Below are 56,212 nucleotides of genomic sequence, written 5' to 3'. Positions count from 1 at the left end.
AATTCCGGTGGTTCGGGTAATCGCGCTACGTGGCCGTGACACACCGAACAATGCCCGCATCGCCGTGGCGCGTTTTCGTCGCCGAAGTACTCGGCCAGGCGATAGCCCAGGCAGTGGTCGGTGGCGAACAGATCCAGCATGGCGTGAATCCGCGAAATCTCGGTGCGTTCGTGCTGGGTGAAGTAGGTGTGCAATTCGGCGCTCAAGGCCTGGGAATCGAAGTCGGCTTGCAGCAGGCTATAGACCTCCGTCATCTGCTTGCTTTCAAGCTCCACCCAGCCCTTTTCCTGGAAGTAATCCAGCGCCTTGACCACTCGACTGCGCTCGGCGGAATGCTGCTGATACAGTGCGTCGAAATTCACCGTGGCCCAGGTCCGTGCGCGACTGGAAGTCTGGATGATCGCCGAGACGAAGTCCCTGCGCTCACCCTCGAAACGGGCCAGCAACGCTTCCGGCTCCTGCAAATACTTGAAGCGGTATTCGGCGTAATAGGCATAGCGTGGAGCGATCAGCCCACGCAACTCCAGCTGTACCAGCAAGGTCTTGAGCGGCAACTGGCGGATGTTGCTCTGATCGGCCAAAGGCCCCAGCAGAAACTCCCACTGCCCCTCGGGCGCTGCGGCTTGCAACTCGTCGAGCACACAACGAATGCCGTCCCGCTCCGGTGTGTCGCCGTAGACGAAATTCTCCAGCACATTGAGGCTGTCGCGGTTGGCCAGCACCAGGCAATCGGACGGCTGCCCGTCACGCCCGGCGCGGCCGATTTCCTGGCTGTAGTTTTCGATGGATTTGGGCAGGTCGAAATGCACCACGTTGCGGATATCACTTTTGTCGATGCCCATGCCGAAGGCGATGGTGGCGACGATGCAATTGGACTGCCCGCCCATGAACCGGCGCTGAATCGCTTCCCGTTGCTCGTGGGGCAAACCGGCGTGATAGGCCTCGGCCTGTATACCGTTGCGCCCCAGGTGTTCGGCGATGTGCTCAGCGGTCTTCTGCAGGGTGACATACACGATGCTCGGCTGGCCGGGACGCTGGGTCATCCACTCGACCAGGCGGCGGCGCTTGTCCTGGCCGCGCACCGGTTCCACCAACAGATTGAGATTGGGCCGGTAGAAACCGGTGGTCACCACATCCTCAGGCGCAATGGCGAACCGGGCCTCCATGTCGGCAATCACCTTGGGTGTCGCGGTGGCCGTCAGCAGCAGCGCCTGAGGGATGTTGAACTGGCGCTGATAGTCCGGCAGCTTGAGGTAGTCGGGGCGGAAGTTGTGACCCCACTCGGAGATGCAGTGGGCCTCGTCCACCACCAACAGCGAGATCGGCACCTGCTGTAGAAAATGGCGAAAGCGCTCGTTCTTCAGGCGCTCCACGGAAATCATCAGAATCTTCAATTCACCGGACTTGGCCCGGGCCATCACATCGCTGGCGTCATCGCGACTCTGGGCCGAATCGATGCTGCCCGCCGCGATGCCGTGGCGTTGCAAGAACGCCAACTGATCCTGCATCAACGCCAGCAGAGGCGAGACCACCAGCGTCAGGTGCGGCAGCAGGATGGCCGGTAACTGATAGCACAGGGATTTGCCCGAGCCGGTAGGGAAAATCGCCGCCGCCGAACGTCCGGCCAGTACCGCGCTGACCGCTGCCTCCTGGCCGGGCCGAAACTGTGGATAACCGAAAACCTGTTCCAGGGTGTTGTGCATAAGCTGTCACTCCGTTGACCGCTGCGAAGCCCAAAGCCTAGCCGGCGAACGCAGCGAGTCGAGAAAAGGTCGGGGGCAAAAACGATACGGGATGATACAGCGTCGGCCCATCGATTCCTTCGCCACAGATTGAAACAAACGAGGCACTTTGCCCCCTGACGTCAGCCCCCTGTCAGCCGGTAAGGTTCGCCCCGAGAAAAACCATTATCCGCGAAGTTTTCAACAAGGCAGGACGCCTGCACGCGGATCCTCACAAAGGAACAATCATGCCTGACACTCTGTTTTTTCCAGTCGCCCTTTTCTTTGCATCCCTGCTGCTGAACGGGTGCATGAAGCTCCCTGACGACCCCCTCTACGCTGCGCCCACAACGCTGGACAGTGCCTCACAGACTTAGTCGTCGATCGACTGACCTCGGGTAGCTACGGCACCAATACCGCCACCCGCAACTGCTCATCCAGCGCCTGTTCATGAAATACCCGGCTCTTGCTCGCCCACGTCGCATAAGCCGGGCTTATTTCCCCCGTAAACGCCGCCGCCAGCTGACGCAAATCGGCGACCCTGCGCACACGAGGACAGAAGAGTTGGTCCTCGCAGTTCTGACTGGCACTGCGATAGGTGATCAGCAACCGATCCCACAACCCGTCACGCACTTGCCTGACCGACTTGAGCTTCACAGCCCGCACGCCCAGTCGCTGTTTCAGCCCCTGTTCATCCAACGCTTCGCTGGCCAGCAATGCCTTGCCCACCATTAACACCTCGGCGCGAGATGCGGTGTCGATGTCCGCTTGGGTGGTCAGCGCACCCGGCCAACCGGTTCGCTCCATGTTGGCCAGGACGAGCGAATGACCGACGTCAGCAGCACCCGCTATCCGACAAACACCGGCCCACAACAATAAAATCGAGGCCACACGCAGCCATTGCATACCTAATTCCCTTTAAGAGTCGACTCAGACGCTTCGAAACGTCCTACACATTCTGGCGCGCACCCTCCAGAGGCTGGATGCGTTAAGCCTGACAATCCCGTAGGAATATCGACCACCAAGGGAAAAGCTTAAAAAATAGTCGAGGGATGCGTAGGCAAAGGGCGATAACACCGCTAAATCCCCTACAAAACCTGTCCACTTGCACCACCTTGCGACGCCTCGCTGCGGCCCTCTATAGTTTTCGACGCGGCTGAAAACACTGTGTCGGCCCGCCGGCGAGACTGCCCGACTTCCCACAGGACTGACTTCGATGAACACGCGCCACTCGTTAACAGACCGCTATCGCCCGCTCAAAACCAGCTACAGCAATACCCCCGTGTTGGTCATCGACACCGAGGCCGATCCCCACGAAATCCTCGATGCCGCCCGACAACGCATCCGCGCCGCTGGCGACCTGCTCGAAACACTCTATTGCCTGTGCTTCAAACAGGCCGACGCGAAAGACATACCCAATATCGTCAACGCGTTGTACCTGCTGACCCAGGATGGCAACGAACTACTCGAAATCGCCCGGCAGTGCCTGCCGAAAACCACGGCAGTCTGATGGCTGAATCAAATTCAAACTTAAATGAAGATCCCTGTGGGAGCCGGGCTTGCCCGCGATGATCGATAACGCGGTGTACCTGACGAAAACAAAATGCCCGACACTCAACAACGACTCGACAAAGCGGCCTACGACGCATGGTTCAAAGCACAAGTACAAACCAGCCTCGACGCCCCTCGCCCCAGCATTTCAGATGAAGAAGTCAAACACCTGATGGCAATCAAACGAGACAAACTGCAAAAGAGATAAGTCCGTAGGCAACGCCCTATCAACGCTTCGTCCCGGTCCTACAACCGAAGACACCTTGTCGCCTATCGCTGCCCGGCGGCTCAAACCTATAGTCGTGACTGTCGCTGCCAAATCAGCGACTCGGGCTTGGTCACCCGAATGGCTCATATCTACGCGTCCGTTGTATGCTGCCGGCACTTCAAGTGCCTGCACGCTATATGGTGGCTGTGTTTGGGACGCCCTCGGGCGTGCCGGGATGTGAGCCTCATCGGTTGACCAACCCGAACACAGTCCGCCTCCCATCGCTTGGTCACGGTGACGGCGGTTCTTCCTGATGCATTTGAGGCTAAAACCAATGAAGACATGGAATCCGCTCTCCAGCGATCGTTACCTTTCACTCCAATCCAACCTCACCGACACCCCGCCCCTGATCATCGACACAGAGGCCAACCCGCAAGACATCCTCGAAGCCGCCCTCCAGCGCATCCGAGCCTCCAGTGATCTCCTCAAAACCCTGCACTGCGTTTGCTTCAAACACGCTGATGTCGAAGACATCCCCCACATCACTCACGCGCTCTTCTTGCTGACCCAGGATGGCTGCGACCTACTGAAAGTCGCCCAACAACGCATGATGGGCTGGAAAGCGCCAGCCTGACCACGCGCTAACAGGCAAGCCGCGCCCCTGTGGGAGCTGGCTTGCCTGGGTAGTAACCGGAGACATCCTTTACGTTTTAACCGCTGCCATCGGGCTTGCGCCCTTCCCCACGAATCCGACGCCCAATAAGATCCTCCAAAGCCCAACCGGATGCCCCGTAATGATCCTCGTCCCCAACTTCCCCTACGACCACGCCATGCACCTGCTCATGCAGTTGCTGCACGAAGAACTCGGCCTGCCCGAACGCAAAACCATCAGTCTCACCACCTCGATCAACTTTGACCTGGGTTGCGATGGCGCTGATGCGCGGCAGCTGATGGAAGCGCTGGAGGAACAGTTCGCCATCGATTTCGTCGACTACGACGCATATCGGTATTTTCAACCGGAAGGGTTTGATGTGTTTCTCAAGCGCCGGGCGAAGGGTCGTGGCGACAAAGTGCCGCTGACTATTGGGATGCTCTACAAAGCAGTCAAGAAACAACGGTGGGATACGCAGGAAGTGGAAGGGGTCGAGGGGATCTGATCAACAGAAGTGGAATTATTCTGGCTGTTTAGCGTGTTTACTGCGGGAATATTGCCAGTTTTGCTTCAAGGAAAATGAATCAGCGCCCACAAAAAAGCCGCCCCAAAGGGCGGCTTTCTCATTGCATCAGACCAACTCTTACAACTTCGGCCCAGCAGCCTTGATCGCGTCGCTCACGTCGAACTTCTTGAAGTTCTCAACAAACAACCCGGCCAGTGCTTTAGCAGCTTCATCGTAAGCAGCCTTGTCAGCCCAGGTGTTACGTGGGTTCAACAGGCCAGTCTCAACGCCCGGCACAGCCAATGGCACGTCAAGGTTGATGGTGTCCAGGTGCTCAGTCTCGGCACCGATCAACGCGCCGCTCTGGATCGCTGCGATCACGCCGCGGGTGGTCGGGATGTTGAAGCGTTTGCCGACGCCGTAGCCGCCGCCGGTCCAGCCGGTGTTGACCAGGTAGACCTTGGAGCCGAAGCCGCGGATGCGTTTGATCAGCAGTTCTGCGTATTCGCCAGCCGGACGCGGGAAGAACGGTGCGCCGAAGCAGGTGGAGAAGGTCGACTTGATGCCGCTGCCGGAACCCATTTCGGTCGAGCCCACCAGTGCGGTGTAGCCGGACAGGAAGTGGTAGGCCGCTTGTTCTTCATTGAGGATCGACACTGGCGGCAGCACGCCGGTCAGGTCGCAGGTCAGGAAGATCACCGCGTTTGGCTCGCCACCGAGGTTCTTCTCGGAACGCTTGGCTACGTGCTCCAGCGGGTAGGCGGCGCGGCTGTTCTGGGTCAGGCTGACATCGGTGTAGTCGGCGTGCTTGGCGTCGTCGATAACAACGTTTTCCAGGACTGCGCCGTGTTTGATGGCTTTCCAGATGACCGGCTCGTTCTTCTCGGACAGGTCGATGCACTTGGCATAGCAACCGCCTTCGATGTTGAACACCACGCCTTCGCCCCAGCCGTGTTCGTCGTCACCGATCAGGTAACGGCTTTCGTCGGCGGACAGGGTGGTCTTGCCGGTGCCGGACAGACCGAAGAACAGGGTCACGTCGCCCGCTTCGCCGATGTTGGCGGCGCAGTGCATTGGCAGCACGTCGGCGGCCGGCAGCAGGAAGTTCTGCACCGAGAACATGGCTTTCTTCATTTCACCGGCGTAGCGCATGCCGGCGAGCAGCACTTTTTTCTGCGCGAAGTTGATGATCACGCAACCGTCGGAGTTGGTGCCGTCACGCTCTGGCACGCACTCGAAGTTGGCGACGTTCAGAACTTGCCACTCTTCACGACCGGCCGGGTTGTACTGGGCCGGGTTGATGAACAGGCAACGACCGAACAGGTTCTGCCAGGCAGTCTGGGTAGTCATTTTCACGGCCAGGTAGTGCTCTTCAGCCGAACCTACGTGTACGTGGGAAACGAAATGCTCTTGCGCGTTGTTGAACGCCTCGACGCGAGCCCACAGGGCATCGAACTTGTCGGCCGGGAACTTGCGGTTGATCGGGCCCCAGGCAATAGCGTCCTGGGTGGTCGGCTCTTCAACGATGAAACGATCGACTGGCGAACGGCCGGTACGGTGACCGGTGCGAACAACCAGCGCGCCGGTATCGGCAAGCTCGCCTTCACCGCGACTCAGGGCTTGTTTAACCAGATCATCAACACTCAGATCGGTGTACACGGCGTTATTGGCTTGCGTCATGAGGTTCCCCGTCGGCCAGTGGCCGAGTGCTCCAAACGTTTTGTAGTAGAAAGTCGTGCACTACTACCGCGAAAAAAGTGGGCCGGATTATGCCAGAAAAGCCCAAAAAGTGTAGGGCCCTCCCGTCAGAACGGCGTTATTCCGGCGCTAAGCAGTGAATTTACCTGCGCTGAAGCGTTTTAGTGACGAGTATCTGACGGCGTATCAACCCCTGCACCGGCGAATAATTGGGTGATATCGGCCGCGTCGAACAGGTAGCGCTCGTTGCAAAACTGGCAATCGACCTCGATGCTGCCGCCATGCTCGACGACCAGCTGCTGCGCATCTTCCAGTCCCAGACTGACCAGCGCATTGCCCGAGCGTTCCCGGGAGCAACTGCAATGGAAGCGCAGTTTCTGCACATCGAACAAACGCACTTGTTCTTCGTGGTACAGGCGATGGAGCACGGTTTCGTTGTCCAGGCTCAGCAATTCGTCGGCGGTCAGGGTGCTGGCCAGGGCGGTGATGTGCTGCCAACTGGCGGCGCGATCTTCTTCATCTTTCAGACGGTCGGCAGGCAATTGCTGCAACAGCAGGCCACGGGCACGACGGCCGTCGGCGTACAGCTTGAAGCGGGTGCCAACCTGCTGCGACATGACGAAATAGTTGGTGAAGCAATCGGACAGGGTTTCACCGTCGAGATCGACAATGCCCTGATAACGCTGGCCTTGAGTCGGGTCGACAGTCAGCGCCAACACGCCATTGGGCATCAGGTCGGCGAGCGTCGCATCGGGCGCGATCTGCTCGGCGTCGTAGCGGGCCAGGCCGCGAATTTCGCGCTCGCTGGAGCACTCGATCATCAGCATCGGCACCGGGCCTTCGGAACGGGCCTGAAGAATCAGCAAGCCATCGAACTTCAAGGTGCCTACCAGCAACGCTGCAGCCGCCATCAGCTCGCCCAGCAATTGCGCGACCGGCTCCGGATAGGTGTGTTTGGCGAGGACTTCGGCATAGCTACGCTCCAATGCCACCAGTTCGCCGCGGGTGTCGCTGTCATCGAAGATGAAGCGTTGGGTGTAGTCGGTATCCGGTAGATCGGTCATAGGTCTGGGTATCTGAAGTGGTGACAAAAAAGGTTACAAAAAATGAAACACGCCGTAGCAGCACGTTTGGGGGTGAGCTTAGCCATAGCGGCATTTTATGAACAATTCGGGGTTGTTCCAAGCAAGGTCAAACCTCGGTTTTCGACGAGCGGTGCTTTCACCTGCGAAATGCGCCGTTGGCGAATATCCCCCATATGGCTGCACAGGCAGGCGATTACAAGTCTGCGCCCGACGGCCGTCACTACTCGTCGTTGCTGCTGCCGCGAAACTTGAACAAATCCCGGCGCTGTTTCTTGCTCGGTTTGCCGTCGGTGCTCACGCCCAACGCCCCGGCCTTGCGCATGGCCGCCGCCGCTTCGCGCTTGGCAACGCTGGCTTCGGTTTCGGCATACAGGGCCTGGGCTTCCGGCGCGCCACGACGCACGATCGACAACGCCTGGACCACCACCGTGCGCTCCTCGAAGCCGGTGCGAATCTGAAACTCGTCGCCGATCCTCGGCTCCTTGCCTGGCTTGCAGCGCTCGCCCCGGCAATGCACCTTGCCGCTTTCAATCGCGGCCTTGGCCAAGGCACGTGTTTTATAAAAACGCGCGGCCCACAACCATTTATCGAGACGGACCTTGTCGTCCTCTTCGCTTTTTTGTGCCATTGGATGTCCTCATTCTGAAATATCGATGAACTGTACTACCGTTTCTGTCGTGCCATGAATCACAACGCTGTGGATTAGAATGCAGGCATTCCCCCCTGTTTGAGGGATGAAAATCCGGGCCGTAGATATCTGTCGCCTTTTACCCATTATTCTGCGTGAATACCGCGAATTCGGCCGTACATGGCCTGAGCGGTTTTTGCCGGTTGAGCACTTTTGAAGACATTTGACCATTTGACCGTTGTCGGTCTGCGCGAGTGGGTGGCGCTCCCGGATTTGGGAGTCGCGGGCCTTCGGGCAAAAATCGACACCGGCGCCAGTACCTCCAGCCTGCATGCCACCGACATCGAGCCGTTCGAGCGCGATGGCGAACAGTGGGTGCGCTTCACCGCGCACCTGGGCACGGTGGTGCAATTGCGTCACCGGCGCTGCGAAGCACCGCTGGTGACGATGAAAACCATTAAAAGCTCCAACGGCCACGCGCAGATGCGCTATGTGGTCAGTACCACCCTGGCCCTCGGTGATCGGGTCTGGCGGGTCGAGTTCACCCTCGCCTGCCGCAAGTCCATGCGTTATCGCCTGTTACTCGGTTCCAAAGCCCTGATCGACGGCCAGTTGGTGGTCAATCCGGGCATCAAATATGTACAAGACAAGCCGGTGTTCCCGGTATCTACCCTCTCCACAGGTGTTGCATGAAGATCGCTGTGCTGTCGCGGAATCCGCGTCTGTATTCCACCCGTCGTCTGGTCGAAGCCGGTATAGAGCGTGGCCATGAAATGGTGGTGATCGACACTCTGCGCGCCTACATGAACATTGCCAGTCACAAGCCGCAAATCCACTACCGCGGCAAACCGCTGGAGGGTTTCGATGCGGTGATCCCGCGGATCGGCGCATCGGTCACGTTTTATGGCTGCGCGGTGCTGCGCCAGTTCGAAATGATGGGGGTGTTTCCGCTCAACGAATCGGTGGCCATCGCCCGTTCCCGAGACAAACTGCGTTCCCTGCAATTGCTATCGCGCCGGGGGATCGGTTTGCCGGTCACCGGTTTTGCGCACTCCCCGGATGACATTCCCGACTTGATCGAGATGGTCAACGGCGCACCGCTGGTGATCAAGGTGCTGGAAGGCACCCAGGGCATCGGCGTGGTGCTGTGTGAAACGGCGACGGCGGCGGAGTCGGTGATCGAGGCCTTCATGGGCCTGAAGCAGAACATCATGGTTCAGGAGTACATCAAGGAAGCCGGCGGCGCGGACATCCGTTGTTTCGTGGTGGGCGACAAGGTGATCGCGGCGATGAAACGCCAGGCCAAGCCGGGGGAATTTCGCTCCAACCTACATCGTGGCGGTAGCGCGAGCCTGATCAAGATCACCCCGGAAGAACGCATGACCGCGTTGCGTGCAGCGAAGGTCATGGGTTTGGCGGTGGCGGGTGTGGATATCCTGCGTTCCAATCACGGCCCGTTGGTGATGGAAGTGAACTCGTCGCCGGGTCTGGAAGGGATTGAAACCACCACCGGGAAGAACGTGGCGGGGATCATCATTGAGCACTTGGAGAAAAATGGCGGGCCGAATATGACGCGGACCAAAGGCAAAGGGTAAAGCTTACTCAGTCCCTGCGGCGAGGGAGCTTGCTCCCGCTGAACCGGGCTGGCGCTCCAGGCCGAAGGACTCCCGAAACCGGCAACCGTGTTTTTTCATTGAAATACGGTTGCCTGATTTCACGGTCGCTGCGCAACCGAGCGGGAGCGAGCTCCCTCGCCATAGAGGTTGTGTACGACGCTTAAACCGCATCCCGCGGCAACATCAACCCAAGCGGCAACCGAACCCGTGCTTCCAGCCCACCACCGGAGCGGTTGCGCAGTTCGACATTCCCGCCATGCATCGAGGCGATCCGTTTCACGATCGCCAGCCCCAACCCCGTCCCCTTTCCACCCCGAGCCCGATCGCCACGGGTGAACGGGTTGAAAATCGCTTCCAGCTCCGACGGATCAATCCCCGCGCCACGGTCCATGACACTCAGCACCACATACGGCGCGCTGGTATCCCCGGACACATAAGCCGCCACTTCCACTCCACTGCCAGCGTGATGCAGCGCATTGCCGATCAGGTTGTTCAGCAGCCGCTTCATCGACACCCGACGCAACGGGAACGGCTGGATCGGCTCCAGGCGCAAGTGCACTTTTTCTTCGTTCTGGTTGTACGGCGCGGCAACTTCGCGAACCAGATCGCTCAGGTCAACTTCTTCCACCAACTCGTCACGACCGTCGCGAATGAAGGCCAGGAACTGGTCAAGAATCGCGTCCATGTCTTCGATGTCGCGGATCATGTCGTCCGTCAGGTCGCTGTGATCGCCCATCAGTTCCAGGGACAGCCGCAAACGGGTCAGCGGCGTGCGCAGGTCGTGAGACACCCCGGCCAGCATCAGCTCGCGCTCGCGCCCCGCCTGTTCGACGTCTTCGGCCATCTGATTGAAGGCGCGATAGACCTCGGTCATTTCACTCGGTGTGTCGCTGATCGGCAGACGCACGCTGCGGCCCTGACCGAGTTGCCGCGCGGCATAGACCAGACGTTTCAACGGTTGATTGAGTTGGCTGACGAAAATCCACGCCGAAGCGGTCGACAACAATCCAATGGCGAGGAACCAGCCGAGCACGTTCCAGATTTTCTGGCCGCGCAACGGATGCGGATACAGCGGCACTTTCAGCCAGCCATCGCCCAGGCTGGGCGCCCGGACCCACAGCGCCGGTGGCGAGTGCATGCGTAATCGTACTTCGGTGTCGGCACCCAGTTCGGCCTGCATCTGTCGCTGGTAGATCTCGCTGTACGGCCAGTGCTGCTCGCCTTCCGGCACACCGGCCCCTACCACCCGGATCAGGGTCGCGGCATCGGCAATCTTCGCGCGGTTCTCTTCATCGGCAGCCCAATAGGCGCGCAGCGTCAGGGCGACGCCGTGGCTGTATTGGCGATCCACCAGCACGTCTTCGTTCATCAACAGATAAACCAGGGTCAGCGCCTTGGAGAACAGGACGACGATCAGCACCAGCCACAGGGTGCGGGAGAAGAAGCTCTGGGGGAACCAAACAGGGGTTTTCATGGGTAACCGCTACACACTTGCAGGAGCGAGCGATGCTCGCATATTGCGGATCGCGAGTCTGCGGGAAAGGTCATCCGACCCGTTGCCCGCAGGACCCGCTCCTACAAATCACCGATCACTTCGTGGCGGCGCCATCCGGAACGAACACGTAGCCCACGCCCCAGACGGTCTGGATGTAGCGCGGTTTGGACGGATCGGGCTCGATCATCCGGCGCAGACGGGAGATCTGCACGTCGATGGAACGCTCCAGGGCATCCCACTCGCGGCCACGGGCCAGGTTCATCAGCTTGTCGCGGGTCAGCGGTTGACGGGCGTTCATGACCAGGGCCTTGAGCACCGCGAACTCACCGGTGGTGAGCATGTGCACTTTGTCGCCACGCTTGAGTTCTCGGGTGGCCAGGGACAGCTCGTAGTCACCGAAGGTCACGCTTTCGTCTTCGCTCCCCGGCGCACCCGGCACCGGTGCTGCCTGGCGCCGCAGCACCGCTTTGACCCGGGCCATCAGCTCGTCCGGGTTGAACGGCTTGGCCAGGTAATCGTCGGCGCCCAGTTCCAGGCCCTTGATGCGGCTCAGCTCGTCGCCCTTGGCGGTGAGCATGATGATTGGAATCTGATTGTTCGCCGTACGCAGGCGGCGGCAGGCGGTCAGGCCGTCTTCGCCGGGCAGCATCAGGTCGAGGACGACCAGGTTGAACACTTCACGCGCCAGCAGGCGGTCCATTTGTTCGGTGTTCGGGACGGCGCGGGCACGGTAGCCCTTGCTGACGAAAAAGCGTTCCAGCAGGCTGCTCAGCCCTGGATCGTCGTCAACGATAAGAATTTTTTCGCCTTCAGCAGTTTGTGCAGTGCTGCTCATTGGATGCTCCTTTGATCTCGGCGCGCATTATGGCGTAGCTGCCGTTATACGCACCGAGTGCATTGTTAGCAGATTTTTCCTTCACCGCCAGAAAACCAGTCTTTTCGCCTACAGCCTGCAATGCCCCCGAATGACAGAACGCTGGTTATAATGCGCGGCCTTTTGTGTCAGGCAACGTCTGATCGTTATTGCCGGTAGCCACTTTTTATTTTCATGGCGCTGGCAGTAATTGTTCGATTTCACGGGTCAACGGCAAGCCTGTTGATCCAGGTAGCGGCGCTCGCCAGGCCGCTCAACCAGACTCGCGAAGGCCCTATTTGCGCGCCTGCGAGCCTGCTTTCACAATTTGTCAGGTGGTTTTATGGACAGCATCAACAGCCGCATCGCCGAGGAACTCGGCGTCCGCCCACAACAGGTCGAAGCGGCCGTCGCGCTACTCGATGAAGGCTCCACGGTGCCCTTCATCGCCCGTTACCGGAAAGAAGTGACCGGCAGCCTTGATGACACGCAACTGCGTCATCTGGAAGAGCGTCTGCGCTACCTGCGAGAACTCGACGAACGGCGTATCAGCATCCTCGCCAGCATCGAGGAGCAAGGCAAGCTGACCCCTGCACTTGAGCGCGACATCAAGCTCGCCGACACCAAGACCCGCCTCGAAGACTTGTACCTGCCGTACAAGCAGAAGCGCCGCACCAAGGGCCAGATCGCCCTGGAAGCTGGCCTCGGCGAATTGGCCGACGGCCTGTTCAACGATCCAACCCTGAACCCGGAAACCGAAGCGGCGCGCTTCATCGACGCCGAAAAAGGCGTGGCCGATGTGAAGGCCGCCCTCGAAGGCGCCAAGTACATCCTCATGGAGCGCTTCGCCGAAGACGCCGGTCTGCTGGACAAGCTGCGCAATTACCTCAAGCAGGAAGCCACCCTCAGTGCCCGCGTGATCGCCGGCAAGGAAGAGGAAGGCGCCAAGTTCCGCGACTACTTCGAACACGACGAACCGCTGAAAAGCATGCCGTCCCACCGCGCACTGGCGATTTTCCGTGGCCGCAACGAAGGCATTCTCAGCTCCGCGCTGAAAGTCGGTGACGAACTGCCGGGCACCATGCACCCGTGCGAAGGCATGATCGGCCAGCAATTCGGCATCCAGAACCAGAACCGCGCCGCCGACAAATGGCTGGGCGAAGTGGTGCGCTGGACCTGGAAGGTCAAGCTCTACACCCACCTGGAAACCGACCTGCTGGGCGAGCTGCGCGATGGCGCGGAAACCGAAGCGATCAACGTGTTCGCCCACAACCTGCACGACCTGCTGCTGGCCGCGCCGGCCGGCCCGCGTGCCACCCTGGGCCTCGATCCGGGCCTGCGCACCGGCTGCAAGGTCGCCGTGGTCGACGCCACCGGCAAGCTGCTGGACCACGCCACGGTTTACCCGCACGTGCCGCACAACAAGTGGGACCAGACCCTCGCCGTGCTCGCCGCCCTGTGCGCCAAGCATTCGGTGGACCTGATCGCCATCGGCAACGGTACCGCCAGCCGCGAAACCGACAAGCTGGCCGCTGAACTGATCAAAAAATACCCAGCCATGAAGATGACCAAAGTCATGGTCTCCGAGGCTGGTGCATCGGTTTACTCGGCCTCGGAACTGGCTTCCAAGGAATTCCCGGACCTGGACGTGTCTATCCGTGGCGCGGTGTCCATCGCTCGTCGCTTGCAGGACCCGCTGGCCGAGCTGGTGAAAATCGATCCGAAATCCATCGGCGTTGGCCAATACCAGCACGACGTGTCGCAGCTGAAACTGGCGCGCGGCCTGGACGCAGTGGTCGAAGACTGCGTGAACGCCGTGGGCGTGGACGTGAATACCGCCTCCGTGGCGCTGCTGGCGCGCATCTCCGGCCTCAACGCGACCCTGGCGCAGAACATTGTTGCTCACCGTGACGAACACGGCGCGTTCAAAACCCGTGCGGCATTGAAGAAAGTCGCCCGCCTGGGTGAAAAAACCTTCGAACAGGCCGCCGGCTTCCTGCGCGTAATGAATGGCGACAACCCGCTGGATTCGTCGGCGGTTCACCCGGAAGCCTATCCGCTGGTGCAGCGCATTGCCGCTGAAACCGACCGCGACATTCGCTCGCTGATCGGCGACGCCGCGTTCCTCAAGCGCCTGGATCCGAAGAAGTACACCGACGAAACGTTCGGCCTGCCGACGGTCACCGACATTCTGCAAGAGCTGGAAAAACCTGGCCGCGACCCGCGTCCCGAGTTCAAGACCGCCGAGTTCCAGGACGGCGTCGAAGACCTCAAGGACCTGCAACTGGGCATGATCCTCGAAGGCGTGGTCACCAACGTGACCAACTTCGGTGCCTTCGTCGACATCGGCGTGCATCAGGACGGTCTGGTGCACATTTCCGCGCTGTCGGAGAAGTTCATCAAGGATCCACGCGAAGCGGTGAAGGCCGGTGATGTGGTCAAGGTGAAGGTCATGGAAGTCGATATCCCGCGCAAACGCGTCGGCCTGTCGATGCGCATGAGCGACACCCCGGGCGAGAAGATCGACGGTGCCCGTGGTGCACGTCCGGGGTCGGCTCCGCGCCAGTCCCAGAACACCGCGCCGCGCAAGGAAACCCCGGCAGCGGCCCCGACTAACAACGCCATGGCGTCGCTGTTCGCCAACGCCAAGCAGTTGAAGAAACGTTGATGGAGATCCCGGCCGGCTTGACCGAAAGCGCATTTTTCAAGCTGCTGGGGTGTCGCTTGCACAGCCTGGACACCGGGGTGGCGCAAGTCGCCCTGGCGCTGGAGCCACAGTTGCGCAATCGCGGCGGCAAGCTGCACGGCGGGGCCTTGTTCAGTCTGGTGGACATTGCCATGGGGCTGGCCTGCTCCAGCACCCACGGCTTTGACCAGCAAAGCGCGACCATCGAGTGCAAGATCAACTACATCCGCGCCGTCGCCGACGGTGAAGTGATGTGCACGGCCAGGGTGATCCACCCGGGTCGTCGCACGCTTGTCGTCGAGGCCGATGTGATGCAAGGCGACAAACTGGTCGCAAAAGCACAAGGCACGTTCGCTGTCCTGTAGCCCCCAATCATCAATTTGAGTTAATTTCGGCGCTGTGACTACAGCGTCGGAGTTTCTGTGGGAGTTTCCTTCGCTCGTGTCTGCCAGATTCAAGGATTGAAGTTGGCCTTTCAATACGGGCCTGTATGGCTCAAGAACCAGGCGAAAACGCCAGTTTCAACTTCACCCTTGTAGACCGTCTTGCCCACCCCCATATTGGGGCGACTGACGCGTGAAGGAATCCAACTTGAGCGAACTTCTCAACCGCCGCCTGGCTCTGCTCGGCGAGCGCGCTAACCTCTCTCTGCTCGAACAGTGCCTTCACGGCATCGAACGTGAATGCCTGCGCGTGACAGGCGAAGGGCGCCTGGCGCAAACGCCGCACCCCGAAGCATTGGGTTCCGCGCTGACCAACGAACAAATCACCACTGACTACTCCGAGTCGCTGCTGGAGTTCATCACGCCGGCCCTGCCAGACCCGGCGGATACGCTGGCGAGCCTGGACAAGATTCACCGGTTTGCCTACAGCAAACTCGGCGACGAGTACCTGTGGAGTCCATCGATGCCGTGCCCGTTGCCGGCCGAGGAAGACATCCCGATCGCCTATTACGGCACCTCCAACATCGGTCAGCTCAAGTACGTCTATCGCAAGGGCCTGGCCCTGCGTTACGGCAAGACGATGCAGTGCATCGCCGGGATTCACTACAACTTTTCCCTGCCGGAAAAGCTCTGGCCGCTGCTTAAAGAGGCCGAAGGCTTTGTCGGCACCGACCGCGACTATCAGTCGTCGGCCTACATCGCGCTGATTCGCAACTTCCGTCGCTACAGCTGGCTGTTGATGTACCTGTTCGGCGCGTCCCCTGCGCTGGACGCCGGTTTCCTGCGCGGTCGCTCGCATCAGCTGGAACAGCTGGACCCGGACACTTTGTACCTGCCGTACGCCACCAGCCTGCGCATGAGCGATCTGGGTTACCAGAGCAACGCCCAAGCCGGCCTGACGCCGTGCTACAACGACCTGACCAGCTACACCGACAGCCTGCGCAAAGCGGTGGCTACGCCGTATCCAGCGTACGTCGAGGTGGGTACGCACAAGGACGGTGAATGGGTTCAGCTCAACACCAACATCCTGCAGATCGAAAACGAGTACTACTCCAACATCCGCCCCAAGCGCGTGACCTACACCGGCGAACGGCCGATTCAGGCGCTGGTGGCCCGTGGCATCCAGTACGTCGAAGTCCGCTGCCTGGACATCAACCCGTTCCTGCCGATGGGCATCGACCTCACCGAATCACGGTTCCTCGACGCATTCCTGCTGTACTGCGCGCTGAACGACAGCCCGCTGTTGACCAGTACCAGCTGCGGTAACGCAACGTCGAACTTCCTCAGTGTGGTCAAGGAAGGTCGTCGTCCGGGCCTGCAACTGCAACGCGACGGGCAAGCGGTGGACATGAAGGAATGGGCCGGCGAATTGCTGGAGAAGATTGCTCCATTGGCGGCGCTGCTGGATCAGAGCCATGGCGGCGATGCCCACAGCAAGGCGCTGGACGCCCAAATGGCCAAGGTCCAGGACTCGTCCCTGACGCCATCGGCCCAGGTGCTGGCGGCGATGGCCGAGCACAAGGAAAGCTTCGCCCAATTCTCCTTGCGCCAGAGCCAGGTGCATGCGGAGTTTTTCCGCAGCGAGCCGCTTCCCCACGAAGAACAGGCTAAATTTGAAGCGTTGGCACGTTCATCGCTGGCTCAGCAGGCGGAACTGGAACAGAACGAAGTCGGCGATTTCGATGTGTTTGTCGGGGCGTATCAGGCGAGCATTCTGGCGATCAGCAACTAAACTGCCAGAGCAAGTCCCCCTGTGGCGAGGGGGCTTGCCCCCGTTGGACTGCGCAGCAGTCCCAAAAACGATACGCGCAATATTTCGGATAAATGATCGTTCCCACGCTCTGCGTGGTAATGCCTCAAGGGACGCTCCGCGTCCAGGTGACGCGGAGCGTCACCGGCTGCATTCCCACTCAGAGCGTGGGAACGATCGAAAGCCCCCTCGCCACAACAGTCTCCCTTAGAATTTTCCGCTCATATGCTAATTCTAAAAAGTTATTTATTTTAAGCTTCTTATATCATTTAGTCTCTTTTTCACGCCAACTCCCGGTCGTCTGAAAAGGAGCTTCCCAATGAAACTGACTTCCCCCCTTCGCCTCCTGGTGGCCGCGTCGCTGGCTGCGGCGAGTTTCCTGGCTCAGGCGGCAGATGTGACCGTCGCCTACCAGACCACCGTCGACCCGGCCAAAGTCGCCCAGGCCGACGGCGCCTACGAAAAAGCCACCAAAGCCAATATCGACTGGCGCAAATTCGATAGCGGCGCCGACATCATCGCCGCCATCGCTTCCGGCGATGTGCAGATCGGCTACCTCGGCTCCAGCCCTCTGACGGCGGCAATCACCCGTAAAGTCCCGGTGGAAACCTTCCTCATTGCCACCCAGATCGGCGCCGCCGAAGCCTTGGTCGCGCGCGACGGGGCCGGGATCAAAACCCCTCAAGACCTGATCGGCAAGAAAGTCGCCGTACCGTTCGTCTCCACCGGCCACTACAGCCTGCTTGCAGCGCTGAAACACTGGAACATCGACCCGTCGAAAGTCACCGTGCTCAACCTCGCGCCGCCAGCCATCATCGCGGCATGGAAACGCGGTGACATCGACGCCACCTACGTGTGGGATCCGGCGCTCGGTGTGGCCAAGGAAAACGGCAAAGTGCTGATCACTTCCGGCGAACTGGCCAAGTTCGGCGCACCGACCTTCGATGCCTGGATCGTGCGCAAGGACTTCGCCGAGAAGCATCCGGAGATCGTCACCGCATTCGCCAAAGTGACCCTCGATGCCTACGCCGACTACCGCAAGGATCCGCAAGCCTGGCTGGCCAACCAAAGCAACGTCGACAAACTGGTGAAACTCTCCGGTGCCAAGGCCAGCGATATTCCGCTGCTGCTGCAAGGCAACGTGTATCCGCTGGCGGCTGATCAGGTGATCACCCTCGGCGCGCCGACCACCAAGGCCATTACCGACACTGCAGCGTTCCTCAAGGAACAGGGCAAGGTCGAGGCCGTGCTGCCTGACTACGCGCCGTACGTCAGCGCCAAGTACATCACCAACTGATCGGGAGTTAACCGCGATGGCTTTGCTACAGCTGGAGCGCATCAGCGCACAGTACCCCGGTGCAGCGGAACCTGTGCTGGCGGATATTTCCCTGAGCCTTGGGCCCCGGCAGTTGCTGGTCGCCCTCGGCCCTTCCGGCAGTGGCAAGACTTCGCTGTTGAACCTGATTGCCGGTTTCGTCGAGCCCAGCGCCGGGCGCATCACCCTTGACGGCGTGCCGGTCAAAGGCCCGAGCGCCGAGCGCGGCGTGGTGTTTCAGGACGACGCCCTGCTGCCTTGGCAGGACGTGCTGGCCAACGTCGGCTTCGGCCTGGAACTGGCCGGCGCCGCGCGGGAAAAACGTGAACAGCGCGCCCGGGAAATGCTCGCGCTGGTAGACCTTTCCGGTTTCGAAAACCGCCGCATCTGGCAACTCTCGGGCGGGCAGAAACAACGTGTCGGCCTGGCCCGCGCCCTCGCCGCCGACCCTCGGGTGTTGCTGATGGACGAACCCTTCGGCGCCCTGGATGCCTTCACCCGCGAACAGATGCAGGAGCTGCTGCTGCAAGTCTGGCAACGCACCGCCAAACCGGTGTTCCTGATTACCCACGATATTGAAGAAGCGGTGTTCCTCGCCACCGACCTGATTCTGCTGGCGCCGAATCCCGGGCAAATCGTCGAGCGCCTGAGCCTGGATTTCGGTCAGCGTTACGCCGCTGGCGAGTCAGCGCGCTCGATCAAGTCCGACCCGCGCTTTATCGAAACCCGCGAACACGTGCTCGCCAAAGTGTTCTCCCAACGCAGTGCCGTCCAGCGGCAGGAGCGCGCATGAGCAGCTATCAGATTCCCGCCGCAACGGTGAAACCGGGCTCGACGGTGATTGTGCTGCGTCGCAGCGTCGGCACACGCGCAATCAGCGTATTGACCTTGATTGCATTGTTGGCGATCTGGTGGGCCGTCACCGCCACCGGGTTGATCGAACCACTGTTCCTGCCGCCCCCCTCTGCCGTGCTGCAAAAAGGCTGGCTGCTGGTGACCAGCGGCTACATGGATTCGACCTTGTGGCAGCACTTGGGCGCGAGCCTCAGCCGCATCGGTTTGGGGCTGGGCTTCGCAGTGCTGACCGCGGTGCCGGTCGGCATTGCCATCGGCCACAACCGCATTGCTCGCGGCATTCTCGATCCGCTGATCGAGTTCTACCGCCCGATTCCGCCCCTGGCCTATTTGCCGCTGATCGTGATCTGGTGCGGCATTGGTGAGCTGTCGAAAGTCTTGCTGATTTACCTGGCGATCTTCGCCCCGATAGCCATCGCCACCGCCACCGGCGTACGCACCGTCGACCCGGCGAAATTGCGCGCCGCGCAGTCGTTGGGTGCGACTCGGGCACAGTTGATTCGCCATGTGATTCTGCCCAGTGCCTTGCCGGACATTTTGACCGGTGTGCGCATTGGCTTGGGGGTGGGTTGGTCGACACTGGTGGCTGCCGAGTTGATCGCCGCCACCAGCGGTTTGGGCTTCATGGTGCAGTCGGCGGCGCAGTTCCTGGTCACCGATGTGGTGGTGCTGGGGATTCTTGTGATTGCGCTGATCGCCTTCGCCATGGAAATGGGCCTGCGCGCCCTGCAGCGCAAACTGGTGCCGTGGCATGGCCAGGCTCACTGAATATTCATGTGTCGACACCCCGGATTGAAGAGAACCACCATGAGCCACCTGACTATCGTCCCTTTAAGCTGCGCCCTCGGCGCGCAAATCAGCGGCGTCGACATCAGCCAGCCGCTGAACGTGGAACAACGCGCCGCCATCGAGCAGGCGCTGCTCAAGTATCAGGTGCTGTTCTTCCGTAACCAGCCGATCGAGCCACAGCAACAGGCGCGATTCGCCGCCTATTTCGGCGACCTGCATATTCATCCGATCTATCCGAACGTGCCGGAACAACCGGAAGTACTGATCCTCGACACCGCCGTCACCGACGTGCGGGACAACGCGATCTGGCACACCGATGTGACGTTCCTGCCGACCCCGGCGATGGGCGCGGTACTCAGCGCCAAGTTGCTGCCGGAGTTTGGCGGCGACACCCTGTGGGCCAGCGGCATTGCGGCGTATGAAGCGTTGTCCGCGCCGATGAAAACCTTGCTCGAAGGGCTGACCGCCACTCACGATTTCACCCGTTCGTTTCCACTGGAGCGCTATGGCAACACGCCGGAGGCGTTGGCCCAGTGGGAGGAAGCCCGGCGCAAGAACCCGCCGCTGTCACACCCGGTGATTCGCACGCACCCGGTGAGCGGGCGCCGGTCGTTATTCGTCAACGAGGGCTTCACATCGAAGATCAACGAACTGTCGGAAACCGAGAGCGAAGCGCTCCTGAAGTTTTTGTTCGCCCACACCACACGGCCGGATTTCACCATCCGCTGGCGCTGGCAGAAAGACGACATCGCGTTTTGGGACAACCGCGTGACCCAGCATTACGCGGTGGATGATTACCGCCCGGCACGGCGGGTGATGCAGCGGGCGACGGTGTTGGGGGATGTGCCGTTTTTCCGCTGAGCCGATCGTTCCTACGCTCTGCGTGGGAATGCCTCAACGGACGCTCTGCGTTCGGCTTTGGATGGGACGCGGAGCGTCCCGGGCAGCATTCCCACGCGGAGCGTGGGAATGCTCAGTAAGGGGTTACTCAGCCATCGAAGGCTTCTCCCACAGATTGATCCCGCCCTCCTGGGCAAATCGATCAATCTCCGCCAGTTCTTCCACGCTAAAACTCAGGTTCTTCAGCGCCCCGACGTTCTCGATGATCTGCTCCGGCCGGCTCGCGCCGATCAGCGCCGAGGTCACCCGTGGATCGCGCAGGGTCCAGGCCAACGCCAGTTGCGCCAGGCTCTGACCACGACGCTTGGCGATCTCATTGAGCGCCCGCACTTGGGCGATGTTGGCTTCGGACAGGTGAGAGGACTGCAATGAATCACCGCCCGGGCGATTGACCCGCGCATCCTTCGGAATGCCATTGAGGTATTTGTCGGTCAACAGGCCCTGCGCCAACGGCGTGAAGGCAATCACGCCGGTACCGAGTTCGTCGGTGACATCCAGCAGGTCCTTTTCCACCCAGCGATTGAGCAGGTTGTAGGCCGGCTGGTGGATCAGCAGCGGAACTTTCCACTCCTTGAGCAACGCGGCCATTTCCCGGGTTTTCACCCCGGAGTAAGACGAGATGCCAATGTACAAGGCCTTGCCCTGTTGCACGGCCGTGGCCAGTGCGCTGGCAGTTTCTTCCAGCGGGGTGTCCGGGTCAAAACGGTGGGAATAGAAGATGTCCACGTAATCGAGGCCCAGGCGTTGCAGGCTCTGGTCGAGACTGGCCAGCACATACTTGCGCGACCCGCCGCCCTGGCCGTAAGGGCCGGGCCACATGTCCCAACCGGCCTTGCTGGAGATGATCAGCTCATCGCGGTACTGCTTGAAGTCTTCGCGCAGCAAACGACCGAAGTTGATCTCGGCGCTGCCATAGGGCGGGCCGTAATTGTTGGCCAGGTCGAAGTGGTTGATCCCTGAGTCGAACGCCGTGCGCAGCAGAGCGCGTTGGGTGTCGATCGGCGTGCTGTCGCCGAAGTTGTGCCACAGCCCCAGGGACAGTGCCGGCAGCACCAGCCCGCTGCGGCCTACGCGGCGGTAAGGGATGGAGTCGTAGCGGTTTTCGGCAGCGGTGTAGGTCATCGAATCCTCTCTTGTCTGTCTTGAATCTGGTATCGACTGCTTCGCCAGTCGCCCAGCATACGCCCGGACAAGCGGCGATAAACCTCGGACTCGAGAAAATGCTGAAACGTTTCAAAAACCCTGCCCATCGGTCGATCAACGCACCAAATGCAAAAACTGCATGTGCCGTTCGTACTGGTCGAGGATGTCGTTGATCACCTGTTCCTTGGTGTAACCCACCAGATCGTAATCCTGACTGCCCTCGCGCAAATGCACTTCGGCGCGGTGGTAGCGACGGTTGTTGAGTTGCTTGGAGCCCATGCCGCCACGGGCGAAGGACGGCGTGAAGTACCCGCGCATCTGCACCTGATAAATAAACGGATGCAATTCGCCGTGACCGATTTCCAGGCTGACGTTGTCGTTGGCCGGATCGGGCTGAGTGACCACATGCAATCCCTTCTCGACGAACACGGCGGTCACTTCCTCAATGGCCGGGCGCACCGTTGTATCTAGGAAGCGATAGACCTCATCCCGAGACGGAAAATGCACCGCCTGACTCAAGCGCTGACGCCATCCACCGCGTCGCGAACCGGACACCGGCGCCAGGGAATGCAGTTGCGCGATCTGCTTCTGCGACTCCAGATAAAACGCCTTGTGCAGGCCCCACATCATCAGCAGCAAAATCATCGAGAACGGTAACGACGTCAGCACCACCGCCGACTTCAATGCGTCGATGCTGCCGGAGAACAGCAGTGCGCTGGTCACCAGCGCCGTCATCGCGCCCCAGAATACTCGCAGCCATTTCGGCCCGTCCTCATCGGGATTGCCACCCTTGGCGGACAAGGTCGACAACACCACGGTGCCGGAGTCGGCGGAGGTGACGAAGAACACGAAGCTGATGAACACCGTGACCGCGATCACGGTTTTGCTCCACGGGTAGGTTTCCAGCAGCAGGTACAACGTCATCGACGGGTTGTCGATGGCCGACAGGCCGAGCGCGCTCATGCCGTGGTTGAGCACCTGATCGATGGCGCTGTTGCCGAAGATCGACATCCACGCCAGGGTGAAACCGAGCGGGATCAGCAGCACACCGAAGACGAATTCGCGGATGGTCCGGCCACGGGAAATCCGCGCAATGAACAGGCCCACGAACGGCGACCATGCAATCCACCAGGCCCAGTAGAACACCGTCCAGCCGCCCAGCCAGTCGCTCGGTTTGTCGTAGGCGTAGAGGTCAAAACTCTTCATCGGCAACGCGCCGAGGTAATCACCGAGGTTCTGGATCAGCGTGTTGAGCAAGTGTTGGGTAGGGCCGGCGAACAATACGAACAGCAGCAGCGCACAGGCCAGCAGCATGTTGATGTCGGACATCACCCGCACGCCTTTATCGACGCCAGACACCGCGACGATGATCGCCGCGCCCATCATCAGCGTGATCAGGCCGACCTGAATCCACTGGGTGTGGGCGATGCCGAACAGGTAGTCCAGACCGGAGTTGAGGTGCAATACGCCGAAGCCCATGTCGGCGCCGAGGCCGAACACCGTGGCGATGATGCCGAAGCCGTCCACCGCGTAACCGATGGGGCCGTTGATGCGCTTGCCGATCAGCGGGTACAGCGCCGAACGCAGAGCCAGCGGCAGGTTGTGACGGTAGGCGAAGTAGGCCAGCGCCATGCCGACGAAAGCGAACACGCCCCAGCCGTGCAGGCCCCAGTGCAGAAACAGAATCTGCATCGCCTGACGCGCCGCCTCCGCCGTGCCAGCCTCACCTTGCGGCGGTTGCGCCAGGTGTGTCAGCGGTTCGGACACGCAAAAGAAAAACAGCGTGATGCTGATCCCGGCGGCGAACAGCATGCCGGCCCAGGACAAGTAACTGAATTCGGGCTCGTCGTGGTCGGCACCGAGCTTGATCTTGCCGTAGCCGGACAAGGCGGTGACCACCACGAAGACCAGATACAGCGTCATCGCGAGCATGTAGTACCAGCCGACCGTGTTGGCCGCCCAGTTTTGCGCTTGCAACAGCCAGGCACCGGCCTGTTCGGGGATCGCCATGACCACGACGGCGAACAGCAAAATGAAAGTTGCCGCGAAATAAAACACCGGCGGATTCATGCGGACCTGGCCGCTTGCGGGGATGGACGATGCACTCATGAATGGTGCACCTCAAGGAGAGGAAACGTGGCTGTAAAAATCGGACTCAGCAAAGGCAAGCCTCCTGTTGTGAGCGGGCGGCGAACCACCGGTTTAACTTGAATGAGCGTTCAAGTTAAACATGAATAGGGTGCTAAGGACTAATCGCAGGGCTTGGCGGTAGCTTTCCTGCGCTGGCTCAAGGAAGGGGTATGACGCGGGGTTTGGAGGATGATCGTTCCCACGCGGAGCGTGGGAATGATCAGGTGAGGGACTTACTTACTTTTGCGTCCCGTCATCATGCTGCAGATTCGCCTGGGTCAGGTTGCACCCGGCCGGCACGCTGCGGGTCAGCCAGACGTTGCCGCCGATCGTCGAGCCCTTGCCGATGGTGATCCGTCCCAGAATCGTCGCGCCGGCATAGATCACCACGTCGTCCTCGACGATCGGATGCCGCGGATGGCCTTTCTGCAACTGGCCGTCTTCGTCCGCCGGGAAGCGCTTGGCGCCCAACGTCACGGCCTGATAAATCCGCACCCGCTCGCCAATGATCGCGGTCTCGCCGATCACCACACCCGTGCCGTGGTCGATGAAGAAACTGCGACCGATCTGCGCGCCAGGGTGGATGTCGATACCGGTGGCCGAGTGGGCGATTTCCGCGCTGATCCGCGCCAGCAACGGCAACCCGGCGCGGTACAAATGGTGGGCCAAACGATGGTGAATCACCGCCAGGATTCCCGGGTAGCACAGCAACACCTCATCGACACTGCGAGCCGCCGGATCGCCGTGATAGGCCGCCAGCACGTCGGTGTCCAACAGGCTGCGCAATTCCGGCAGAGCGAGGGCGAAGTCCTGAATGATCCGGATGGCCTTGGCTTCGACCTCAGAATCGACCCCGGCACTGTGACGGGCGACGTAACGCAATTCGAGCCGCGCCTGAGCCAGCAATGCATTCAACGCCACGTCGAGTGTGTGGCCGACGTAGAAGTCCTCACTCTCCTCGCGCAAATCCACCGGCCCCAGACGCATCGGAAACAACGCACCGCACAAGGCTTCGAGAATGTCCGCCATGGCCGCTCGGGACGGCAACTCGCGACCGCCCTGCTCGGTACTGGCGCGGCCGTTTTGTGCGCGCCATTGGTCGCGCGCCGTACGCAGTTGGCTGACGATGGTCTGCAATTGCCAATGGCTGGAACGCTCGCTCACGGTAAAAACTCCTCACGGGCGGCCGGACTGTCTGGCCGCGCTGACGGCGATTACTTTACGGCAACGACTTGCAGCCGAATTAAGAACCAATAGTGCTGTTATCAATACTTTTGGCTATAAGCGATTGGCAGTTGCCCCACTAAATACCCGTGCCTATAGTCCAGACATCTTCCTCCGCCAGTACGGACCTATGATCAAACAACAGCTTGCCCGTTTTAACCGCCTCGACCTGCTCGGTCACCCTACCCCCCTGGAAAAACTCGAACGCCTGTCGACCTGGCTCGGCCGCGATGTGTACGTCAAACGCGATGACCTGACGCCATTGGCACTGGGCGGCAACAAGCTGCGCAAACTCGAATACCTCGCCGCCGACGCCCTGGCCCAAGGCGCCGATACGCTGATCACCGCTGGCGCGATCCAGTCCAACCACGTGCGCCAAACCGCCGCCATTGCGGCCAAGCTTGGCCTGGGCTGCGTGGCGCTGCTGGAAAATCCACTCGGCACCGACGACAGCAACTACCTCGGCAACGGCAATCGGCTATTGCTGGACCTGTTCGATGCCAAGGTCGAGCTGGTGGAAAATCTCGACAACGCTGACGAGCAATTGCAAGCGCTGGCCGCACGCCTGCGCAGCAACGGCAAGAAGCCTTATCTGGTGCCGATTGGTGGCTCCAATGCAGTGGGCGCTTTGGGTTATGTCCGTGCGGGTCTGGAACTGGCCGAGCAGATCAAGGACACCGGGCTGCAATTCGCCGCCGTAGTCCTGGCTTCCGGCAGTGCCGGCACCCATAGCGGGCTGGCGCTGGCATTGAGCGAAGTACTGCCGGATTTGCCAGTCATCGGCGTGACCGTTTCCCGTAGCGATGAAGCTCAACGACCAAAAGTCCAGGGCCTCGCCGAACGCACTGCCGAGCTGTTGGGCGTGGGCCTGCCGGCGAGTTTCAAAGTCGAACTGTGGGACGAATATTTCGGCCCGCGTTATGGCGAGCCGAATGCCGGGACGCTGTCGGCGGTGAAGCTGTTGGCGAGCCAGGAAGGGTTGTTGCTGGACCCGGTGTATACCGGCAAGGCCATGGCCGGCTTGCTCGACGGCATCGGGCGCCAGCGCTTCGATGCGGGCCCGATCATCTTCCTGCACACCGGTGGAGCGCCGGCGTTGTTTGCCTACAAAGACTTTTTATAGCCGATAGTCCTGTGGCGAGGGGGCTTGCCCCCGTTGGGTCGCGCAGCGGCCCCTTGTGTCCGGCAGTCATATCGAGTCAGCAGACATTACGACTGCTTCGCAGCCGAACGGGGGCAAGCCCCCTCGCCACAGGAATGCATTCCTCAAATATTCATTTAAAGAATAACAAACTTAATATTTATTATTTTCCAATCTAAAAATCCCGTCATATAGTCGCGCCGCAGGCGAATTTGCAGCAAGACGCATAAGCTGCTTTAGGGCAGGATATCGCAGTCGTTCAAATCCCGAATTTGCCAACTTTCCTTAAGCGTCTTCATAAGAAAACACAGGGGCTTGTCATGAATTTTTCCGCACTACGTAGAAATCTGCTGGTGGGCTCGTTGGGCCTGGCGCTGAGCGCCGGCCTGCTCGGGCAAGCGGTTGCCGGAGAGCAACTTCAAAAGATCAAGGACGCGGGCGTGATCAACGTCGGCCTGGAGGGCACTTATCCACCGTTCAGCTTCGTCGACGAGGCCGGCAAGCTGAGCGGCTTCGAAGTCGAGTTCTCCGAAGCCCTGGCCAAAGAGCTGGGCGTGAAGGTCAAACTGCAGCCGACCAAATGGGAAGGCATCCTCGCGGCCCTGGAATCCAAGCGTCTGGACGCGGTGATCAACCAGGTGACCATCACCGAAGAGCGCAAGAAGAAGTACGACTTCTCCGAGCCGTATACCGTTTCCGGGATTCAAGCGCTGACCCTGACCAAAAACAAAGACACCATCAAGACCGCGGCCGATCTGGCCGGCAAGAAAGTCGGCGTAGGCCTGGGCACCAACTACGAGCAGTGGGTGAAAGAGAATGTGCCTAAGGCTGACGTCCGCACCTACGAAGACGACCCGAGCAAGTTCCAGGATCTGCGCGTCGGCCGCATCGACGCCATTCTGATCGACCGCCTGGCCGCGCTGGAATACGCCAGAAAGGCCAAGGACACTGCCGCTGCCGGCGAAGCGTTCTCCCGCCAGGAAGCCGGTATTGCCCTGCGCAAAGGCGAGCCTGAACTGCTGGCCGCGGTGAACAAAGCCATCGACAAGCTGCGTGCCGACGGTACGCTGAAAAAGCTTTCGGAAAAATACTTCAGCGCTGACGTCACTCAATAATGGGAGAAGCTTTCCAACTCGCGCTGGACTCCGCGCCCTTTCTGCTCAAGGGCGCGTATTACACGGTCATCCTGAGCCTGGGCGGAATGTTCTTCGGCCTGCTGATGGGCTTCGGCCTGGCGTTGATGCGCCTGTCGCGCTTCAAACTGGTGAGCTGGATTTCCCGCATCTACGTGTCGTTCTTTCGCGGCACGCCGTTGCTGGTGCAACTGTTCGTGATCTATTACGGCTTGCCGCAATTGGGCATCGAACTTGATCCGCTGCCGGCAGCCCTGATCGGCTTCTCGCTGAACATGGCGGCCTACGCCTGCGAAATCCTGCGTGCCGCGATCAGCTCCATCGAGCGCGGCCAATGGGAAGCCGCGGCCAGTATCGGCATGACCCGCGCGCAAACCCTGCGCCGGGCCATTCTGCCGCAAGCGATGCGCACGGCCCTGCCACCGTTGGGCAACAGCTTCATCTCGCTGGTCAAGGACACCGCGCTGGCAGCCACCATTCAGGTGCCGGAGCTGTTCCGCCAGGCGCAGCTGATCACCGCCCGTACCTTCGAAATTTTCACCATGTATCTTGCCGCCGCGCTGATCTACTGGGTTCTGGCCACGGTGCTTTCGCACCTGCAGAACAAGTTGGAAGAGCGGGTCAATCGGCACGACCAGGAGTCCTGACCTAATGATTGTCGTGGAAAAACTGACAAAGCAGTTCAAGGGTCAGGTGGTGCTCAACGGCATCGATCTGCAGGTGAAGGAAGGCGAGGTGGTGGCAATCATCGGCCCCAGCGGCTCGGGCAAGACCACGTTCCTGCGTTGCCTGAATTTTCTGGAAGAACCCACCAGCGGCCGGATCAAGGTCGGCGACATCGAGATCGATGGCAGCCGCCCCTTGAACCAGCAGCAGACCCTGGTACGACGCTTGCGCCAGCATGTGGGTTTCGTGTTCCAGAACTTCAATCTTTTCCCCCATCGTACGGCCCTGGAAAACGTCATCGAAGGCCCGATCGTGGTGAAGAAAATCCCACGGGCCGACGCCGTTGCCTTGGGTAAGAAGTTATTGGCCAAGGTCGGCCTGGCGGGCAAGGAAGACGCTTACCCGCGACGCCTCTCCGGCGGTCAGCAACAGCGTGTGGCGATTGCCCGGGCGCTGGCGATGGAGCCGGAAGTGATTCTGTTCGATGAACCGACCTCAGCCCTTGACCCGGAACTGGTGGGTGAAGTGTTGGCGACCATCCGCGGCCTGGCCGAGGAGAAACGCACCATGGTGATCGTCACCCACGAGATGGGTTTTGCTCGGGACGTGGCCAACCGCGTGGTGTTTTTCGACAAGGGTGTGATCGTCGAACAGGGCGAAGCCAAGGCACTCTTTGCCAACCCGAAAGAAGAACGGACCAAGCAGTTTCTCAGCAAGTTTCTTAATAACGCTTAATTGCGCCCTTTCAAAAAACCGTCAGCTTCCATGGATGGAAGTGACACCCCCTTCTTCTAAAAACCTCATACCCCTCCCTCCCGAGCTATTTGATTCATCCAAATCATAAACAACTTCCGGTCATCCCGTGCGGTACATATATATATGTCCTGCAACAGATTCATCTCTCTTAAAATCCATGAAATCCGTCACCACCGTCATTCAAAGGGTTGCTGCCTCCCGGGCATAAAACCCACCAAATATTGGTCTAAATTCGACAGCACGATGTGGTTTACTAACTACACTGCGTAGGAAATTTCTGAATAACCCAAGAACCAAACTTTAACCAATCAGTTCTATTGACACCTATTCGATCGCACTCTTATCTAGTCTCCAACAAGCGACTTCCATCAAACTCGATCACTCTTCAAATACACAAAAAGTGAATCGTTTTGTTGCCTGGTAATTCACGCCTTTCGATCTTTCAGAAACGGACTTCGCGGTAAGGCTTCAAGGAGAGAACCCCATGACAAGCACTTCGAACAAACCCGAACTTGCACCCCCGACCCTGGCGCAAACTCACAAGGCCGGCATCAGCATCACCTCGGCCGCTCATCTTATGATCGACGTGCCGCCCTATCCCGGCATGGACGAAGGCGACCTGATCGAGCTGTTCTGGAACAACTGCTACGTGGCCTCCAGCGTGTTGGGGACTGACCATGGCGGCAAAGCGGTGAGCCTGCGGGTGCCGGAAAGCTTCATTGCCAACGGTTCTGCTCGCGTCCATTACAAGGTCATGCAGGTCGGGCAAGGGCCGGCGGTATCTCCAGCGACGCGTGTCCAGATCAAACTGGATTGCCCCGGTGGCCTGCCCTCCCCACTTTGCGATGAGGAAAACCAGAGCCTGGCGCCTGTGTTCATCCCCGAGACCATTCGCCGTCAGGGGGTCAACCCGAACCAGGTCAAACGCGGCGTGCCATTGACCATCGAACCGTACCTGAACATGGCCGCCGACGACGAAATCACCCTGCGCTGGGGCGATGTGCGCATGGACCTGCCCAAACTCAAGGCCAGCGATGTGGGGCAGCCGATTCAGGTCTGGGTGCCGCCGGCGATCATTCTCGAAGCCGGCGAAGATCTTCGACTGGAAGTGACCTACTGCATTCTCGATCGGGTGGGCAACAACTCGCGCTGGGCACCGGCCCGCACACTGAAGATCGGCTGTGCCAATCCCTACCTGAAAGTGCCGCCGAAAGAAGTACTCGAAGCCGCAGAACCCAGAAGGCGGTGAGGCCCTGTAGCAGGGAAGAGACTGATACCTCTTCTATCTATATTCCTAAAAGTTAGTTTATTAATTATTTATACGCGTTTAGGGTATATACACCGGACCACCGGACATTCGTGTTTTTCGTTCGCCGCAACACCTGCGGCGTTTTCATGAGATGTGAGGTAGGTATGGTCCGGAACACAATCACCCCAGTGCAAATCGCCAGGGCATTGCGTGCAGCCAAGGAGCGGCACTGATGTCCAGTCTGGCAGATGTAATCGTCCAGAGTGATCTGGACGTCGCCCCATTGTTGTTGCCCGCGCAGGTCTTGCGCAACGACGCACAAGCCATCAAGGCTGCCCAAGAGCTGGCGCAAGTCGCCCGCCTGCAAGCCGCCAAACGTGACCAGCAGCGCAAGTTGCCCTGGTCGGAAATCGAACAGTTCACCCGCAGCGGCCTGGGCAGCATTGCCATCCCGCGTGAGTACGGCGGCCCACAGGTTTCATTCGTCACCGTTGCCGAAGTCTTCGCGATCATTTCCGCAGCTGACCCGGCCCTGGGGCAGATCCCGCAGAACCAGTTCGGGATTCTCAACCTGATACTGGGCAGCGCCACCGAGTCGCAGAAAAAACAGCTGTTCAAAAGCGTGCTCGAAGGCTGGCGGATCGGTAACGCAGGCCCTGAGCGCGGTACCAAAAATACCCTGGAACTCAAGGCGCGAATCACCGCCGACGGCGATGGCTTCGTCATCAACGGGCAGAAGTTCTACTCCACCGGCGCCTTGTTCGCCCACTGGGTGGCCGTCAAGGCGCTGAACGACGACGGCAAGCAAGTGCTGGCCTTCGTTCGTCGTGGCACCCCGGGCCTGCGCATCGTCGATGACTGGTCGGGTTTCGGCCAGCGCACCACCGCCAGCGGCACCATTTTGCTCAACAACGTGCGGGTCGACGCCGAGCTGGTGGTGGATAACTGGAGGATCAACGACAGCCCGAACACTCAGGGCGCCGTATCGCAGCTGATTCAAGCAGCCATCGACGCCGGCATCGCCCGGGGCGCTATCGATGACGCCATCGAATTCGTGAAAACCCGTGCCCGGCCCTGGATCGACGCCAATGTCGAACGGGCCAGCGACGACCTCTACGTGATCGCCGATATTGGCAAGCTGAAAATCGAACTGCACGCCGCCGAAGCGCTGCTGCGCAAGGCCGGGCAAGTGCTCGATCAGGTCAACGCCGCGCCGCTCACCGCCGAGTCCGCGGCTCGCGCCTCGATTGCCGTGGCGCAAGCCAAAGTGCTGAGCACCGAGATCTCGCTGCTGGCCAGCGAAAAACTCTTCGAACTGGCCGGCAGCCGCGCCACCCTCGCCGAGTTCAACCTCGACCGCCACTGGCGCAATGCCCGGGTGCACACGCTGCACGATCCGGTGCGCTGGAAGTATCACGCAGTTGGGGCTTATCACTTGAACGGCACGTTGCCGGCTCGCCACTCCTGGATTTAACGACCAGATCGCTGGAGAAACACATGTCTCTTTCTCGAAACGTCGCGGTTATTACCAGCGATGAGCAAGCCCTGATCGTCGCCGGTGACCTGGCCGACGACTTCAAACGCGACAGCGCCCTGCGCGACCGCGAACGTCGTTTGCCGCACCCGGAACTGGAAGTGTTTTCCCGTTCGGGCCTTTGGGGCATCAGCGTGCCAAAGGAATACGGCGGCGCCGGGGTTTCCAACGTCACCCTGGCCAAAGTGATCGCGTTGATCGCCCAGGCTGACGGCTCCCTGGGGCAGATCCCGCAGAACCATTTCTACGCCCTCGAAGTGCTCCGTGTGAACGGCAGCCATGAGCAGAAAAAGCGCCTGTACGCCGAAGTACTGGCCGGCCAGCGTTTCGGCAATGCACTGGCGGAACTGGGCACCAAAACCGCCCATGACCGCGTCACCCGCCTGACCCGCGACGGTGACGGCTATCGCATCAACGGTCGCAAGTTCTACGCCACCGGCGCCATTTACGCCCAGCGCATCCCCACCTCAGTAGTGGATGAAAACGGCGTGCAGCAGCTGGCCTTCGTCCCGCATAACAGCAAAGGCCTGACGGTCATCGACGACTGGAGCGGCTTCGGCCAGCGCACCACCGGCAGCGGTTCGGTGGTGTTCGAGGATGTCTACGTCGCAGCCGAAGATGTGGTGCCGTTTCAAAGCGCGTTCGAACGCCCGACCACTGTCGGCCCATTGGCGCAGATTCTCCACGCCGCGATCGACACCGGCATTGCCCGCGCAGCCTATGAAGATGCATTGCATTTCGTGCGCACCAAAACCCGGCCGTGGATCGACGCCACGCATGAAACAGCCACCGAAGACCCGCTGACCATCAAGAGTTTCGGCCACTTGAGCATTCGTCTGCACGCCACCGAAGCCTTGCTGGAACGCTCCGGCGAATTCCTCGACCGGGCCCAGGCCGACACCAATGCCGAGACCGTCGCCGCCGCGTCGATTGCGGTTGCCGAAGCCCGGGCCATCAGCACCGAGATCTCCCTCGCCGCCGGCAGCACGTTGTTCGAACTGGCTGGTAGCCAGGCGACCCTGATTGAGCACGGCCTCGATCGCCACTGGCGCAACGCCCGGGTGCACACCCTGCACGACCCGGTGCGCTGGAAGTATCACGCGGTGGGCAATTACTACCTCAACGATGAAAACCCGCCGTTGCGGGGGACCATTTGATGAGCAAAAAGAAGATCCTGCTCAACGCGTTCAACATGAACTGCATCGGGCACATCAACCATGGTCTGTGGACCCATCCACGGGACAACTCCACCCAATACAAAACCATCGAGTACTGGACTGAGCTAGCGCAGTTGCTGGAGCGCGGACTGTTCGACGGTCTGTTCATCGCCGACATCGTCGGCGTGTACGACGTCTACCAGAACTCGGTCGACGTGCCGCTCAAAGAGTCGATCCAGTTGCCGGTCAACGACCCGCTGCTCCTGGTCTCGGCCATGGCCGCGGTCACCAAGAACCTCGGCTTCGGCCTGACCGCCAACCTGACCTACGAGCCGCCGTATCTGTTCGCCCGACGCCTGTCGACCCTCGATCATCTGAGTCGTGGACGGGTCGGCTGGAACATCGTCACCGGCTATCTGGACAGTGCCGCCAAAGCCATGGGTCTGAGCGAACAGGTGGAACACGACCGCCGCTACGACCAGGCCGACGAATACCTGCAAGTGCTCTACAAACTCTGGGAAGGCAGCTGGGAAAACGGCGCGGTGCTCAACGACCGCGAGCAACGGATCTACGCCCAGCCGGACAAAGTGCACAAGGTCGAGCACAAGGGCGAGTTCTATCAGGTCGAGGGTTATCACCTCTGCGAGCCATCGCCGCAACGCACGCCGGTGCTGTTCCAGGCTGGCAGCTCCGATCGCGGCCTGCTGTTCGCCGGTCGGCATGCCGAGTGCGTGTTCATCAGCGGCCAGAACAAACCGGCGACCCGGATTCAGGTGGACAAGGTGCGCGCCAGCGCCGTCGAGGCCGGGCGCAAGCCTGAGGACATCAAGGTGTTCATGGGCTTGAACGTGATCGTCGGCGCCACCGAAGCGCTGGCCTGGGCCAAGCATGCCGAGTACTTGAGCTACGCCAGCGCCGAGGCCGGCGTGGCGCACTTTTCGGCGTCCACCGGGATCGATTTTTCCGAATACGAACTCGACGAACCGATCCAGTACGTGAAAAGCAACGCCATCCAGTCCGCCACCAAGAACCTGCAAAACAACGACTGGACCCGCCGCAAACTGCTGGAACAACACGCCCTCGGTGGCCGCTACATCACCGTGGTCGGCTCACCTGAGCAAGTGGCCGATGAGCTGGAATCATGGATCGCCGAAACCGGCCTCGACGGCTTCAACCTGACACGGATCGTCACCCCGGAAAGCTATGTGGATTTCATTGAGCTGGTGATTCCGGAATTGCAGCGCAGGGGCTCGTACAAGACTGCTTACGACGACGGCAGCCTGCGGGAAAAGCTGTTTCAGCGTGACGCGCATTTGCCTGAGCAACACACGGGCTCCCACTACCGACACTAACCCCCGACCCTGATCGTTCCCACGCTCTGCGTGGGAATGCAGCCAGTGACGCTCTGTGTCATCGCCGCAGGGACGCGGAGCGTCCCGGGAGGCATTCCCACGCGGAGCGTGGGAACGATCGGCCTTAACTTGACTGGAAAACTCATCATGAAAAAGACCTACCTCTCCCACCCAGTCAAAGCACTGGCCCTGGCCCTCGGCCTCTTCAGCTCTATCACCTTCGCCGCCGACGCGCCGTTGAAGGTCGGCACCACCGCCGCCTTCGCCATTCCGCTGGAGGCCGCCGTAGAGGAAGCCAGCAAACAAGGCCTGAAAGTCGAACTGGTGGAATTCAGCGACTGGATCGCTCCCAACGTCAGCCTCGCCTCGGGCGACATCGACGTGAACTATTTCCAGCACATCCCGTTCCTGGAAAACGCCAAGGTCGCGGCCGGCTTTGATCTGGTGCCGTTCGCCCCGGGCATCATCAACAACGTCGGCCTCTATTCGAAGAAATACAAAAGCTTCGCCGAGTTGCCAGAAGGCGCCAGCGTGGCCATCGCCAACGACCCGATCAACAGCGGTCGCGGTCTGCAACTGTTGGCCAAGGCCGGCCTGATCACCCTCAAACCGGGCGTCGGCTACAAGGCCACCGAAGAGGACATCATCGCCAACCCGAAGAAAATCAAAATCCTTCAGGTCGAAGCCGTGCAACTGGTACGCGCCTACGACGACGCCGATCTGGTCCAGGGTTATCCGGCCTACATTCGCCTGTCGAAAACCTTCGATGCCAGCTCCGCGCTGCTGTTCGACGGTCTCGATCACAAGGAATACGTAATCCAGTTCGTGATCCAGCCGAAAAGCAAAACCGACCCACGGCTGATCAAATTCGTCGACATCTATCAGCACTCGCCAGCGGTTCGCGCAGCGCTGGATAAGACCCATGGCAAGCTCTATCAAGCTGGCTGGGAAAGCTGAGCATGACGGCCGCCATCCAACGGCGACTGGAGACTCCAGAGCCACACAGTGCTGAACGCACCGAGCTGCACCCCGAGCTGAACCGCGCCCACGTGCGTTTCATCGGCCTGGGTAAAACCTACAATGGCCAGCAAGGTCCGGTGGCGGCCCTGCACGGTATCGACCTGGCAATCCAACGCGGCGAAGTGTTCGGCATCATCGGGCGCAGCGGTGCCGGCAAGTCGTCTCTGATCCGTACCATCAACCGCCTCGAACAACCGAGCAGCGGGCGAGTGCTGATCGATCAGGTGGACATCGGCGAGTTCGATGAAGACCGCCTGGTGGCGCTGCGCCGGCGCATCGGCATGATCTTCCAGCACTTCAATCTGATGTCGGCCAAGACAGTTTGGCAGAACGTCGAGTTGCCGCTGAAAGTCGCGGGTGTACCCAAGGAAAAACGCGAGCAGAAGGTCCGTGAATTGCTCGAACTGGTCGGCCTGCAAGGTAAACACAAAGCTTATCCGGCGCAGCTTTCCGGCGGGCAGAAACAACGTGTCGGCATCGCCCGTGCGTTGGTGCATGACCCGGAAATTCTGCTGTGCGACGAGGCCACTTCGGCCCTCGACCCCGAGACCACCCAATCGATCCTCGGCCTGCTGCGCGAGATCAACCAGCGACTGGGCCTGACCATTGTGCTGATCACTCACGAGATGGCGGTGATCCGCGATATCTGTGATCGGGTCGTGGTGCTGGAGCACGGGCGAATCGTCGAGCAAGGGCCGGTCTGGGAAGTCTTCGGCAACCCGCAGCATGAAGTGAGCAAGACCTTGCTCGCACCGCTGCAACACGGCCTGCCGGACGAACTGCAAAGCCGCTTGCAGGCACAGCCGCAGTCTTCGGACGCTGCCGTGGTCCTGCGCTTGCAATTCACTGGCAATACCCGCGACGAGCCAGACCTGGCGGCGCTGTTCAGCGCCCTCGGTGGTCGTGTGCGTTTGCTGCAAGGGGGCGTGGAACGGATTCAGGGCCATGCGCTGGGGCAATTGCTGCTGGCGGTGACCGGTTCGTCCCTTGGCGCCGAGGAATTACGTCAACGCGCCGGGCATTGGGCGCAACAGGTGGAGGTGCTGGGTTATGTGGTTTGATCGATTGCTGCAAGGCTTCATCGACACCTTCCTGATGGTCGGCGTGTCGTCACTGATCGCGCTGTTGGTGGGTATTCCGCTAGCGGTGATTCTGGTTACCAGCACCAAAGGCGGGATCTACGAAGCACCGGCGCTGAACCGCGCACTGGGCGCGTTCGTGAACCTGTTCCGCTCGATTCCGTTTCTGATTTTGATGGTGGCGCTGATTCCGTTCACCCGGTTGATCGTCGGCACCACCTATGGCGTTTGGGCAGCGGTGGTGCCGCTGACTATTGCCGCTACGCCGTTCTTCGCACGCATCGCCGAAGTCAGCCTGCGGGAAGTCGACCACGGGTTGATCGAAGCGGCGCAGGCGATGGGTTGCCGACGCTGGCATATCGTCTGGCATGTGCTGCTGCCCGAGGCGCTGCCGGGGATTGTCGGCGGCTTCACCATTACGCTGGTGACCATGATCAACTCGTCGGCCATGGCCGGGGCGATTGGCGCCGGTGGGTTGGGGGATATTGCTTATCGGTATGGGTATCAGCGCTTTGACAGCCAGATCATGCTGACGGTGATTGTGTTGTTGGTGGTGTTGGTGGCGGTGATTCAGTTGGGCGGGGATCGGTTGGCGCGTGGGTTGAACAAGCGCTGAATCAAGATCAAAAGTGCGAAAGCGCTTATAGTCAGTGCTTCTTTCTTTTTCTGTGCAGCCGACCATGAAACAGACTCCCGCCGACCTGGAGCAGATCACCTCTACCACCCTGGGCCATTACAACGCGGTGGCCGAGGACTTCCGTGAAGGCACTCGCGATCACGATGTCAGCCAGAACATCGATGCCCTGTTGCGGCATATTCAGGGTGAGGCGCCCTTCAGCATTCTCGACTTTGGCTGTGGCCCCGGTCGCGACCTGAAAACGTTTACCCGCCTGGGCCACATCGCCATCGGGCTCGACGGTTCGGAAAAGCTTGCGCAGATGGCCCGGGACGACAGCGGGTGTGAGGTCTGGCAGCAGGACTTCCTGAAGCTCGATCTGCCAGCCGAGCGGTTTGACGGGATTTTTGCCAATGCGGTGCTGTTTCATGTCCCGAGTCAGGAGTTGCCCAGGGTGTTGAAGCAACTGCGCGCGGCATTGAAGCCGGGCGGTGTGTTGTTCAGTTCCAATCCCCGTGGCGAGAATCAGGAAGGCTGGAACGGACCGCGTTATGGGGCGTATTACGATCTGGCGGCGTGGAAGGAAATGCTGACCGAGGCGGGGTTTGTGGAGCTGGAACATTACTACCGGCCGGCGGGGCTGCCGCGGGAGCAGCAGCCTTGGTTGGCGAGTGTTTGGCGTCGAGCCGACTGATCGTTCCCACGCTCCGCGTGGGAATGCAGCCAGTGACGCTCTGCGTCACAGCCGCAGGGACGCAGAGCGTCCCGAGAGGCATTCCCACGCGGAGCGTGGGAGCGATCATTACGTAGATTCTTTTTTCGGTTCGTGAACCTTGTACCAGGCCACGTACAGCGCCGGCAAAAACAGCAGCGTCAGCAACGTCGCAATGATGATCCCGCCAATCATTGCGTAGGCCATTGGCCCCCAGAACACTTCCCGGGCGATCGGGATCATCCCCATACTCGCCGCCGCGGCCGTCAACAGAATCGGCCGACGCCGATGTTCCGTAGCCTGCACCACCGCGTCCCACGGCGTATAACCGCTCTTCTCGAAAGAATCGATTTGGGTCACCAGAATCACCGAATTGCGGATGATGATGCCGATCAGCGCCAGAATCCCGAGGATCGCCACGAAGCCCATGGGCGTGCCCGTCGGGATCAGCGCCAGCACCACGCCGATCAAGCCGAGCGGCGCGACGCTGGCCACCAGGAACAGCTTCTGCACGCTGTGCAACTGGATCATCAGGAAGGTCGCCATCAAAAACAGCATCAACGGCACGACCTTGGCAATCGGTCCCTGGGCCTTGCCGCTTTCCTCCACCGTGCCGCCAGTGGCGACTTTGTAGCCCACCGGCAAACCGGCGGCGAACTTGTCGATGTCCGGTTGCAACTGCTTCACCAGGTCGGTCGGCTGAATCTCGTCGCGCACCGCAGCCTTGATGGTGATGGTCGGTTTGCGGTCACGACGCCATACCAGCGGTTGCTCCAGTTCGTAGCGCACCGTGGCAAACGCCAGCAGCGGTATGGAAGTGCCGCCGGGGGTGACGATCTGCAAGTTCTGCAAGGTTTCCGGGCTGCCGCGCTCGGCATCTTCAGCGCGGCCGACCACGTCGATCAGGTAGATGTCGTCATCGACCTGCGTCACCGGCGAGCCGACGACGATGCTGTTCATCAGGTTCGCCACGTCTTCCGACGACAGCCCCAGTTGCCGCGCCTTGTCTTGCGCGATGTCGATGCGCAGCACTTTGCCCGGCTCGTTCCAGTCGTAAATGATCTCGCCGATGTGCGGGTTTTTATCCAGTTCAGTGGCCAGGGCGATCGCGTGCTTGCGCACTTGATCGATGTCTTTACCGCTGACCCTGTATTGAATCGGACGCCCCACCGGCGGGCCCATTTCCAGGGCCTGGACGTAACTGCCGATGCCGACGAAGTCTTCACGCAAGCGCTTTTGCAAACGAGCAGTCAGCGCCGTGCGTGACTCCAGGCCTTTGCTGACGATCACCAGTTGCGCGTAGTACGGGTTCTGCAATTGCTGGTCGAGGGGCAGGTAGAAACGGATCGCGCCCTCGCCGATGTAGGTGCTCCAGCGCACGATGTCCGGGTCGCCCTTGAGCGTCGCTTCGAGCTTGTCCACGGCTTTGCGGGTTTCGGCGATCGAGGCGTTTTGCGGCAGGTTCAGGTCGACGAGGATTTCCGGGCGGTCCGAGGACGGGAAGAACTGGTTCTGCACGAACTGCATGGAAAACACCGAGAGCACGAACAGCGCCACGGTGATACCGATGGCCCACCAGCGGTTGCGCATGGCCCACAGCAGGCCGCCATTGAACGCCCGACCGATGCGCCCTGGCTCTGCGTCGTGAGGTTTCACATTGCTGCTCAGAATATGCACACCGAGTACCGGGGCGAACAGCACGGCGACGATCCATGACACCAGCATGGCCACCGCGATCACCGCGAACAGCGTGAAGGTGTACTCTCCGGCGGAGCTCGCGTTCAAGCCGATCGGCACGAAACCGGCGACGGTAACCAGCGTGCCGGTGAGCATCGGGAACGCCGTCGAGGTGTAGGCGAAGGTCGCCGCCTGTTCTTTGGTTTCGCCCATTTCCAGGCGCGTGACCATCATCTCCACCGTGATCATCGCGTCGTCCACCAGCAGGCCGAGGGCGATGATCAGCGCTCCGAGGGAAATCCGCTGCATGGTGATGCCACTGTATTCCATGAAGAGGAAGACCATCGCCAGCACCAACGGAATCGAACACGCCACCACCAGCCCGGCGCGCACGCCAAGGCTGACGAAGCTGACGATCAGCACGATCACCACGGCTTCGAACAACGCACTGGTGAAACCGCCGACCGCTTCTTCCACCACTTCGGCCTGATCGGAAACGTTGTGCACGCCAACGCCCACCGGCAGGTCGGCCGTCAGCTCGTTCATACGCAGATGCAGCGCCTTGCCAAATGCCTGGATGTTGCCGCCCTTCTTCATGGCGATTGCCAGGCCGATGGCCGGCTGGCCGTTGAAACGAAACTCCGGGGTGGCAGGATCGACATAGCCACGGCTGATGTCGGCGATGTCGGCCAGGCGGTAGAAGCGGTCGTTGAGCTTCAGGTTAACGTTGGCCAGGTCTTTCTCCGAGGCAAACTGCCCCGAGGTCCGCACCGAAATCCGCTCCGGGCCGGCCTCGATCACTCCCGCCGGGGTCACGGCATTCTGTGATTGCAGGCTCTGCACCACCTGGCGCTGATCGATGCCGAGGGCGGCGAGTTTGCGGGTGGAGAAGTTCAGGTACAGCACTTCATCCTGCTCGCCGATCATTTCGACCTTGCCCAACCCTGGCACTTCACGGATTTCGGCACGCACCTCTTCCACGTAATCGCGTAGCTGGCGCATCGACAGGCCGTCAGAGGTAAAGGCATACACCGAACCGAACACGTCACCGAACTCATCGTTGAAGCCCGGCCCTTGCAGGCCTTGCGGGAAGTCGCCGCGGATGTCGTTGATCTTCTTGCGCACCTGGTACCAGATTTGCGGAATGTCCTTGGCGCTGGTGGTGTCGAGCAGGTTGACGAAGACCGTTGATTCGCCGGGGCGGGTGTAGCTTTTCACGTAATCGAGCGAGTCGAGTTCTTCGAGTTTTTTCTCGATCCGGTCAGTGACTTGCTTGAGGGTTTCTTCCTGGGTCGCGCCGGGCCAACGGGTCTGGATCACCATGGTTTTGATGGTGAACGAGGGGTCTTCTTCGCGTCCCAGGTTCAGGTAGGAGAACACGCCCATCAACAGCGCGACGAACATCAAATACCAGACAAACGACTGATGCTTGAGGGCCCACTCGGATAAGTTGAAACTCCCTTTCATTGCGGGCTGCCCTCATCAATTCTCACTTTCTGCCCCGGCTTGAGGCTGTTCACACCGGCACTGACCACCCGCTCGCCGGATTTCACACCGTTGGCCACGACCACTGTGTCGTCGGTCCGGCTGATCAGGCTGACCTCCCGTGGGGCAACGGTTTGCGTCTGTGGATCGACGATCCAGATCCGTGTTTTCCCATCGACCTCCTGCAATGCGCTCGCCGGCAGTTCGAGGCGTGGTTTGATTTCAGAGCTGAGGGTCACGCTGATCGCCGTGCCGAGGTGAAAACCCGGCGGCGTATCGGTCAGGCTCAGGCGGGCGCGACGGGTACGGGTCGCGCTTTGGGCCTGGGGTTCGATTTCACGCACGATGGCGGTGCTGGTGATGCTCGGGTCCAGCTGCGAGGCGACCTGGAACACCACGTCGGCCGGCAAATCATCGACCAGGGTGTCGGGCAAGTCGATCACCGCTTCCTTGATGTCCGGCTGCGCCAGGGTCACCACTTGCTGGCCGGCGGTCACCACTTGCCCGGCTTCGGCATTCCACGCGGTGACAATGGCTTTGTGATCGGTGCGCAGCTCGACGTAGTTGAGTTGGTCCTGCGCCTGGTTGACTGCGGCCCTGGCTTGATCGAGGGACGCCTGGGTGGTTTTCAGTTCGGTCTGGGCGATGTCCAGTTGTGCCTGGGCACCGACCCCGCGATTGAACAACTCCTGCTGACGCCGGGCGTTGGCCTGGGCATTGATGAGCTGCGCCTGAACACGCGCCAGGTCACCCTGGGCCGAGCGCAACTGGTTCTGCTGATCGGTGGGGTCGAGGGTGGCGAGCAAGGCGCCTTTCTGGACTTCGGCGCCGACATCGACATTGCGGCTGGCGATACGCCCCGGCACCCGGAAACCGACATTGCTTTCGTAACGGGCCTGAATGCTGCCGGCGAACCGGCCGAGATCCTCTTGATGGAGCGCTTTCACTTCCACAGACAACACCGGCCGCACCGGTTCTGGCGGCGCTTCTTCCTTGGAACAGGCGACCAGCAGTGCAGCAGCGGACAACAGCAACAGGCGCTTCATGGCTGGGCTCCTGTCATTGGCGTCTTATAGGTGTTTTCGACGATCTCCACCTTCACGCCCGGATGCAGCAGTTGGCCGCCCGCAGTGACGACTTTTTCGCCACCGGTGAGGCCGGCGCTGACAATGACTTTGCCGGTCAGGTAACGGCCAACGGTGACCGTGTGCAACTGCGCCTTGCCCTCGGCGTCCACCAGCCACACGGCCGGGTCGCTGAGATTTTTGGTCAGGGCCGCCCAGGGCAGTTCCACTGCGGTTTTACCCACTGGCTTGGCCGTGGCGCTCACCACCGAGCCGAGCTGCATTCCTTCAGGGAGACCGTCGAGGCTGACTTTGACTTGCACCGTGCCAGTCTGCGCGGACACCGCTGGCGTGACTTCGCGAACAGTACCCGTGGTCTTGATTTTCGGGTTATCGAGCAGGCTGACCACAATCGATCGGTCTGACGGCGGCTCGGTCAGTAGCGATTCGTAAACATTGAACACCGCATCACGCTCGCCGTCCCGGGCCAGGCTGAAAATCGGCACCGTGGCTTGTACCACCTGGCCGACTTCGGCCTGGCGCGCGGTAATCACGCCGGGTGCATCGGCAATCAACGCGGTGTAGCTCAGTTGATCGCGGGCGTTGGCCAATTGCGCTTGAGCCGCGCTCAATGCGCTCTGGCTGCTGCGCAAGGCCGCTTGGGCGGAGTCGTATTCGCTCTGGCTGGTGTAGCCCTTGGGCAGGAGTTTTTGCTGGCGAACGAAGGCGGCGGCAGTCTGTTTGACCCGCGCCTGTTCGGCAACCACCTGGGCCTGGGCCGAATCGACATTGGTTTGCAGGTCTTTGGGGTCAAGCCTGGCCAGCACTTGTTTGGCCGACACCCGGTCACCGACATCGACCATTCGCTGGATGATCTTGCCGCCCACGCGGAATGACAACTCGGTTTGAACTCGGGCCTGGACATCTCCGGTGAGTGTCACCGCGGCGGCGTAATCGGTTGGCTTGACCTCTTGCACGAAGACTCGCGGACGGTCCTTCTCGACGGGCTTTTTTTCGCCACAGGCGGTCAGCAAGGCGAAGAGGCTCAGGCCAACCATTAATTTCAATCCGGGACCCGCCATGCAGACTCCTTTGCGTTGTACGTACGTGCCAGTGACGATACGACTGTGAGCTTAGAACAGGGTTCAACAGGTGCACGGGGTTGCTACGTACCTTATGGCCTGGGGACTATCCTGTGGCGAGGGAGCTTGCTCCCGCTCGGCTGCGCAGCAGACGCAAAACCTGCTATCTCGTTTTGCCTGACACACCTCGTTTAACTTTTTTGGGCCGCTTCGTAGCCCGGCAAGAGCAAGCTCCCTCGTCACAGACGATCACAGTCGCCGACGATAAGACAAACTGGCGGACCCTGCAGCAGGAAGCTCCCCATGCTCAAAACCCTCGCGGTGGCCAACTACCGCTCGATCAATAAATTGGTGATTCCGCTCGAACGGCTGAACTTGATCACCGGCCCCAACGGCAGCGGTAAATCCAATCTCTACCGCGCCTTGCGCCTGCTGGCGGAAACTGCTCAGGGCGGTGTGGTCAATGGCTTGGCACGCGAGGGTGGGCTGGATTCGACCTTCTGGGCCGGGCCGGAAACCATCACCCAGCGCATGCGCACTGGTGAAATCCCGGTCCAGGCAACCATGCGACACGGCGTCAAGCGCCTGCGCCTGGGGTTTGCCGGCGAAGACTTCAGCTACTCGATCGCGCTGGGCCTTGCGGAACCGAGTCTTTCCGCGTTTTCTCTGGACCCGGAAATCAAAAGGGAATGCATCTGGTCCGGGCCGTTCTATCGCCCGGCCAGCCTACTGGTGGATCGCGACGGCCCGATGATTCGCACACGGGCCGGACGCGGCTGGGAGGTGCTGGCCCAGCGCACACCGAATTTCGACAGCCTGTTCGATCAGGTCGGTAGCTTGCGCACCTCGCCGGAAGTCTTGCAGCTGCGTGAATTCATTCGCCGCTGGCGCTTCTACGATCACTTTCGCAGCGATGCCGATGCCCCGGTGCGACAACCACAGCTGGGCACTCGCACGCCGGTGTTGCACCACGACGGTCGCGACCTCGCGGCGGCGTTACAGACCATCCGCGAAATCGGCGATCCCGAAGCCTTGCAGGCGGCGATCAGCGATGCGTTCCCCGGCGCGACGCTGAACATCGCACTGCTGCAAGGTGGCCGATTTGCAATCGAGTTTTATCAGGAAGGGTTGTTGCGGCCACTGTCCGCCGCCGAGCTGTCGGACGGGACGTTGCGCTATCTGTTGCTGGTCGCGGCATTGCTGACACCCCGGCCGCCGACGCTGATGGTGCTGAATGAGCCGGAAACCAGTCTGCATCCGGACTTGTTGCCGGCATTGGCGCGGTTGATTATTCGAGCGTCCGAACAGTGCCAGGTGTGGGTGGTGTCCCATGCACGGCGCTTGATCTCGGCATTGCAGCAAGACCCGGAGTGCAATTGCATTGTGCTGGAGAAAGATTTCGGCCAGACCGGGATGGTCGGGCAGCGGATGCTGGACGAGCCGGTGTGGTATTGGCCTGACTGAGACACACTGATCGTTCCCACGCTCTGTGGCGAGGAAACAAGCTCCCTCACCACAGGTGGGAACGATCAGCTGAAGCAAATCACCCTTGCCACTTCCCACCCTCGACAATCACGCTTTCAGGCCTGGTGTCGTCGCTCAGCTCTTTGCGCACATACTGGTCGTACAGCTTGAGCAAAAACTTATCCTCACCCAGCTTCGCCAACTCCGTATTCACCCAATCGCGCAGTTCGATGTTGCCCTTCTTCACCGCCGGGGCGATCGGTGCTTCGGCGCCCAACTTCTGCTCCAGTACACGGTAGCCCGGGTTTTGTTTGGCCCAGCTGAACAACACCAGATTGTCCTGCGCATAAGCGTCGCCGCGACCATTGGCCAGGGCTTGCAGGGACTCGGAGTTTTTCTCGAACTTCAGCAGCTTCCAGTCCGGGTGATTTTTGGTCAGCCAGACATCGGCTGTGGTACCCGTGGTCACGATAGTCGTGCGGGTCGCCAGGTCATCAAGGTTCTTCACTGAACTGGCCTGAGGCACCAGCGCCTGCACCGCCACCTTGAGGTTCGGGTTGGTGAAGTCCACCGCTTCCTTGCGCTCCGGGGTGACGGTCATGTTGGCCAGGATCAGGTCGACCTTGTCGCTTTGCAGGAATGGAATCCGGCTCGCCGGCTCCACCGCCACGAACTCGACTTTGTTTTCATCGCCCAACAGATCCTTGGCGAATTGGCGGCCAATGTCGGTATCGAACCCCACGTAGCGCCCGGTCTCATCGACAAAACCGAACGGCGGTTTGTCGGTGAACACGCCGACAATCAGCTTGTCCCGGGCTTTGATCTTTTCCAGGTAACCGGCCGGTGCGCTGCTGACGCTGGCGACTTTCGGCTTGGCCGGTTCTTCGGTTTTGTTGCAACCGGCCAGCAGCGCCAGGCCGAATAGCGGGAGTAGCAGTAGAGAAGACTTGGCAGTTTTCATGGCAGTTCCAGTTCCTTTGTTTGAGTCGTTTTGGGTAGTGCGGCGACGAAGGAGAACTTCTCCAGGAACTGCTGCGCTCGTGCGGTTTGCGGGTTCGTAAAGAAAATCTCGGGGGGGTGTTGCTCAAGGATGCGCCCGGCGTCCATGAACACGATGCGGTCGGCCACGGCGCGGGCGAAGGCCATTTCGTGGGTGACAATCAGCAGGGTCATGCCCTCGCGGGCCAGGCCCTGAATCACTTCGAGCACCTCCTTGACCATCTCCGGGTCGAGGGCGGCGGTGACTTCGTCAAAGAGCATGACCTGGGGATTCATGCACAGCGAACGGACGATGGCGATGCGTTGCTGCTGACCACCGGAGAGCTGACGCGGGAACGCGTCGCGCTTGTCCAACAGGCCTACGCGCTCCAGCAAGGCTTCGGCCTGTGCACGGGCTTCGCGGCGGTCGCGCTTCTGCACTTTCACCGGGCCAAGCAGCACGTTATCGAGCACGCTCATGTGCGGGAACAGGTGATAACTCTGGAATACCATGCCGATCTGCTGACGCACTTCGCGCCAGTCGGTGCCCTTGTCCAGCAACTCACGCCCGGCAAAATTCAAGCTGCCGCTGTGAGCGACTTCCAGGCCGTTGAGGCAGCGCAGCAAGGTGCTTTTGCCACAGCCGCTGGGGCCGAGGATGACGATCACTTCGCCCGGTTTCACCTTCAGATCGATGCCGTTGAGCACCTGCTGCTCGCCGAAAAACTTGTTGAAACCCTTGAATTCGATCAATGCGCTCATGCTTGCGTCCAGCGCCGCTCCAGCACGCGGGAAGCGGCTGACAGCGGGTAGCAGATGAAAAAGAAAAACAGAAACAGCGCGCCGTAGATCAGTACCGATTCGTAGGTGCGCTCGATGATCTGCTGGCCGACCTTGATCACGTCCACCACGCCGATCAGCACCGCCAGGGAGCTGGTCTTGATGATCCGCGTGTAGACGTTGATGGTCGGCGGCGTCATGCGTTTCAGAGCCTGGGGCAGCAGTACGTAGCCGTAGAGTTGCGGGCCGTTCAAGCCAATCGACAATCCCGCTTCTCGCTGGCCGCGCGGTAACGAATGCAAGGCCCCGCGCACCACTTCCCCGACTTCGCTGGCGCCCCACAGCGACAGCACCAGCACCGCGCACCAGAAGCTCGGAATGCTCAGGCCGAAAAAAATCGGCAGGCCGAAGAACAGCAAATACAACCAGACCAGCACCGGGATCGCCCGGAACAGTTCCAGATAAACCCGCAGCATTGCGTTGAGCCATGTCGAATTCAGCGTGCGCAACACGCCGTAGAGCACCCCGCCGACGGTGCTGAAGGCGATGCTCAGGAAAGAAATCGACAAGGTTTGTGCAGCGCCCTTGCCCAATTGCGGCAACGACACCATGAGCAACTCAAGACCCGAACTGGCCATGCTGGAGCCTCCTTTCCAGACGGCTGAGCAGCAGCGACAACGGCAAAAACAACAGCACGCAGATCAACGTCAGCACGGCGAGCATTTCGTAGGTTTTGTAATAGAGCGCGATGTAGCTCTTGGTGGTGTAGAGAATCTCCGGCACCGCCACCGCCGAGACCACCGTGGTTTCCTTGAGCAGGAAGATGAAATTGGCGAACAGCGACGGCAGGCTGAGGATGCCGGCCTGCGGCAGGATCACGTAGCGCAGCAATTGCCCGTGGGACAAGCCTATTGAACGACCGGACTCAAGTTGCGCCTGGGGCACGGCATCCACGCCGGCGCGCAGGACTTCGGTGAGGTAGGCTCCGCCGAGAAAGGTCATGGTGATGATCGCTGCGGCGAAGCCCGAGACTTTGATGCCCAGGGCCGGCAAGGCGAAGTAGACGAAGAACAACTGGATCAGCAATGGCGTGTTACGCGCCAACTCCACATACAGCCCGACCAGGCGCTGCAGGTAAGGCGTGCGGAACACCAGAATCGTCGCGTTGACCAGCGCCACCAGCAATGAAGTGCCGATGGCGATGAAGCCGACCTGCAGCGTCACACCAACGGCTTTGAGAAACGCCGGCAAGGTGCTGAGGATAAATGCGTAATCGAAGGTCATTGAACATCCTGTACACCGCTCGGTAAGCGACGATGGCGCAGTCCATGGGCAGTGGATAACCACCCGGCAGGCATCGACTTTAAAGGTATAAAAAGAGGAATTTAAATACCGTTAAAGCATATTGATATCACGCAAAAAACTATCCTGCGGATTTGCGACGGCAGCGGGAGACGGCTATTTTCCTTTGCGCTGGAGGAAGGATCTTTTTTTCAAAATGCCCCTCCAAGGACGTGCAGCTTTTGGCCAGACTCCCCCGGCCGAACCATCACAAGGAAGAGAACATGGCTGACCTAAAAGTGCCGCCGCGGCTGGAGCCGCAGGACATCGTGAAATTGCTGGTGGCGTTGCGCAGGGCGTTGAAGGCCAGAGAGGCCTAGACCGAGAGCAGGTTCCCTGTGGCTGGGGACTTGCTGTGGCGAGGGGGCTTGCCCCCGTTGGGCTGCGAAGCGGCCCTAAAACCTGCATTCCGATTCCCCCTGACACACCTCATGGACTGATCGGCGACTGCTGCGCAGCCGAACGGGGCGAAGCGGCGTTCCGACAAGCCCCCTCACCACAGGTGAAACACACTTCAATAAAAAACGCCGACGCTGTAGTAGCCGTCGGCGTTTGAAACCTTGAAGGGGTTCGAGACTGCAATCAATCAGAACGCCGGCAGTACCGCGCCGCTGTATTTCTTGTCGATGAACGCCTTCACTTCAGGACTGGTCAGAGCCTTGGCCAGCTTCTGGATGGCAACGCTGTCCTTGTTGTCTGGACGTGCCACCAGGAAGTTCACGTAAGGCGAATCGGCACCTTCGATCACCAGCGCGTCTTTAGCCGGGTTCAGGCCCGCATCCAGCGCGTAGTTGGTGTTGATCATGTCCAGATCGACCTGGTCCAGAACACGCGGCAGCATGGCCGATTCCAGTTCCTTGAACTTGAAATTGTGCGGGTTCTTGGCGATGTCTTTCGGGGTGGCCAAAGCGTTTTTCGGGTCTTTCAACTCGATCAGGCCAGCCTTCTGCAGCAGGATCAGGGCACGGCCGCTGTTGCTGCCTTCGTTCGGGATGGCGATGGTTGCGCCGTCCTTCAGCTCAGCCAGGGTTTTGACTTTCTTCGAGTAGCCGCCGAACGGTTCGACGTGCACGCCGATCACAGTCACCAGGTTCGTGCCTTTGCCTTCGTTGAAGCTTTTCAGGTACGGCAGGGTCTGGAAGTAGTTGGCGTCCAGACGCTTCTGGTCGACCTGCACGTTCGGCTGAACGTAGTCGGTGAAGACTTTGATCTCCAGGTCCACGCCTTCTTTGGCGAGGGTAGGCTTGATCAGTTCAAGAATCTCGGCATGTGGAATCGGCGTCGCCGCAACCACCAGTTTCTCGCCAGCCTGGGCCAGGCCCGCGGTCAGGGCAGCCGCCAATGCGGTGAACAACAGAACCTTTTTCATGCAGTGTCCTTATCGAAAATCACGGTCGTCATCGACGACGGCTAAATGTTTAGGTGCCAGTGGAGTGCTATCGCTGGCGTGACGCGGACGATACCGGGATTTTTTATTCCCGAACAATATCTTTTATTCACTTTCATATTCCATTTTATTCATACAGTCCAATCCACGAACGACCCTGTAGGAGCGAGGCTTGCCCGCGAAGAGGGAGTGTCAGCCGACATCAATATTGCCTGGCACACAGCTGTCGCGAACAAGCTTCGCTCCTACAGAAGCCCCGTGGTTTTGAGCAGGTCTTTCAAGGCCTCTTTTTCGGCGGCGGAGCCGCTGCCGAGGATTTTTTTCAGTTGCTGCTCGATCTGTAGCAACGATGCAGGCGCCTCGGGCAGATTCAAATGCTCCGGCAAAATCTCATCGCCAGTACTCACCAGCAGCGCAAAGTGAATGACGTTTTCCAGCTCTCGGGTGTTGCCCGGCCAACTGTGTTGCTCCAGCAGATGCTGCGCGGCTTCGCTGATCAGTGGCACCGGCAGGTCGAGGCGCTGGCTGTAGATGCCGAGGAAGTATTCGGCCAGCGATAAAATATCGCCCACCCGCTCACGCAAGGCCGGCAGTTCGAGCTGGCCCTCGCTGAGGTAGTGATAAAGCCGCTCATGGAATTTTCCGGCCGCCACTGCCTGGGCCAGATCGATGCTGGTGGCCGCCACCAGACGCACGTCCACCGGGCTCGGCTGGTGCGCACCGACGCGGGTGACTTCGTGGTTTTCCAGGGCTGCGAGCAACTTGATCTGGATCGGCAGCGGCAGGTCGCCGATCTCGTCCAGGTACAAGGTGCCGCCATTGGCCGAGCCGAACCAGCCGGCACGACTGCTGGCCGAACCGCTGTAGCTGCCGGCGGCATAGCCGAACAGTTCAGCATCGGCGTAAGTCGGGCTGATCGCACCGCAATTGACGGATACGAACAACCCGCCACGATCACTGGCGCGGTGGATGTGCCGCGCCAGCAGTTCTTTACCGCTGCCGGTTTCACCGCGAATCAACACCGAGATCGAACGTGGTGCCAGTTGTTCCAGCTCCTGGCGCAATTGCCGGGAACGCGGATCGACAAATACCAGCGCCTTGGCGCGGATGCTCAGCGGGCTTTTCTCCGCATCGGGAAAGGTCAGCAATGGCTGACCGAAGGTTTCATGCAAACTCATGGCAGACTCCCGCCCAAAACCGCCGGGAGGCGGGGGCGTTTAACAAGAAAAAGGTTTACGCACGTCGCAGGGCGTGGTGTTCCATACGGTTTTGCAGGCGATAGAGATAGGCAAAACCCTGCTCCCAGCGCCGGTGACCGGACTTCACGTTGATGTGCCCGGCCCCCGATAAAATCCCCGCCTCGGCGCCCCATTGACGCGCCAGTTCAAGCGCACGTGGCGCGCTCACGGCGGCGTCGTTGTCAGAGCTGACGACCTGGCTCGGGAACGGCAATAAATGGGTCGGGATCGGCGCAAAGTTGCGCAGCGCCGGCGCGCAGGCCGGGCGCTCGACGTCCGCCGGCGCGACCAGCAAGGCGCCGCGCACTTGACGCAAAAATTGCAGCGGCGCGGTGGCTGCCCAATGGGCAACGGTGATGCAACCCAGGCTATGGGCGATCAGGATCACAGGCGTGCTGTCGGCGGCAATCGCCTCGGCCAACGCTGCGACCCAGTCTTCACGACGAGGCGTCAGCCAATCGGCCTGCTCCACCCGCGCGCTGTTTGGCAGACTGTTCTGCCAGTGGGTTTGCCAATGATCTTCTGGCGATCCTTGCCAGCCCGGCACAATCAGGTAGCGAATTGATTCGTTGCGCATGGGGGAGCTCTCCTGCTGTGTGTCTGTTCCTGATCGAGTATAGGGAGGAGAGTTATATTCGCTAAGGAATAAGAAGCTATTTATTAAGATCAATATAGAATATGTGTTTGCCCGAAATAAAAAAGGGGCCGCACCCTGCCAAGGAGACGGCCCCGGAAACTCAAAATCTGTTTGCGCTGATCAACAATCCTGAAGCCGATGATTGGCGAAATCGGTTATCCAATAAAGGAATATTTAATTACTTTATTAGGCCTAAATCGCATATACAAATCATCTTCCGCAATCGCCGACCCCTCGCTGCTTGCGTCACAACGTAGCGTCCCTTTGGGTCAAATTGATGACGAGCGTTTTTCGCCTTTGAGTTTCCGGGTGCCTTGCTCAAACCTGGGCGGCATGCACCTGACGGGGTTCTGTGGTCGCCTTGCGCGCAAATCGGTTCGCCCGTGCAAACGTCCCGAAATCATTGAACCGAACCCCCATCTCACGCATCACCTCATGCGCCACCGGCACTGTCATCTGGCGGATGTAAAACGGTTCCTTCACCACAAAATGATGGATCCCGTGGCTGCTGCCGAAGTTGAAGCAGAACGCCTGCAACGGCCACAGCCACCAAGGGTTCAAGACCTGAGTCTGCTGAATCACATTCCCCGGCTCGACGTCACCGTAGTAGTGCATGTTCGAGCTGACAAAGTGCAGGCAGAACGTGCGCAATACGTTCGGACCGATGATCACCACGACAGCGATGTCGATCACTTGCATCACCGCCAATGTCGTCGCCGACCATTCGATGGGCGCCCCCGATAGATGCGCGATGCCGTTGGCGGCGTGAAAACCGAGGAACACATACCACGCCCCCCAATGCATCAGCGCCAGCGGTGCGTAAACTTTCAGGGAGCGCTTGAGGATGCTGAACTTGTGCGCCCAGGTCTTGGCCCGCAGCATGCGGATAAACGCCGACATCACGTTGTCGCCAACCATCAACAGCCGCGCAAAACCCCAGCGCTCACCGTTGGTGATCGCCCGCTCTTCCATGTCGGCTTCAGTGCCGGACACCTTGTGGTGGTTGAGGTGCAAATGGCGGCGGATCCACGGATTGATGGTGCTCGGCCGCGCCAGCCACACCAGGCCCATCATCAGGTTATGCGGCACCCGCTGTTTGCGAAAATACATGCTGTGGATCAGGTCATGCTCAAGTTCATGGGTCAACGAAGCGAAAAACGCGTTGACCAACAGGCATGCCCACCAGGTCATGTATCCGTTGATATAGAGCACTGCCGAACCGATCATCCCGGCCAGGGCGAAGGCCAGGATGCCCGCACCCAAGGCGTCCTGATGGTTGAGAATCGGGTAGCGCCGACGCAACTCGACGCCCTTGGCCAATACCACCTGGCGAATATGCGCTGATCGTTGTGCTGCATTCAGTCGCTGGGGACTTGCAGAAGTACCGTCCATGCTTCCATCCTCTGGTTATTGATGTTCGCATCCTGCCCTGTGATGCTTCACACAGCGGTAGCCGTGAACGCCAACCTGTTGACCGGACGCGCCAATCGACATGACTGAACCGACCTCCCTCGCCAGCTGGACCCGCGCCCTGCGCAAGCAGCTCGATGCGCTGGGCCTCGACAGCACCGCCCTGTGCCGACAGGCGGGGCTAGATCCGCAGTTGATGGACGACCCGAACGCCCGTTACCCGTTGTCCGGCACCACACGCCTGTGGGAAATCGCGGTGCAGGTCAGTGGCGACCCGGCGATTGGCTTGCGGGTGTCGCGGTTTGTCAGCCCGACCACGTTTCATGCGCTCGGTTATGCGTTGGTGGCCAGCGGCAGCTTGCGGGAAGTGTTCGAGCGCATCGTGCGCTATCACCAGGTGGTCAGCGATGCGCTGGACCTGGAGTTGACCCGCGCCGAGGATCGCTATCGCTTCCGCCTGAAAATCCCCCAGGGCAACCCCGCGCCAGCCTTCGAAGCCATCGACGCCTTCGCGGCGATTTACGTGCGCACCTGCCGTAACCGGCTGGGCCGTGACTACGCGCCGCTGGCGGTTTATCTGCGCCGTCCGGAACCTGCCGACCCGCATCAATGGCACAAAGTGTTCCGTTCTCCGGTGTATTTCGCCGCCGAGGAAGACCGACTGGAATTCGCCCTGGTGGATTTCGACAGCCACCTGGACGACGCCAACCCGGAACTGGCCGAACACAACGAAACCGTGCTCAAACGCACCTTGGCGCAACTCAAGCCCCTGACCTGGGAGCGCAAGGTTCGCGACGCCATTGAAGAGCAACTGCCTGAGGGCGAACCGTCGGCCGATCGCATCGCCGAAGCACTGCACTTGAGCTTGCGCAGCCTGCAACGGCACCTGGCGGACGAAGGTTGTCGGTTCGATACGCTGCTCAACGAAAGTCGGGAAAACCTGGCGCTGCTGCACCTGCGCGACCCGCAATGCTCGTTGAGCGAGGTCAGTTATCTATTGGGATTCGCCGACACCAGCAGTTTCTGCCGCGCGTTCAAGCGCTGGACGGGAATGACGCCGGGGCAGTTTCGGGATGGGTTGCGGTAATAGATTCGCAAGGCGTGTTGCGATTTCCGGCCCCATCGCAATTTCTCAAGCACCACTGAAACCGCTACCGCCCCCGATCCCGCCGCAACACCTTGCGCACCCGCTTCACCAGCTCACTGACGGTAAACGGCTTGAGCAGGTAATCATCCTCATGCAGCTCCAACCCGCGCAGCCGGTCCTCGATGCCGTCCGTGGTGGTGAGCAACAGCACCGGTGTATCGCCGAGCTTGCGGATCTGCTGCAGCAACTGCCAGCCGTTGAGCCCCGGCAGCATCACGTCGAGGATGATCAATTCATATTCGCCAGATTCGATAAAGCGTCGGCCGTCCATGCCATTGAGCGCTACATCCACCGCATAACTCGCTTCGCTCAGGCCTTTGGCCAGGAGGCTGGCGGTCTCGGGTTCGTCTTCCACTAACAGCACACGCATGGCACACCTCGATTGTCGTCTTCACAGGCTAGGCGCGTTCGTGGACAAAGCCCATCAATAAAATCGACAGCGCCTGCAAGTGCACATCAAACCACCGCCAACGCCCGCAACCGCCGCGCATCCAGAATCTCAATCTCGCCATACCTGAGATTCAGAATCCCCTGCCCCTGCAAATCCTTGAGGATCTGGTTGGTGGTCTGGCGCGACAGCGACAGCATCGACGCCAATTGCTCCTGCGGCAGTTGCAGAACACGGCGCGGCAGGTCGATTTCACCATAGCCCTCGGCGATCATCAGCAAGCGATGGGCCAGGCGCGCCGGGGCCGGCATCAGGCTCAGCTGCTCGAGGTTGATGAAGGTCAGGCGCAGTTTGTGGCTCATCAGCAATGCCAATTGCCGCCAGTACACCGGGTGCTCGTCGAGCAATGCCAGCAGCGCTGTTTGCGGGATGTGCAACAGAATGCACTGGCCTGTGCCGAACGCGTCGTGGGTTCGCGGCTGACCATCGAACAGGCAGATTTCGCCGAACCAGTGCGGCGATTCCACCAGACTCAGCAGCGCTTCCTTGCCCTGCTCGTTCACCGCACCAATGCGCACCGAACCTTCAAGCACCGCATACAACCCGCACGGGGGATCACCGCGCTTGAACAGCCGCTGCCCCGGTGACAGCCGCCGAATCCGGGCGATTGCCAGCAGACTATCCTGTAAGGAAACAGGCAAGTGATTGAACCATTGCCCCGTCATCAGGCGTGAACGCCAAACCTGCATGTCCATGAAAACTCCTGGAGATTGTCGCCTGGCTGACAGAGCGAGAGATGAACCCGGGGCATCATCAATCACCCTACAGGAGGAATAACAATGAAAAGCCTCGTTGACCATCTCAGTCAATACGCCGCCTACCACCGTGATCCGCGCAATATCGCCAGCCATTTCGTGGGCATTCCCCTGATCGTCGTGGCGGTCGCGGTGTTGCTGTCGCGTCCGCAATGGGCCGGGGGCTGGCTGTCACCGGCAGTGCTGGTGTCACTGGTGTCGGCGTGGTTTTACCTGCGCCTGGAACTGCGGCTGGGGGCGCTGATGACGGTATTGCTGGGCCTGTCGGTCTGGCTGGGGCATGTGCTTGCGCAGCAGAGCACACTTGCCTGGCTTGGCGCCGGCATCGGGATGTTCGTGGTGGGCTGGGCGATTCAGTTTGTCGGTCATCATTACGAGGGGCGCAAACCGGCGTTTGTCGATGATGTGACGGGGTTGATTGTCGGGCCTTTGTTTGTGGTGGCTGAGTTGGCGTTTTTGCTCGGGATGCGGCATGAGCTCAAAGAGCAGATCGAGGCGCGAGTGGGTGGTGTGCGAATCAATCCGAAGAATGCGGCGGCTTAGGCCGCTTTAAAGATCGCAGGCTGCGCCAGCTCCTACAGTGGATTTGGGTTGGCCACAGATGTGTGTTCGACCCAAATCCACTGTAGGAGCTGGCGCAGCCTGCGATCTTTTGATCTTAAATGTTGGCGACTTTCTGCCAGACCTTGGGTTTGAAGAACAACGTCTCACCCTTCGTCAATCCAACCAGGCTATCGTGATCCTTCACCACTTCAGCTTCAATCAACTCGCTCTGGCCTTCGACCTTCAGCGTCACCCGCGTGGTGGCGCCCAACGGACGAATATCCCGCACTTCAGCGGCGTGGTGGTCTTCCAGTTCATGCCGCGACAGCGACACTTCGTGTGGACGGAACAGTACGTGCCGGTCTTCGCCCAAATGCAGACGGTTCGAATCGCCGAGGAAGTGATAGACGAAATCGCTGGCCGGATTTTCGTAGACGTCGCCCGGTGAACCGATCTGCTCGATCACCCCCTTGTTCATCACCACGATCCGGTCGGCAACTTCCATCGCCTCTTCCTGGTCGTGGGTCACGAATACCGAAGTCAGGTTGATGTCTTCGTGCAGCCGCGCGAGCCAGCGACGCAGTTCTTTACGGACCTTGGCATCGAGTGCACCAAAAGGCTCGTCGAGCAGCAGCACTTTCGGCTCCACCGCCAGGGCGCGGGCCAACGCGATGCGCTGACGCTGGCCGCCGGAGAGTTGTTCCGGGTAGCGATCGGCCAACCAGTCCAGTTGCACCATGTTCAGCAGTTCGTGGACTTTCGCCGCGATCTGGCTCTCGTTCGGACGCTGGTTTTTCGGCTTCATACGCAGGCCGAACGCAACGTTGTCGAACACCGTCATGTGGCGGAACAAGGCGTAGTGCTGGAACACGAAACCGACGTTGCGATCACGCACGTCGTGGCCGGAAACGTCTTCGCCGTGGAACACGATGTTGCCCTGATCCGGGGTTTCCAGGCCGGCGATGATTCTTAGCAACGTGGTCTTGCCGCAGCCGGACGGCCCCAGCAGCGCCACCAGCTCGCCGCTTTGAATGTCCAGGCTGATGTTGTCCAGCGCCTTGAACGCGTGAAAGTTCTTGCTGACGTTACGCACTTCGATCGACATGACTTATTC

General features: G+C 60.2%; 53 protein-coding genes (2 of these 53 cut by a window edge). 28 read left to right on the top strand and 25 right to left on the bottom strand.

The genetic code is table 11. The annotated features are described in order from the left end of the window. Nucleotides 1–1,703 carry the 5' portion of an ATP-dependent DNA helicase RecQ gene (locus PSH69_RS01225; RefSeq protein WP_305410795.1) on the bottom strand. Its footprint begins 226 nt before the window's first position, so 1,703 of the gene's 1,929 nt are visible here — the first part of the coding sequence; it begins with the start codon at nt 1,701–1,703; its stop codon lies beyond the left edge, outside the window. Nucleotides 1,704–2,123: 420 nt separating this feature from the next. Then, on the bottom strand, nt 2,124–2,627 hold the full coding sequence (locus PSH69_RS01220) for a polysaccharide deacetylase (protein ID WP_305410794.1): 504 nt from the start codon (nt 2,625–2,627) through the stop codon (nt 2,124–2,126). Between the two features lie 310 nt (nt 2,628–2,937). On the opposite strand from PSH69_RS01220, the gene PSH69_RS01215 reads away from it, so the two are divergent. From PSH69_RS01215 to PSH69_RS01200, 4 genes are all read left to right on the top strand, one after another. Next, entirely contained in the window at nt 2,938–3,231 is a 294-nt protein-coding gene (locus PSH69_RS01215; protein ID WP_305410793.1) for a hypothetical protein, read from the top strand. 93 nt (nt 3,232–3,324) lie between these two features. Then, complete coding sequence (locus PSH69_RS01210; protein WP_168206150.1) at nt 3,325–3,480, top strand: hypothetical protein; 156 nt, start codon at nt 3,325–3,327, stop codon at nt 3,478–3,480. 334 nt (nt 3,481–3,814) lie between these two features. Then, nucleotides 3,815–4,114: a hypothetical protein gene (locus tag PSH69_RS01205; RefSeq protein WP_111453971.1), complete on the top strand. Its 300-nt coding sequence runs from the start codon at nt 3,815–3,817 to the stop codon at nt 4,112–4,114. A gap of 160 nt (nt 4,115–4,274) precedes the next feature. Further along, nucleotides 4,275–4,637: a DUF1493 family protein gene (locus PSH69_RS01200; RefSeq protein ID WP_305410792.1), complete on the top strand. Its 363-nt coding sequence runs from the start codon at nt 4,275–4,277 to the stop codon at nt 4,635–4,637. A 138-nt stretch (nt 4,638–4,775) separates the two neighbouring features. Here PSH69_RS01200 and PSH69_RS01195 read toward each other — a convergent pair whose 3' ends face one another. The 3 genes from PSH69_RS01195 to PSH69_RS01185 form a co-directional block, all read right to left on the bottom strand. Beyond that, the gene (locus PSH69_RS01195; protein WP_019581745.1) at nt 4,776–6,317 is read right to left on the bottom strand and encodes a phosphoenolpyruvate carboxykinase; all 1,542 of its coding nucleotides are present in this window, start codon (nt 6,315–6,317) and stop codon (nt 4,776–4,778) included. Nucleotides 6,318–6,496: 179 nt separating this feature from the next. Beyond that, a complete protein-coding gene (gene hslO, locus PSH69_RS01190; RefSeq protein WP_018929315.1) occupies nt 6,497–7,399 on the bottom strand; it encodes an Hsp33 family molecular chaperone HslO in 903 nt (300 codons plus the stop codon). 241 nt (nt 7,400–7,640) lie between these two features. Beyond that, nucleotides 7,641–8,048, bottom strand: a complete 408-nt coding sequence (locus tag PSH69_RS01185; RefSeq protein ID WP_064615830.1) for an RNA-binding S4 domain-containing protein — start codon at nt 8,046–8,048, stop codon at nt 7,641–7,643. A gap of 273 nt (nt 8,049–8,321) precedes the next feature. Between PSH69_RS01185 and PSH69_RS01180 the strand changes: the two genes are divergently transcribed. Both PSH69_RS01180 and rimK read left to right on the top strand, forming a co-directional pair. After that, a complete protein-coding gene (locus tag PSH69_RS01180; protein WP_230138903.1) occupies nt 8,322–8,741 on the top strand; it encodes an ATP-dependent zinc protease in 420 nt (139 codons plus the stop codon). Further along, nucleotides 8,738–9,643, top strand: coding sequence for a 30S ribosomal protein S6--L-glutamate ligase (rimK, locus tag PSH69_RS01175; RefSeq protein ID WP_007903081.1), 906 nt, complete (start codon nt 8,738–8,740; stop codon nt 9,641–9,643). The genes PSH69_RS01180 and rimK overlap by 4 nt, the downstream gene beginning before the upstream one ends. Before the next feature lie 181 nt (nt 9,644–9,824). Here rimK and PSH69_RS01170 read toward each other — a convergent pair whose 3' ends face one another. Then, nucleotides 9,825–11,138 carry an ATP-binding protein gene (locus tag PSH69_RS01170; RefSeq protein WP_007939543.1) on the bottom strand — a complete coding sequence of 438 codons (1,314 nt, stop codon included), beginning with the start codon at nt 11,136–11,138 and terminating at the stop codon, nt 9,825–9,827. Between the two features lie 115 nt (nt 11,139–11,253). Beyond that, nucleotides 11,254–11,994 (bottom strand): two-component system response regulator OmpR, encoded by a 741-nt coding sequence (gene ompR, locus PSH69_RS01165; RefSeq protein ID WP_007939544.1) that lies wholly within the window; start codon nt 11,992–11,994, stop codon nt 11,254–11,256. 361 nt (nt 11,995–12,355) lie between these two features. Between ompR and PSH69_RS01160 the strand changes: the two genes are divergently transcribed. From PSH69_RS01160 to tauD, 7 genes are all read left to right on the top strand, one after another. Next, the gene (locus PSH69_RS01160) at nt 12,356–14,680 is read left to right on the top strand and encodes a Tex family protein (RefSeq protein WP_018929319.1); all 2,325 of its coding nucleotides are present in this window, start codon (nt 12,356–12,358) and stop codon (nt 14,678–14,680) included. Further along, nucleotides 14,680–15,063, top strand: a complete 384-nt coding sequence (locus tag PSH69_RS01155) for a PaaI family thioesterase (protein ID WP_018929320.1) — start codon at nt 14,680–14,682, stop codon at nt 15,061–15,063. The genes PSH69_RS01160 and PSH69_RS01155 overlap by 1 nt, the downstream gene beginning before the upstream one ends. A gap of 226 nt (nt 15,064–15,289) precedes the next feature. Next, nucleotides 15,290–16,873 carry a glutamate--cysteine ligase gene (gene gshA, locus PSH69_RS01150; RefSeq protein ID WP_305410790.1) on the top strand — a complete coding sequence of 528 codons (1,584 nt, stop codon included), beginning with the start codon at nt 15,290–15,292 and terminating at the stop codon, nt 16,871–16,873. Nucleotides 16,874–17,210: 337 nt separating this feature from the next. Continuing rightward, complete coding sequence (gene tauA, locus PSH69_RS01145; protein ID WP_305410789.1) at nt 17,211–18,188, top strand: taurine ABC transporter substrate-binding protein; 978 nt, start codon at nt 17,211–17,213, stop codon at nt 18,186–18,188. A 16-nt stretch (nt 18,189–18,204) separates the two neighbouring features. Beyond that, nucleotides 18,205–18,999 carry a taurine ABC transporter ATP-binding subunit gene (gene tauB / locus PSH69_RS01140; protein ID WP_305410788.1) on the top strand — a complete coding sequence of 265 codons (795 nt, stop codon included), beginning with the start codon at nt 18,205–18,207 and terminating at the stop codon, nt 18,997–18,999. Further along, the gene (gene tauC / locus PSH69_RS01135; RefSeq protein WP_305410787.1) at nt 18,996–19,829 is read left to right on the top strand and encodes a taurine ABC transporter permease TauC; all 834 of its coding nucleotides are present in this window, start codon (nt 18,996–18,998) and stop codon (nt 19,827–19,829) included. The genes tauB and tauC overlap by 4 nt, the downstream gene beginning before the upstream one ends. Before the next feature lie 39 nt (nt 19,830–19,868). Next, entirely contained in the window at nt 19,869–20,711 is an 843-nt protein-coding gene (gene tauD / locus PSH69_RS01130) for a taurine dioxygenase (RefSeq protein ID WP_305410786.1), read from the top strand. A gap of 123 nt (nt 20,712–20,834) precedes the next feature. Here the strand turns inward: tauD and mgrA are convergent, their stop codons facing one another. The 3 genes from mgrA to epsC all read right to left on the bottom strand — a co-directional run bounded on the left by mgrA (nt 20,835) and on the right by epsC (nt 25,187). Next, nucleotides 20,835–21,872, bottom strand: coding sequence for an L-glyceraldehyde 3-phosphate reductase (mgrA, locus tag PSH69_RS01125; RefSeq protein ID WP_305410785.1), 1,038 nt, complete (start codon nt 21,870–21,872; stop codon nt 20,835–20,837). Between the two features lie 135 nt (nt 21,873–22,007). Beyond that, nucleotides 22,008–23,963 (bottom strand): choline transporter BetT, encoded by a 1,956-nt coding sequence (gene betT / locus PSH69_RS01120; RefSeq protein WP_305412767.1) that lies wholly within the window; start codon nt 23,961–23,963, stop codon nt 22,008–22,010. Nucleotides 23,964–24,260: 297 nt separating this feature from the next. After that, nucleotides 24,261–25,187, bottom strand: a complete 927-nt coding sequence (gene epsC / locus PSH69_RS01115; protein WP_018929332.1) for a serine O-acetyltransferase EpsC — start codon at nt 25,185–25,187, stop codon at nt 24,261–24,263. A gap of 190 nt (nt 25,188–25,377) precedes the next feature. Between epsC and PSH69_RS01110 the strand changes: the two genes are divergently transcribed. The 12 genes from PSH69_RS01110 (at nt 25,378) to PSH69_RS01055 (ending at nt 37,644) form a co-directional block, all read left to right on the top strand. Further along, nucleotides 25,378–26,370 (top strand): D-cysteine desulfhydrase, encoded by a 993-nt coding sequence (locus PSH69_RS01110; protein ID WP_064615817.1) that lies wholly within the window; start codon nt 25,378–25,380, stop codon nt 26,368–26,370. Between the two features lie 338 nt (nt 26,371–26,708). After that, nucleotides 26,709–27,503: a cystine ABC transporter substrate-binding protein gene (tcyJ, locus tag PSH69_RS01105; protein ID WP_019581730.1), complete on the top strand. Its 795-nt coding sequence runs from the start codon at nt 26,709–26,711 to the stop codon at nt 27,501–27,503. After that, a complete protein-coding gene (gene tcyL / locus PSH69_RS01100) occupies nt 27,503–28,168 on the top strand; it encodes a cystine ABC transporter permease (protein ID WP_007939566.1) in 666 nt (221 codons plus the stop codon). Before tcyJ ends, tcyL begins: the two co-directional genes overlap by 1 nt. A gap of 4 nt (nt 28,169–28,172) precedes the next feature. Then, nucleotides 28,173–28,922: an L-cystine ABC transporter ATP-binding protein TcyN gene (gene tcyN / locus PSH69_RS01095; RefSeq protein WP_305410784.1), complete on the top strand. Its 750-nt coding sequence runs from the start codon at nt 28,173–28,175 to the stop codon at nt 28,920–28,922. Between the two features lie 505 nt (nt 28,923–29,427). Further along, nucleotides 29,428–30,192, top strand: a complete 765-nt coding sequence (locus PSH69_RS01090) for a hypothetical protein (RefSeq protein WP_305410783.1) — start codon at nt 29,428–29,430, stop codon at nt 30,190–30,192. A 232-nt stretch (nt 30,193–30,424) separates the two neighbouring features. Then, complete coding sequence (locus tag PSH69_RS01085) at nt 30,425–31,666, top strand: SfnB family sulfur acquisition oxidoreductase (protein WP_305410782.1); 1,242 nt, start codon at nt 30,425–30,427, stop codon at nt 31,664–31,666. A 23-nt stretch (nt 31,667–31,689) separates the two neighbouring features. Then, complete coding sequence (locus PSH69_RS01080) at nt 31,690–32,883, top strand: SfnB family sulfur acquisition oxidoreductase (protein WP_305410781.1); 1,194 nt, start codon at nt 31,690–31,692, stop codon at nt 32,881–32,883. Beyond that, nucleotides 32,883–34,235: an LLM class flavin-dependent oxidoreductase gene (locus PSH69_RS01075; protein ID WP_305410780.1), complete on the top strand. Its 1,353-nt coding sequence runs from the start codon at nt 32,883–32,885 to the stop codon at nt 34,233–34,235. The genes PSH69_RS01080 and PSH69_RS01075 overlap by 1 nt, the downstream gene beginning before the upstream one ends. Before the next feature lie 147 nt (nt 34,236–34,382). Further along, nucleotides 34,383–35,192, top strand: a complete 810-nt coding sequence (locus tag PSH69_RS01070; RefSeq protein ID WP_305410779.1) for a MetQ/NlpA family ABC transporter substrate-binding protein — start codon at nt 34,383–34,385, stop codon at nt 35,190–35,192. 2 nt (nt 35,193–35,194) lie between these two features. Then, entirely contained in the window at nt 35,195–36,316 is a 1,122-nt protein-coding gene (locus PSH69_RS01065; RefSeq protein WP_305410778.1) for a methionine ABC transporter ATP-binding protein, read from the top strand. Then, nucleotides 36,306–36,950, top strand: a complete 645-nt coding sequence (locus PSH69_RS01060) for a methionine ABC transporter permease (RefSeq protein ID WP_018929342.1) — start codon at nt 36,306–36,308, stop codon at nt 36,948–36,950. Before PSH69_RS01065 ends, PSH69_RS01060 begins: the two co-directional genes overlap by 11 nt. A gap of 64 nt (nt 36,951–37,014) precedes the next feature. Next, nucleotides 37,015–37,644, top strand: coding sequence for a bifunctional 2-polyprenyl-6-hydroxyphenol methylase/3-demethylubiquinol 3-O-methyltransferase UbiG (locus tag PSH69_RS01055; RefSeq protein ID WP_305410777.1), 630 nt, complete (start codon nt 37,015–37,017; stop codon nt 37,642–37,644). Nucleotides 37,645–37,752: 108 nt separating this feature from the next. Here PSH69_RS01055 and PSH69_RS01050 read toward each other — a convergent pair whose 3' ends face one another. Genes PSH69_RS01050 through PSH69_RS01040 form a run of 3 tightly spaced genes read right to left on the bottom strand, consistent with a single transcriptional unit; the run spans nt 37,753 to nt 42,970 of the window. After that, nucleotides 37,753–40,806, bottom strand: coding sequence for an efflux RND transporter permease subunit (locus PSH69_RS01050; RefSeq protein WP_305410776.1), 3,054 nt, complete (start codon nt 40,804–40,806; stop codon nt 37,753–37,755). Continuing rightward, on the bottom strand, nt 40,803–41,870 hold the full coding sequence (locus tag PSH69_RS01045; RefSeq protein WP_305410775.1) for an efflux RND transporter periplasmic adaptor subunit: 1,068 nt from the start codon (nt 41,868–41,870) through the stop codon (nt 40,803–40,805). Before PSH69_RS01045 ends, PSH69_RS01050 begins: the two co-directional genes overlap by 4 nt. Next, nucleotides 41,867–42,970, bottom strand: coding sequence for an efflux RND transporter periplasmic adaptor subunit (locus PSH69_RS01040; protein ID WP_305410774.1), 1,104 nt, complete (start codon nt 42,968–42,970; stop codon nt 41,867–41,869). The genes PSH69_RS01045 and PSH69_RS01040 overlap by 4 nt, the downstream gene beginning before the upstream one ends. Nucleotides 42,971–43,273: 303 nt before the next feature. On the opposite strand from PSH69_RS01040, the gene PSH69_RS01035 reads away from it, so the two are divergent. Beyond that, nucleotides 43,274–44,434 (top strand): AAA family ATPase, encoded by a 1,161-nt coding sequence (locus tag PSH69_RS01035; protein WP_305410773.1) that lies wholly within the window; start codon nt 43,274–43,276, stop codon nt 44,432–44,434. Between the two features lie 79 nt (nt 44,435–44,513). Here PSH69_RS01035 and PSH69_RS01030 read toward each other — a convergent pair whose 3' ends face one another. From PSH69_RS01030 to PSH69_RS00995, 8 genes are all read right to left on the bottom strand, one after another. After that, nucleotides 44,514–45,395, bottom strand: a complete 882-nt coding sequence (locus tag PSH69_RS01030) for a transporter substrate-binding domain-containing protein (protein WP_305410772.1) — start codon at nt 45,393–45,395, stop codon at nt 44,514–44,516. Then, a complete protein-coding gene (locus tag PSH69_RS01025) occupies nt 45,392–46,174 on the bottom strand; it encodes an amino acid ABC transporter ATP-binding protein (RefSeq protein WP_305410771.1) in 783 nt (260 codons plus the stop codon). The genes PSH69_RS01030 and PSH69_RS01025 overlap by 4 nt, the downstream gene beginning before the upstream one ends. Then, nucleotides 46,171–46,830 (bottom strand): amino acid ABC transporter permease, encoded by a 660-nt coding sequence (locus PSH69_RS01020; RefSeq protein ID WP_018929350.1) that lies wholly within the window; start codon nt 46,828–46,830, stop codon nt 46,171–46,173. Before PSH69_RS01020 ends, PSH69_RS01025 begins: the two co-directional genes overlap by 4 nt. Continuing rightward, on the bottom strand, nt 46,811–47,476 hold the full coding sequence (locus PSH69_RS01015; protein WP_018929351.1) for an amino acid ABC transporter permease: 666 nt from the start codon (nt 47,474–47,476) through the stop codon (nt 46,811–46,813). Before PSH69_RS01015 ends, PSH69_RS01020 begins: the two co-directional genes overlap by 20 nt. A 643-nt stretch (nt 47,477–48,119) precedes the next feature. Next, nucleotides 48,120–48,902: a MetQ/NlpA family ABC transporter substrate-binding protein gene (locus PSH69_RS01010; protein ID WP_007941045.1), complete on the bottom strand. Its 783-nt coding sequence runs from the start codon at nt 48,900–48,902 to the stop codon at nt 48,120–48,122. Nucleotides 48,903–49,165: 263 nt separating this feature from the next. Then, complete coding sequence (locus PSH69_RS01005) at nt 49,166–50,098, bottom strand: sigma 54-interacting transcriptional regulator (RefSeq protein ID WP_204123981.1); 933 nt, start codon at nt 50,096–50,098, stop codon at nt 49,166–49,168. Nucleotides 50,099–50,153: 55 nt separating this feature from the next. Beyond that, nucleotides 50,154–50,735, bottom strand: a complete 582-nt coding sequence (locus tag PSH69_RS01000) for an alpha/beta hydrolase (protein WP_018929354.1) — start codon at nt 50,733–50,735, stop codon at nt 50,154–50,156. A 378-nt stretch (nt 50,736–51,113) separates the two neighbouring features. After that, entirely contained in the window at nt 51,114–52,187 is a 1,074-nt protein-coding gene (locus PSH69_RS00995; RefSeq protein WP_305410770.1) for a fatty acid desaturase, read from the bottom strand. A 100-nt stretch (nt 52,188–52,287) separates the two neighbouring features. Here PSH69_RS00995 and PSH69_RS00990 point away from each other — a divergent pair, with 100 nt between their 5' ends. Continuing rightward, on the top strand, nt 52,288–53,292 hold the full coding sequence (locus tag PSH69_RS00990; protein ID WP_305410769.1) for an AraC family transcriptional regulator: 1,005 nt from the start codon (nt 52,288–52,290) through the stop codon (nt 53,290–53,292). Between the two features lie 64 nt (nt 53,293–53,356). Here the strand turns inward: PSH69_RS00990 and PSH69_RS00985 are convergent, their stop codons facing one another. Together PSH69_RS00985 and PSH69_RS00980 are read right to left on the bottom strand one after the other, a co-directional pair. Next, nucleotides 53,357–53,722 (bottom strand): response regulator, encoded by a 366-nt coding sequence (locus tag PSH69_RS00985; RefSeq protein ID WP_205887018.1) that lies wholly within the window; start codon nt 53,720–53,722, stop codon nt 53,357–53,359. 86 nt (nt 53,723–53,808) lie between these two features. Further along, nucleotides 53,809–54,495, bottom strand: a complete 687-nt coding sequence (locus PSH69_RS00980) for a Crp/Fnr family transcriptional regulator (RefSeq protein ID WP_305410768.1) — start codon at nt 54,493–54,495, stop codon at nt 53,809–53,811. Nucleotides 54,496–54,579: 84 nt separating this feature from the next. Here PSH69_RS00980 and PSH69_RS00975 point away from each other — a divergent pair, with 84 nt between their 5' ends. Further along, entirely contained in the window at nt 54,580–55,098 is a 519-nt protein-coding gene (locus PSH69_RS00975) for a DUF962 domain-containing protein (protein ID WP_305410767.1), read from the top strand. Between the two features lie 115 nt (nt 55,099–55,213). On the opposite strand, the gene PSH69_RS00970 is transcribed toward PSH69_RS00975, so the two are convergent. Then, nucleotides 55,214–56,203 carry a sulfate/molybdate ABC transporter ATP-binding protein gene (locus tag PSH69_RS00970; RefSeq protein WP_028939547.1) on the bottom strand — a complete coding sequence of 330 codons (990 nt, stop codon included), beginning with the start codon at nt 56,201–56,203 and terminating at the stop codon, nt 55,214–55,216. A 3-nt stretch (nt 56,204–56,206) separates the two neighbouring features. After that, nucleotides 56,207–56,212 carry the final stretch of a sulfate ABC transporter permease subunit CysW gene (gene cysW / locus PSH69_RS00965; protein WP_305410765.1) on the bottom strand. It continues 864 nt past the right edge of the window, so 6 of the gene's 870 nt are visible here — the last part of the coding sequence; its start codon lies off the right edge, out of view; its stop codon occupies nt 56,207–56,209.

Source organism: Pseudomonas sp. FP1740, assembly GCF_030687165.1.
Lineage (GTDB): Bacteria > Pseudomonadota > Gammaproteobacteria > Pseudomonadales > Pseudomonadaceae > Aquipseudomonas.
Note: the sequence above shows the minus strand (reverse complement) of the source record. Positions and strands in the feature narration are given on the sequence as shown.

What these genes read in the sequence shown, in the direction of transcription:
- PSH69_RS01220 (WP_305410794.1), bottom strand. Translation starts at nt 2,627, where the DNA reads ATGCAATGGCTGCGTGTGGCCTCGATTTTATTGTTGTGGGCCGGTGTT.
- PSH69_RS01215 (WP_305410793.1), top strand. Translation starts at nt 2,938, where the DNA reads ATGAACACGCGCCACTCGTTAACAGACCGCTATCGCCCGCTCAAAACC.
- PSH69_RS01210 (WP_168206150.1), top strand. Translation starts at nt 3,325, where the DNA reads ATGCCCGACACTCAACAACGACTCGACAAAGCGGCCTACGACGCATGG.
- PSH69_RS01205 (WP_111453971.1), top strand. Translation starts at nt 3,815, where the DNA reads ATGAAGACATGGAATCCGCTCTCCAGCGATCGTTACCTTTCACTCCAA.
- PSH69_RS01200 (WP_305410792.1), top strand. Translation starts at nt 4,275, where the DNA reads ATGATCCTCGTCCCCAACTTCCCCTACGACCACGCCATGCACCTGCTC.
- PSH69_RS01195 (WP_019581745.1), bottom strand. Translation starts at nt 6,317, where the DNA reads ATGACGCAAGCCAATAACGCCGTGTACACCGATCTGAGTGTTGATGAT.
- hslO (WP_018929315.1), bottom strand. Translation starts at nt 7,399, where the DNA reads ATGACCGATCTACCGGATACCGACTACACCCAACGCTTCATCTTCGAT.
- PSH69_RS01185 (WP_064615830.1), bottom strand. Translation starts at nt 8,048, where the DNA reads ATGGCACAAAAAAGCGAAGAGGACGACAAGGTCCGTCTCGATAAATGG.
- rimK (WP_007903081.1), top strand. Translation starts at nt 8,738, where the DNA reads ATGAAGATCGCTGTGCTGTCGCGGAATCCGCGTCTGTATTCCACCCGT.
- PSH69_RS01170 (WP_007939543.1), bottom strand. Translation starts at nt 11,138, where the DNA reads ATGAAAACCCCTGTTTGGTTCCCCCAGAGCTTCTTCTCCCGCACCCTG.
- ompR (WP_007939544.1), bottom strand. Translation starts at nt 11,994, where the DNA reads ATGAGCAGCACTGCACAAACTGCTGAAGGCGAAAAAATTCTTATCGTT.
- PSH69_RS01160 (WP_018929319.1), top strand. Translation starts at nt 12,356, where the DNA reads ATGGACAGCATCAACAGCCGCATCGCCGAGGAACTCGGCGTCCGCCCA.
- PSH69_RS01155 (WP_018929320.1), top strand. Translation starts at nt 14,680, where the DNA reads ATGGAGATCCCGGCCGGCTTGACCGAAAGCGCATTTTTCAAGCTGCTG.
- tauA (WP_305410789.1), top strand. Translation starts at nt 17,211, where the DNA reads ATGAAACTGACTTCCCCCCTTCGCCTCCTGGTGGCCGCGTCGCTGGCT.
- tauB (WP_305410788.1), top strand. Translation starts at nt 18,205, where the DNA reads ATGGCTTTGCTACAGCTGGAGCGCATCAGCGCACAGTACCCCGGTGCA.
- tauC (WP_305410787.1), top strand. Translation starts at nt 18,996, where the DNA reads ATGAGCAGCTATCAGATTCCCGCCGCAACGGTGAAACCGGGCTCGACG.
- tauD (WP_305410786.1), top strand. Translation starts at nt 19,869, where the DNA reads ATGAGCCACCTGACTATCGTCCCTTTAAGCTGCGCCCTCGGCGCGCAA.
- mgrA (WP_305410785.1), bottom strand. Translation starts at nt 21,872, where the DNA reads ATGACCTACACCGCTGCCGAAAACCGCTACGACTCCATCCCTTACCGC.
- betT (WP_305412767.1), bottom strand. Translation starts at nt 23,963, where the DNA reads ATGAATCCGCCGGTGTTTTATTTCGCGGCAACTTTCATTTTGCTGTTC.
- PSH69_RS01110 (WP_064615817.1), top strand. Translation starts at nt 25,378, where the DNA reads ATGATCAAACAACAGCTTGCCCGTTTTAACCGCCTCGACCTGCTCGGT.
- tcyJ (WP_019581730.1), top strand. Translation starts at nt 26,709, where the DNA reads ATGAATTTTTCCGCACTACGTAGAAATCTGCTGGTGGGCTCGTTGGGC.
- tcyL (WP_007939566.1), top strand. Translation starts at nt 27,503, where the DNA reads ATGGGAGAAGCTTTCCAACTCGCGCTGGACTCCGCGCCCTTTCTGCTC.
- tcyN (WP_305410784.1), top strand. Translation starts at nt 28,173, where the DNA reads ATGATTGTCGTGGAAAAACTGACAAAGCAGTTCAAGGGTCAGGTGGTG.
- PSH69_RS01090 (WP_305410783.1), top strand. Translation starts at nt 29,428, where the DNA reads ATGACAAGCACTTCGAACAAACCCGAACTTGCACCCCCGACCCTGGCG.
- PSH69_RS01085 (WP_305410782.1), top strand. Translation starts at nt 30,425, where the DNA reads ATGTCCAGTCTGGCAGATGTAATCGTCCAGAGTGATCTGGACGTCGCC.
- PSH69_RS01080 (WP_305410781.1), top strand. Translation starts at nt 31,690, where the DNA reads ATGTCTCTTTCTCGAAACGTCGCGGTTATTACCAGCGATGAGCAAGCC.
- PSH69_RS01075 (WP_305410780.1), top strand. Translation starts at nt 32,883, where the DNA reads ATGAGCAAAAAGAAGATCCTGCTCAACGCGTTCAACATGAACTGCATC.
- PSH69_RS01070 (WP_305410779.1), top strand. Translation starts at nt 34,383, where the DNA reads ATGAAAAAGACCTACCTCTCCCACCCAGTCAAAGCACTGGCCCTGGCC.
- PSH69_RS01065 (WP_305410778.1), top strand. Translation starts at nt 35,195, where the DNA reads ATGACGGCCGCCATCCAACGGCGACTGGAGACTCCAGAGCCACACAGT.
- PSH69_RS01060 (WP_018929342.1), top strand. Translation starts at nt 36,306, where the DNA reads ATGTGGTTTGATCGATTGCTGCAAGGCTTCATCGACACCTTCCTGATG.
- PSH69_RS01055 (WP_305410777.1), top strand. Translation starts at nt 37,015, where the DNA reads ATGAAACAGACTCCCGCCGACCTGGAGCAGATCACCTCTACCACCCTG.
- PSH69_RS01050 (WP_305410776.1), bottom strand. Translation starts at nt 40,806, where the DNA reads ATGAAAGGGAGTTTCAACTTATCCGAGTGGGCCCTCAAGCATCAGTCG.
- PSH69_RS01045 (WP_305410775.1), bottom strand. Translation starts at nt 41,870, where the DNA reads ATGAAGCGCCTGTTGCTGTTGTCCGCTGCTGCACTGCTGGTCGCCTGT.
- PSH69_RS01040 (WP_305410774.1), bottom strand. Translation starts at nt 42,970, where the DNA reads ATGGCGGGTCCCGGATTGAAATTAATGGTTGGCCTGAGCCTCTTCGCC.
- PSH69_RS01035 (WP_305410773.1), top strand. Translation starts at nt 43,274, where the DNA reads ATGCTCAAAACCCTCGCGGTGGCCAACTACCGCTCGATCAATAAATTG.
- PSH69_RS01030 (WP_305410772.1), bottom strand. Translation starts at nt 45,395, where the DNA reads ATGAAAACTGCCAAGTCTTCTCTACTGCTACTCCCGCTATTCGGCCTG.
- PSH69_RS01025 (WP_305410771.1), bottom strand. Translation starts at nt 46,174, where the DNA reads ATGAGCGCATTGATCGAATTCAAGGGTTTCAACAAGTTTTTCGGCGAG.
- PSH69_RS01020 (WP_018929350.1), bottom strand. Translation starts at nt 46,830, where the DNA reads ATGGCCAGTTCGGGTCTTGAGTTGCTCATGGTGTCGTTGCCGCAATTG.
- PSH69_RS01015 (WP_018929351.1), bottom strand. Translation starts at nt 47,476, where the DNA reads ATGACCTTCGATTACGCATTTATCCTCAGCACCTTGCCGGCGTTTCTC.
- PSH69_RS01010 (WP_007941045.1), bottom strand. Translation starts at nt 48,902, where the DNA reads ATGAAAAAGGTTCTGTTGTTCACCGCATTGGCGGCTGCCCTGACCGCG.
- PSH69_RS01005 (WP_204123981.1), bottom strand. Translation starts at nt 50,098, where the DNA reads ATGAGTTTGCATGAAACCTTCGGTCAGCCATTGCTGACCTTTCCCGAT.
- PSH69_RS01000 (WP_018929354.1), bottom strand. Translation starts at nt 50,735, where the DNA reads ATGCGCAACGAATCAATTCGCTACCTGATTGTGCCGGGCTGGCAAGGA.
- PSH69_RS00995 (WP_305410770.1), bottom strand. Translation starts at nt 52,187, where the DNA reads ATGGACGGTACTTCTGCAAGTCCCCAGCGACTGAATGCAGCACAACGA.
- PSH69_RS00990 (WP_305410769.1), top strand. Translation starts at nt 52,288, where the DNA reads ATGACTGAACCGACCTCCCTCGCCAGCTGGACCCGCGCCCTGCGCAAG.
- PSH69_RS00985 (WP_205887018.1), bottom strand. Translation starts at nt 53,722, where the DNA reads ATGCGTGTGCTGTTAGTGGAAGACGAACCCGAGACCGCCAGCCTCCTG.
- PSH69_RS00980 (WP_305410768.1), bottom strand. Translation starts at nt 54,495, where the DNA reads ATGGACATGCAGGTTTGGCGTTCACGCCTGATGACGGGGCAATGGTTC.
- PSH69_RS00975 (WP_305410767.1), top strand. Translation starts at nt 54,580, where the DNA reads ATGAAAAGCCTCGTTGACCATCTCAGTCAATACGCCGCCTACCACCGT.
- PSH69_RS00970 (WP_028939547.1), bottom strand. Translation starts at nt 56,203, where the DNA reads ATGTCGATCGAAGTGCGTAACGTCAGCAAGAACTTTCACGCGTTCAAG.